Source organism: Peribacillus sp. YIM B13477, assembly GCF_042787955.1.
In the GTDB taxonomy this organism is placed as follows: domain Bacteria; phylum Bacillota; class Bacilli; order Bacillales; family DSM-1321; genus Peribacillus; species Peribacillus frigoritolerans.
Genome location: NZ_JBHZPD010000018.1, coordinates 1 through 56,948 on the forward strand (window position 1 = coordinate 1; position 56,948 = coordinate 56,948).

Below are 56,948 nucleotides of genomic sequence, written 5' to 3' on the forward strand. Positions count from 1 at the left end.
GCTTTTTTGATAGTGTGTGCTCACTTAAAATTTAACGTTGGCGCTTTGTTTTGTTCAGTTTTCAAAGAGCAATTTGTGGTAGGTTTTTTTCAACTAATTCATCTTAACACAACGTTGAATAGTTGTCAACTTCTACGAAGCATTTCTTTTTTTAAAATCGCTCATTAATTAGGCGACTCCATTATCATACTGCTATTTTTCTTTAGTGTCAACATTTAATCCGTAAAATAAGAATCTCTAATAACACTTTCCTTTTGAAACCATCTTGTTAATGAATACAAAAAAACACCGTACGCGTTTCATCTCAACTGGGACGCACTAAACTGAAGATTTTATCAAAACATGCCCTTATACTATTTAATTGGATTATTCTTTTATAAAAAAGATCGATCATTTTAATGTTAATTAATCAATTAAACCAGCTAATAGGATGTCAATATCTTTCTCTAAAATTTTCATTTCCCTTATGATATACTATTTTTGGCCATGACAAATACCCCTCCAAAACTCTTTTGGAAGGGTTTTTTCTCTATATCACAAAACCGTTATTTGGCTAAATCCAAAAGTTTTTTCAGCCGTTTTCATTTCCTAAAATTAAAGTCATTCTACCTTAACCTTAATTTTATCAATGGCATTATACCCATAACCTTTCTTATTCCAAAAAGGTAAATTAGGTTGAATTTGACCAAATGAATCTGTTGCTCTGGATTGAATCGTGTACTCACCTTTTTCTGATATACTCCATTCGAATGACCAACTAACCCATCCAAAACCAGCATTCTTACCAGGTAATATATCGGCGTTACTCCATGTATTGCCATCATCCATACTAATTTCCACCTTGGTAATAACTCCTTTTCCTGTCCATGCAATCCCTTTTATTAAATGCACACCTGTATTAATTTTTTCCATGTCCAGCGGTTTTTGGATAGTCGAATTGATATTTATTGCAGTGACCGGAAATGCATTTTGATCATTGTCTTTATTTGGATAATACATATAATCAATAGTTTGAAAAGGTCCATTGAAAGTAGTATTAATAACACTTATCTGCTTTATCCACTTAACAGATGCCATTGCATACCACTGCGGAACGATTAATCTCAATGGATAACCATGTTTAAAAGGGATTGGCTGGTTATTATACTCATATGCAATGATTGTATCCTCATGCAGTGCCTTCTCGATGGGCAAACTCCTCGTGTAGGTGTAAACCTCATCCAGATCGGTCCTAAGGCCATAATCATATCCCTCCACGACAACTTCTTTTGCCCCATCTCCTATGCCAGATATTTCAAGTAATGTCCGTAATGGTACACCTTTCCACTTCCCTTGACTAATGGCCCCCTTTTCCCATTGTTCTCCAAATGTTTTAGGTTCGAAGAGATTACGCTTGTCTCCCGAGCATTCAAGGACAACTTCAACCGTTTTGGATGGATATTGAAGAATGTCTTGCATGGACAGCAATAATGGAGCTGATACTACTCCATTTATAGGAAGCCAATAGTTTGAATAAGAAAGTGTCGGATAAGTAAAGTGGTTCCTTCTAAAAAATAGTTGGTTTTCCACACTATCATTATTGATGAATTGAATGGGTGTCTCCTGATTTTCCGGCAGCAAACTACGAGTAGTTAAATAGGGTTTCACTTTTTGAGGTTTTGTCATGATTCCCTCCTAATTAATATGAATCATTATTGATGTATACGTTCATTACTGCCCATTTCATCCTACACACCATCTGTTTAAATCCAGTTTGACTAATCTCATCGCCGATCCCATTGATTCATATTTGAATGGCTATTTGCTGTGCATTTTCTTGTAATAAGTAAGGTTAGGGATCATTTAATTTCCAGTCCTTAGGATATTAATCCAATTGCACTTTTTAGTACTTTCGGTGCTTTTTTAATTCCTTCCGTTCCAACAAAACTGCTCGCACTCGCTATTAATATGCTTGAAGAAATGAATTTGACCACATAAAAAATTCCTGATCCAATAATTAGATCCAGGATTAAAAACCTTTTAATTGTTGAACCTTTTATTATATAAATAACGATTTTGTCGTTTTTCTTCATACTCAGAATGGTCACACCCTTATCTTTTTCTAAATGTTATGTCAAAGAGGGGTTGTCATATTCTTCTGCATCTTGTCTTTACTATTTAATAAGAACTGCTTTCTGTTAGCGTTGGGTATAAAAGCATATTTATTTTGCTGCAATTTGGTGACGACTCCACATCAAAAGGTCGATATGAATGTCTTCATTCCACCAATCGAAAATCCTTTACGAACTGAATGGGTTCTCCAGATGTGACCCTCTTCTTCTCATTTGTTCGAAATTGTGTTTTATTGACAATTAAGTCCTTTCGTTATATTCCTTAATACAAGAAACGCTCACAAAAGGTCTCTGGGTTGCTGATCGTTCTATGATTTTTGAAGGAAAAAGCTTTAGCAACCTAATTCAAGTACAAAGTAGAATTCTCACTATGGACTAAAACAAAATGAACAAAAATTACTCTACCCAAGTTAATAAAGAAGAGCTATAGTATAAATTTGATGTATCCCGCGGATAACGGACACATAAAAAAGTGCCCCTTATCCGGATTTTTATTCACTAGATGTAATTGGATAAGGGATTATAGTGGACCCTCCCCTATAATTATTGCGGAATCTACATAAGGAGACAACCATGTATATTTGGAATATTAACAAACTTGTCAAGGCGTTACAGGCAGGAACTATAACTGGCAAACAAAAGAAAAGATATCGGATAACTTTTTGGGTACTAGTTGCTCTTACAGTGTTTTCACTGCCAGGAGTTTATAACCCTTCATCTATTAATGGATATGATGTTATTGATCTAATTTTTTTTTTTATTATCAATATGATTGCAATCTACCTTTTAGTCGGTATTTATAAAAAGAGAACGAGGAAAGAATTAGATTTCTTCTTACCCTTTTTTGGCTTACTGATTCCACTTTTTTTTACGTAACAGCTTATGGACTGTACTTTTAACTATCATTGGTTCAATTTACATTGTCTTATTTGCTCCTTATCATTCACTTGAGGAAACTAATATTATCGATGTGAGTATTAATGCCATAGTCGAATTTGTCATGAATATTATGTTTGTCCATTACTTTAAGAAGATATATAACTAGTAAGCACCTTTTTTGGTGCTTTTTTTAATTTGACTTCACACTTTCACTTCTTCCTGACATTCATTCCTTATAGGTATCAAGTTTCATTACTATTAATTAAACAAACGAGAATCAAAAATGAAAAAAATTTGCTTCTTATCAGTTTCTTAGTACTAATCTCTTTTTCTCCTAATAAACTTAATAAACTAACTATTTAGGAGGGGTGCAATGTTTAATCAAAAACTGGATAATATTAGGCCGCTTATTTGTAAAATAAATGACGTCACTTACCAAAAGTACCATCTATATAAGAAATCATATGAGCGGGAAGTTTTCATCATAAAAGGTTACGGTGAAGACCGCGGTATTACCAATAAAAGTATTGCATTATTCGAAGCAGTCAAGGATCATTTTGATCGTTTTAAAATTGCTAAAATTACTAAAGAAATTAATAAAGATAATATTTTGCTCGATAGCGATCTCATCCTTATAGACAAAAAAGGAAATGAGCTACACCTTTCTGGTTGTAGTTGCGGGTATGCTGGCACTGGTTCACAGGGGACAGTTGAAATTTTGAATAAGGCTGGATTCGAGATAGATAGAAGGTTTGTGTTTTGTTCAAAAGGATTCACTCTTTTTCATCCAAATGAAGAAAAAGAACTTTATGGCGAACGTTTATAAATTATCCAGATAACGGTCTATATCTATCATTACCTAATCTCCTCAGCAAGATATAAAATGGAAATGAATGAAATAAAAAATAAAAAAGCCTTGGGAACTGATAAATCAGTATACCAAGGCTTTAAAGCTATTAATACATTGACATTAATTAAAAATCATTAACGAAATTCAGGACATATCCCCGAAAACATCATTTTCTACATTTCACAGTTAATTACAAAACCTGTTATTCCTCAAGCATGCCCTTCACTCGCTCTACTTTGTCTTCCATCCTGCGTTCTTTATCACGACGGTCATCTATTCGGATATTCGTACAAACTCTAGCAAGACCTTTTTCAAAAGGTACTTCGTGCATCGCTTGGATCACTTCAAACAATTTAGGCAGGTCGCCTTCAATGATTGTATTCATGGGTGTCAATTGAAAACGAATTTCCCCCTTCTCTTCATATCGCTTTAATACTCTTTGAATATCCGCCACATAGCTGCTAACACTTGGAGTTTGTGTACCGACAGGAATAACCGTTACATCAACTATTGCCATTCTTATTCACCAATCCTTTATATGTATTTCAATCAAGAAGCATCCATCCTATAGAAGACGGATGTTTTTTTACTATTATAACTCAAACTTCGCACCTGGGAAATTTGAGAAGAGCTTTGAAGTTTGCGATTCGTGAATCAAAGCACTTCTACTGGCAAGTAAAATACTGTAGAATCGGTCAATTAAAAAAGGAAGCGTTGATTTTTTTAACTTTTCCTGATTATTAGGTCATTTAGCTGCTTCTTTTATACATCCCTTACGAGTAGAACTGGATGTATTCCAGTTCTACTCATTTTGGTATTCCAGCTAACAAATCCATCTCTATTAAAATAGAGGTGGATTTGTTTTAAATCGATTTATTATGCCTTGTCTTTTCATTTATATAATCCTTATAGACTAACACAGCAACAACAATAAAACTTAGACTAACAATCCTGTAGATCATCCCTAAACTAATCGATTCTGCTAAAATACCTAATACAAACGCGCTAACTCCAACACCAACGTCAAAACTGGAAAAAAAGGTTGCGTTGGCTGCTCCTCTTTTTTCTTCACTTACCTTTTGAACAGTCCATGTTTGTAAACATGGCATAACCGTGCCATAACCTGCCCCAAATAAAATCGCCGCAACGATAAGTTGAGATTCATTTGTCGTATATGACAAGATAACAAGTGAAAAGAATCCTAACACAGCCGCCATAATGATAATAGACCAAGGTCCTTTTTTGTCATACCATTTTCCGGTAAAAGGACGTAGTAAAGTTGAGACAGTTGCATTGATAAGGAAGAATAAAAAAATATGATCTACTTCCCTTTGCTTCCCAAAAAGAACCAAAAATGTGATGATAGCCCCAAAACCTAGTGTTGTAATAACCGTAAGTAACGCTTGGAACCAAACGTCTTTTTCAAAAACCATATCCAAAAAGCGAAATGGCTTCTTCTCACGCTTTACAATAGTAGGTGAATAGACAAATTGAAGCGCAAGTACTGCCAATAAGCTCAATACTGCTGATGACCATATCAATATATCGAAGGAAAAAGAGTCATAGATAAGGATACCTATACTCGGTGCAACGATAGCCCCGACCGTTGTGGATATAGAAAAATACCCTATTCCTTCTCCTAAGCGTGTCTTGGGAATAAAATCCACTACCATTGTACTGTTAGCTGTGGTTGATCCCCCCCATGCTGCACCATGGAAAAGCCGTAACAATAGAAGAAGCCATATCATATTAAGAAACGGATATAGAATTGTAATGACCATTAAAGCTGCACTTGCACAAATGGCCAGGCTTTTCCTCTGGTTATCCATTAAATAGTAACCTACAAAAGGCCTGATTAAAACAGCACCTACCGTAAATAATGATGTTACTAGACCAACTTGAATGGAAGATGCATTCATGCTTAACAAATAGGCAGGCAAAATAGGAAGCATCATTTCAAACCCAATAAAAACTAAAAAGTTGCTTATAAATAAAAAAAGAAATGATTTATTAAAGATTCTTTGATTTTTCATATGATTATTCCTCGCTTCTAAATTATTTTTCTAAGTTAGAAGCGTTTGGAACACCGAAACATTTTTCAATTGCCTAAGGTTTTTAGTCAATTGACTCACCCTCTCTAAACCCCTTAAAAAATTTATCAAACAATCATAACAGAACCTACCCTTATAAACAAGCAGCTCTATTTTAAATAACTTTATAGGATGGAATTAAGTGAGGAAAATCATTTATGGAATATATAAATAGCTTGTGATTATTTAGGTTGTGACGGGAAAAACCCGGCACTTTCTAAATGAGTAAAAAGTTATTCGGAGCAATATGCTTTTTTCTACTGTCAATTAAAGCAATACAGTGAGCCAATCGCTCTACCCCTAGTTTAATTTGACTCTCGTTCACTTGAGAGATGCATAAACGAACGAGATTCTCCTTTTTATATTCTGCTAAAAACATTCTGGAGGCATCATCAACATATATATGCTGCTCGTTTAGCATATGAACCACCTGTTTTGCTTTCACATTCTCGGGCAAACTGATGGAAAGATAGAATCCGGAATTCGGTTTAGAAAAAGAAGTGTTAGCCGGCAGTAATAATTCACATGCTTCTTGAAGGATTTGCATTTTAGTTCGGTATACCTCTTTTACTTTTTTGAGATGACTATTAAACATTCCGCTTTTTAAATAGATTTCTAGCGCACCTTGAGAAAGTGCTGAACTATTAAAATCCGAACTGAATTTATAACGTAAAAAGTTGTTCATCATTAATGCAGGAAGAACGACAGTCCCAATCCTTAGCCCTGGTAGAAAAATTTTCGAAAGGCTTTTAATATAAATCACTCTCCCGGAAGGATCAAAAGAAAATAAAGGATCTGATTTTGGATTTGGATCAAGGTCTCCTAAAATATCATCCTCCACTATGTATACATCGTATTTTTCAGCTAACTCAACTATTTTTTTCTTTTCGCCATTCGTGTAACTATGTCCAAGTGGATTGTGAAATCTCGGGATAATATAGAAAAACTTTATATCATTATTTCGAAAAATGTATTCCAGTCGATCAAGATCTATTCCTTCCATTGATAATTCGATTCCAAAAGTAGTGGCTTGATGCAGATTGATGGACTCGATGAATCCAAAATAAGTAGGATGTTCAATTAGAATATTGTTTTTCCCATTTGGAAATGGCATAGAAACTAATAAATGGAGGGCTTGCTGCGAGCCAGAGACAACGACTAATCTTTCTGGTTTAGTGAAGACCTGTAAATTCTCCAAATATTTCACCAACTGTACTCGCAGTGAGTAAAGCCCTTGTTGATCAGAGTATGTAAAAAGCTCTTCTTTGTAATGATCAATTGCTTGATTCATACAATGTTGAAATTCAACATAAGGCATAACATTTTTATCTGGACCGGCAGACAAAAAATCAATCACCTCATTCTCTTCCTTCGCTTTTTGATATTCATTCACAACATAGTAGCCGCTTTTAGGAACAGAATAAATTAAATGCTCTTTTTCAAGTTCTACATATGCTTTAATTACCGTATTTTTGCTACATGAAAAATACTCAGATAATTGACGAACAGAGGGAAGTTTACTGCCTGCAATTAGCGAACCATCTTCTAGGCGAAGCTTAATATCTTCCATTATCTTTATATATTTTGAGTTCATATATTGATCCCCCTCCAACTGTACCAGGACAGATAGGTAAAAAAACGGTTTATTTTTATTGAATGTACTCATAGTATGTTAATTATATCAGAACTGTTTTTAAGATAAGTAAAAAATGGTACAGATGTGGTACAAAGTATAAAGATTGGGGTTGGAAAAGATGCTGGGGGAAACAAGAGAAAAATTCGGATTATTTTTGGGATTGGTGGGTGTCATTTGTTTTAGCTTAACGCTCCCCGCTACAAGTATTGCTGTAGAGTATTTTGGGACTACGGTCGTCGGTTTAGGAAGAACGGTTGTAGCCGCTATTTTAGTAGGGGTGGTATTGATCGTTCGAAAGGAAAAACTGCCTTCTCCAAGTCAATTAAAAAGTCTACTTATTGTTGCTGTTGGTGCAGTTTTAGGATTTCCTCTCCTCACTTCTTGGGCAATGGAATCATTGCCTGTTTCTCATGGAGCTGTGGAAGTAGCACTGTTACCGTTAGCAACAGCTGGATTTGCTATGTTTAGGGCAGGTGAAATCCCTTCAATCAAATTCTGGGTTTCAAGTATAATCGGCTCTTTAGCTGTCATTATGTATGCACTTCATCTTGGGTTCGGCCAATTGCAATTAGCCGATTTAGCTTTATTGGCAGCAGTGATCATATTGGGACTTAGTTACGCAGAAGGGGGGAAATTAGCGAAAGAATTAGGCAGCTGGCAAGTGATTGCTTGGGCCATTATGATTGGTGCTCCATTTTTCATTATTCCAGTTGGGCTGAACCTTTCAACTGAAATGCTCCATGCCCCTATCCAAGCTTGGGTTAGCTTAATTTATCTCGCAGTGGTTAGTCAATTTCTAGCATATGTTGCTTGGTATAGCGGAATGGCTATGGGCGGAATAGCAAGGGTTAGTCAGATTCAATACTTACAACCATTTTTGATGATTGTATTTGCAACAGTATTTCTAGATGAATCCATCACATCTTTCACCCTTGTAACAGCAATGATTGTTGTCTTTTCTGTCATATTAGGCAAAAATGCTCCCGTAACAAAAAAAGTAGCTGTATCAGGGAAAAGCTAACTGCATTTAGAACAACCGAATTCCAATAGATGAAAGAGACCGACAGTCATGAATATGGATTCAAAATAAAAATCAACAAAATAAAAGGGAAAGCTAAGTTAAGTCAAAATCATACATTGTAAAGACAAAAGTTAATCGTTGATCAACTGAAACGAATTTCGAATACGGATGAGCAACAGATTTCATTATTAATGAAATCAAATCTAAAAAAATAACATGAATGCTACTGCACTTACAGGAGTGTTGATCAAATAAGGATTAACGCTCTTTCTTTTTTCACATTAAGCTTAAATCTCGTATTGTAAAATCCTTATATGTAAAAGCTTTCATATTCATTAGATCTTCCAGATTCCACGACTTAGTTTCACTGGCTTCTTAACCGTTTTCTTTTCTTATCATGGTTCATGGTTCATCGTTCTCACCGCCATAAAAAAGCACCCAAATTATTGGATGCCTCCTCCTTTTATTCATCAATTTTGACTTCTTTCAGTAGATCATTTCTATACGAAATTGCATCTCGTTCAAAAACTTTTTTAAACCTGTTTTCGTACTCTTCACGGGTTATTAGACCTTTTTCTTCCAGTAATTCCACTATAGCTCTAACCCTTACTCTACTCGACACTAATTCGTTTGTCATATTGGACAATAAAATACTGATTTTCTCATCATCATTCATTTTCTCATCCCCTTTGTTTAACTAATTTGACAAAAGGGACCAATTCCCTGCAAAAAAAAGCACCCAAAATAATAGATGCTAATGTTTTTAAATAAGTAAAATAAGAGTGGTGTTTGTTCCTCTTTTACACCCTCATATAAACTATGAGCCATACCATAACACCATATTGGATAATTTTATTGCGTCGTATGGTAATAATGCACCTTTTACTCTATGTAAACTCCTTCAAACTACATGAAATAATGAATGCATGTTAACAGCTAAGAGTTCATGCTATTCTATCGGCTTAACCTTATATCTCAAAACTGTTTTTAATTTTGAAGGTTCAACTTGCCTAAAATCTGAAAGATATATTTCTCTATTTTGTAATGACGTTTTTTCCAGATTATTATCTTTTATGAATTCATTCATTACTTTAAAACTTTGAGGTTCATCATCATATGGACCAACATGAAGCATTTGGACAAATAACCCATCTTGAAATGTACCGAACCTTACATCATTTAGAAATGGATGTGGTTTCTTTTCTTCTACATGTTCAAATGCTCTGTCCACTATTTCCTTTGTTGCAAAATCTGGTTGTCTAATCATGATCGTATATAATAATTCATCTTTATTTAAAGTATCTAGTTTCTTACCCTCTTCCGTTAAATCTCAAATCCCTTCTAATGGATATACGGTGTATTCAAAATATCCAGCTGGAGTGTATCCTTGCCTAGGCATCATCCTGACCGCATAAGCCAATGAATAAAGAACACCTATCTTTTCAGCGAATTCGTGCTCATTTGGATTTCCTTTTCCCTTTATCAAAAAAAATTTCTGTTCTGGTATTGATACAAGTTCAGGTTTTTGTTTTGGGATATATAAATTCTTCTCTCGTTTTCTCCATTCGTATTTCATTAGTTTTTGTTCCCTTCTATATATTTTTTCCATTCATCTAGAAATTAACAAATAGTTTGTCATCTTATTATCAAAGGACAATGGTTCCTCTAAACGTTCATCCACAACCTTTTTATTACCCGTGCGGAAAAGAACATCATTACGATAAATCTGCCCTTTGTCCTAAAGGTCTTTAAGATTCACTATTGGTTGATATTTCTTTTTATCACTCATCTATTATCCCCCCGCTGTTGTTCCGGGATAAGACTTTCCAACTATCTTTCGGAAAAGGGCATCCCGATTCTCTATTTCCCTTCTTTGTCCGCTTACGCTTGAACACATTCCTTATTGTAAGCCAGACCCTTGCCGTCCACATGTGTCTGTTCCTTGTCTAATGCCTCATGAAAATCGTTTCGATTAAATGTTAGCTCTCAACTTAAGGATCCATACAAAAATTCCATCCACAATTTAATCGATCTTTTTGAATAGATTTCACTTATAAAAGCCAGATTATTAAAATATATGAGTGATACAAATGAGGGGCCTACATGAATCAAGCTGGTGTTAATGAAAAATATAAGGTATCGCCATTTTATGTGTTTTTTTTAGTGCATTCCATGCAAACTGGATTAGGCGTATTGAGTTTTCAAAGAGATTTGGCTAAAGCGACGGGAACCGATGGCTGGTTATCCATACTCCTAGCTGGATTGATTGTTCATATATTAATTTGGCTAATCTATAAGATATTTAGTTTTGTTCCTGGCGATATAATCTCAACTAATAATCATGCATTCGGTAAATGGATTGGTAATTTCTTCAGTCTTTTATTTATTCTTTACTTTTTTGTCCTTGGAATGACGATCATAATCGGTTATATAAATGTCATTCATGTTTGGATGTTTGAAGAGGTACCTTCTTGGGCATTTGCTTTGGTTTTCCTTATCTTGATTTATTATATAAATACAGGGGGATTCCGAACCATTACGGGTATTGCCTTCTTAACTGTAATCGTTTCATACTGGCTTTTATTTGTACCTTTTTATGGTTTTAAATACTCTGATTTCACCGGTTTTCTTCCTATTTTCCATCATAATTTATTCGAAATATTGAAAGGAACTAAAAGTTTTTCATTATCCATGCTTGGATTTGAAATGATACTGATGTATTATCCGTTCATCAAAAATGCTGAAAGATCGCAAAAGTATGCTCACGGAGGAGTTGTGCTCACTACGTTATTGAGCTTATTACTTTATTTTGTATCGATAGTCTTTTATTCACAGAAACATTTGACCCTTACTCTATACCCAACACTAACATTGACCAGTATTATTGAGTTGCCCTTTATTCAACGGTTCGAATACATAACTGTTTCTTGGTGGACCATCATTATCATACCCAATATGGTCATTCCTTTGTGGGCTGCCAGCAGGGGGGTCAAGCGCTTATTCAATGTCCAGCAAAAGTATCCCTTATGGGGAATGTCCATAATCATACTACTTGTGAATATACTCTTTTATGATATCGATTCCTTATATATATTAAATAAAATAATCAATCCCTACATCGTATACTTCATTGTTATATATTTGCCTCTTCTTTTTGTTTTCATAAGCATAAAAAAATCGCGGAACCGGTTATGAAAAAGTTTGAAATTCCTAGTGATACTGTATTCTGCTGTTCTTATAACGAGCCCACTATCACGAATTGTCCCAATCAGATAAATATCAATTCCTTCACCAAATAAGTTCGGCTAAAAACAAAAGGAAGATCACTTATTGTGGTCTTCCTTTTGTTTTCCTAGCCGAACTAAACCAAAATTTCTTTTCCATATACTATTTTTGGGCCAAGCCAAATAATCCCCCAAAAACCTTTTGGAAGGATTTTTCTCAGTATCACAAAACCGGTTATTAAATCCAGGAACAGCAATTATTAATACAGGCACGATTCTTTTGCAGGTTTTCCTTCTGATAACTTCTTATGCTGCATAGTACGGGCTTGATACTTAGATTGACGTAGTCTGCTCGAACCTCTTTTTGTAATACGATTAATGGTGCCGTAAACTTACCCGATGAGTGAACACTTGGATCCACTCCAGCGAAGGCAACCAGTTTTTTCGGATGATTAAACCGATCGATTTCACCAATTTTAGAGATAATCCTGGCTGCGATTTTTTCTCCTATACCGGGAATCGATTAGATGATCTTATGTTCTTCCATTTCATTTGACAGGGCCACTATTCGATCTTCCAAATCATGAAAAAGCAACTCAATATACATACGAAGATTGATTACGAATAACCCGCCACTTCATCATTTAGACTGTTGCAAGTAAAGCCAGAAAAATCATATTCACGTTTTGGAGCTGAAACTGCACCCGCTTTTTCTAAACGTTCCCCGACTATATCATCAAGTTCTTTGGTCGTTATGCCCGGAATTGTTCTTTGTACCAATTCATCTCTAATTGAGGCAATAATTTTTTCCATTATTTATTTGGTACAATATCCCTCAGCTGAATTTTTCTTCGATCAAGAAAAAGACCACAAAAAGGATCTGAAACATATGACTATACTATTAATTGGATTTAACTTCCAATTTTTGGAGTTAACCCCCCCGATAGTTGCATAACAAAAAGCTGCCTTAAAGATAGCTCTGATTTTTAGCTAACGCACCTGTTAGCCTTCCATGAATCGCAAAAATCGGCGATTCACAAAGAATGAAAAGGATTAGGAAGTATCAATACTGATACTGACCTTAATCCAGTCAACCATAATCCATAGACTAATTAATTAACGCTCTTCTCTTTTTTTAAACGATTGAGCAGGGTCTTCTTTAGTATTATCATTTTTCATTTTTAAAGAAACTTATTTTGATGGTAGTTCATTAAGAAAAGCAATTCTTATTAAAGAATCGCGCCCTTTAATTGAAGAATACTTTACTAATACTAGTTAGTATTGCTGTTAACTAATTGCAAAAATATCAGGTGAAAACTCAATGGTATCGTTGCTTTAAATAAAGTTTCATCAAATTGATACTCATAACCTTGATAAACGAAGAAAAAGCGTGTTTTGAAAAAAGATTGATCAAAATACGCTTTTAATATAATAATGAATCATTCTTTTATTAAAAAAACTTGCCGGAACTGGTTAATAAAAATTAGCATTACAGCTGCAATCGATTTTATAGATTGGGTTTTATACCCCCCCCTATATTCACAGAGACTGGCATGATTGATAAAACTGGAATTTTGATAAATTTATTTTAATAATGATAATATCATCGCTACAGAATTTTCTACAAATGAACGCTCTGGACGAGATTTCATCAACACGGTAAGTCCGATTAATGAAACGACTAGTGTCTGTGCTAAAACTTTAGCATTAAGGCTGCTTTCGAGCTCACCTGAGCGAATACCTCGGACAATCGTTTCTTGAAATATGATTGAAAGATACATCTGATGCTCCCTTGTAAGGATTTCAAATTTTTCATCGTGAGGGGCTAGTTCCACCATTGTATTAATGCAAAAACATCCCTTGTTCGGACTTTCTTTATATTCCTCTTCCACCAAATCTTCAAAAAATGTTTGAAATGCTTCCTTTACAGATAGATTGTTTTGAAGTTTTTTTCGAATATGGGAAGCATGTAGCTTTGTATATTTGCGTAATGCAGCCTCAAACAATTTCTCTTTGTCTCCAAAAGCTGAGTATAAGCTTGGTCGTTGTATCCCCATTTTGGCAGTCAAATCGCTTAGCGATGTAGCCTTGTACCCCTTCTCCCAAAAAAGCAACATAGCATCATCCAACGCTTTTTCCTCATCAAATTCACGTTGTCGAACCATAATAAATCCCTCGTTTCAAAATAAAATTTCTTCACTAGATAATTAATCTTGTTCTTGATTCTTTTTTATTTGCTCAATGATTCCGAATCTGTCCACTTGAATCCAGTATTCCACTATTTTTCGATCCTCTAATCGGTATACGGCACTACCTATTTCAATAACCTCTTTATTTGTAGGCAGATAACCCTCATACTCTCCAATATGCATTCCTGTCTGCTTCCATCTGACATGAACTTTTTGATTTTGAGAAATTAATTCTTGAATTTCAATTTTAAATTTCCCCCATGAATCTATCATTTCTCTTATATGATCAGCATAATTCTCAGGTGACCTTTTAATTGTCACCATGCTTTCTGAATTCACTTGATGTGCTCTTACCTCCTTCGCCATAAAAACCTTAGCTTGTTCAGGATTGCAACCTGATCTGACAACTTCAAAGAAGCTTTTTATAATCTGTTCGTTTGACTGTAGGAATTTTGGAGATGGTAAATCGCCCCCAGATAATTCAGTTAATTCGTTATTCCCCGGTATTTGATTCATGGATAATTAATCCCCCTTTTAATTACCAATCGGTATATTATGATTTTATTTAATTAAAGTCCTATTGTCAAATTGTGATGATTCTTTCAAGGACAGCATTCAAATAACTGCTAACTTACTTGACATCAAAACGTTTTGTTGGTTATCCTTAAAAGGAATTATTTTATACCAATCGGTACATTATACTACTGAGTACAAAAAGGGGGATGTGAGTAATGGTAAAGGTTAAGATGAAGGTTAAAGAAAAAACATCAATTGAAGATCATGATACGAAAACGGTTCAGTTACAAATAGTATCCGGATCAACCATGACTCGCTATATGGCACTATTGTTTGCAACAGCCTGTGGGATGGCTGTCGCCAACATATACTATGCACAACCGTTGCTAGACTCTCTGGCGACCGAGTTCGGTATCGCCCATTCATCCATCGGCATTGTCATTACCATTACTCAGCTTTGTTACGCGCTAGGACTGCTACTGCTAGTACCGCTCGGGGATCTACTGAATCGACGTCGGCTAATCATCGGTCAGATGCTTTTATCCGTGTTGTCTCTGATTGTGGTTGGCATCGCCCCCATCATCACAGTGCTGTTCACGGGGTTAGCTGCGGTCGGACTGCTTGCTGTGGTGACTCAGGTGCTCGTAGCGTTCGCATCGACTTTGGCTGCCCCAGCCGAGCGTGGCCGTATAGTCGGCTTGGTGCAAAGTGGAGTCGTGATCGGCATTCTGCTCGCACGAACATTCGCTGGTGTACTAACCGATCTCGCCGGTTGGCGTTCGGTCTATCTAGTTTCTGCCGCCATGATGCTCATCATGACTGGCGTGTTGTTCCGAGTACTCCCGCGTGATGAAAGCGCAAGAGAGTCACTATCCTATCCGCAGCTGCTTCGTTCGGTGCTCACTTTGTTCATGCAAGAACGAATCCTACGCATCCGCGGGGTACTGGCTCTGCTGATTTTTACCGCGTTTAGTACATTGTGGACTTCGTTGGTGCTTCCTCTCAGTGCTCCACCATACTCTCTTTCACATACCGCTATTGGAGCGTTTGGTCTTGCTGGAGTTGCCGGAGCATTAGCTGCTGCTCGTGCTGGGGGTCTGGCTGACCGGGGTTTAGGGCAGCGAACAACCTGCATAGCCCTAGTTTTATTGCTAGCATCATGGTTCCTAATCAGTTTTACCGAACACTCACTGATCGCATTAGTTATTGGCGTTATCTTTCTTGACCTCGCTGTGCAAGCCGTACATGTCACCAATCAGAGTATGATTTTCACAGTGCGTCCTGAGGCGAGAAGCCGACTTACTGCTGCTTACATGATTTTTTATTCCATCGGCAGTGCCATGGGTTCAATTGTTTCAACCAATATATACGCAAACTACGGATGGATCGGAGTATGTCTATTTGGTGCCTCTGTCAGCGCTTTGGCCCTTTTGTATTGGGTAATAACCTACCGTCTAACGGAGCAGATTAGAGAGAAATAATACCGATTTTTATGTTGGTTTGAAATTTTTCAAGTCCTAAAATCATACAAAGTTACAAAAAGGGGTGATACATATTAGCCATGTTTAATATGTATCACCCCTTTTACTTCTTGTTCAACAAACGCACGCTTATATACAGATTTTTTTCAAAACAGTGCAGCTTTATTTCAAATATACACTTATTCGATTAAATGGCCCATTTATTGAACAAAGATCAAACAGTACTCTTAAACTAAATTGCCCCGGTAATTCCATAAAGAAAAAGCTGCCTTAAAACAGCTCTGATCTTCAGCTAACCCAGCTATTAGCTTAACAATTATTCTTTATCTTGGTGCATCAAATTCAAATCTGGATTGAGCTGCAATTGTAATACAATTTTTTCACTGCAAAAATCTAAATTTAGTCTCTCTAAACTCTTTTGGACTTTCAACGTAGGAATAGTGGATACTATCTAACACACTAACACACGTGCTTTTCAGATTTAGTCATATGTTCAATAGTAGACTCTTATTTCCAAATAGAATTATCAACTGTGTTATATCGTTAGATTTTTTAGCATTTCAATATATGCCTTCAATTCTGAATCCGTTAATCCTGAAATACGTTCGAAAAAAATAGATTCTTTTTCTTTTAAAGCTTTTATTGTTTTGTCATGACCAAGCTCGGTTAAAGATAACATTACCCCTCGTCGATCTTTAGGGTGGGGTTCACTCTTTACATATCCCAGACCTTTTAATTGCCCTATAAGTCTACTGATAGAGCTACGGTCCATTGCTGTTGATTCAGCTAAAGTCGATGCGTTAGTAGGACCATGTGAAAATAACCAGCGAACAATCAAAAAGGCTGCTGGCTGCAAAGTTGTATCAAATGTAGCTGCAGTTCTGACATTAAGTGCATGTGCCTCACTAATCAACGAATTGAGCTGTTCACCAAGAGCTAACTCCAGTTCTTCTCTCAAATCAGAATTATTAATATCCATAGTTCTCCCTTCTCAGCGCAACTAAATGTATTTGACATATATCAAATACTTGAATATGATTGATATATGTCAAATATATTTAATTGTTAATACTATGTCAAGTTTATAGAAGGAGAATGTATAATGCCCGAGTATCCAATAATTGTAATGACCGGTGCTACCAGTGGTATTGGTCAGATTGCTGCAATTGAAATCGCAAAACGTGGTGCACATTTAGTGCTGACTGCTCGTAACAAAGAACGGGCTAAAGCAACAGAGAAATTAATTAGAGAAGCTTCACCAAATACGGAGGTTGATTTCTATTTTGGTGATTTATCGTTAATGCATGATGTTCGCCGTATAGGACTTGAGATAAAACAAAACTATTCAAAAATTGATGTACTCATCCACAATGCTGGGCTTCATGGGTTCGAGCAACGAGTTACCTCTGAAGGATTTGCCGAGATGATTGCGGTAAACTATCTAACGCCTTGGCTACTAACAAATCTGTTAAAGGACTCTTTGGTAAAAGCAAAAAATGCAAAAATTATTAATGTCGCTTCGGAAGCCTCACGAAATCATGGGGAACTAAAATTACCATATGATTTGACGGACACATCTCCATTTACATTGAGGGGTTCATCTAAAATTTATGGAAAAACAAAGCTTCTAAATATCATGTTTACTGGTGAGTTAGTGCGTCAGTTTTCAGGAACTTTGGTAAATGCCAACGCTCTAAATCCTGGTTTCAATAATACTGGCCTGGGAAGAGAACTTCGTATATCTTCTGTATTGGGAAAAGTCTTAGAATTCCTTAATATCGGAGATCCAAAAAGAGGGGCTGACATCATTGTTCGTTTAGCACTTGATTCCGAATATGAGAGAGTGACAGGAGGATACTTTAATGTTGGAACTGGAAATAAAATTGATCCGATATATCCAGGAAAAGATGTTTCTATGCAGCAAAGTTTGTGGAATGATACCAAAGAATTATTGTTAGAGTATATAAAATGATTTTCTATTCTTCAATGAAGTTACATTTTCCTAAACGGAAATGTATATGGGAATTGATTAATGCGATTCCAATTTAGACAAATAGTCTTTTATTATACAAATAGTGCTGAAACTTTAGTAAATTCAAGTTCAATTTCACTTCCCGTATTTCTCATTTCCAAACTTTTATTACGTTTGTTATTGAACTAACCTCCCTCAATAAACTAAACACAATCTCACGATAGCTCTAGAATTCTTAGGATTTCATAGTCATATCATTAACAGTTATTTCTGTTAGCTCGGCATCACTCCTCAAGGGTGGGATTTATCGAAAAAAGTGTATGCTAAACTAGCCAATTATAGGAAAAAATCAGTTTAAGCAATGTTATGATCGCACTATAGGATATCAATGTTTCATGGAGGTCAACCCTCCCATGTCTCACATAATCGATGCTCCTACATTCCTTCGTTCAACCTTTCAATAAGGGGTTGCCTAAGCAACCCCTTATTCAAGTAAATCCTCTTTAGTTGGATAAGATAAGCTACGACAATGAAAGCTACAATCTTCAAAAATAAACCACTTAATTGGAAACCGTCTATTGATAGCAAAATAAATTATTATTTTAATCGGTGATTTTTAACTTTTATGTTAATGATTTGTATTATGTAAACTAGAACAAAAAGGGCAATCTAATGACTACCCATCTGCATATATTTTAAACTTGTACGTTCGCTTTTTCGTATAGCTTCGCACAGGCATATCCTATCGACTCCCGGTAGGATTCATACCAAAATGCGAAGTAATCAATTGCTCGTTTATACAGACGTTGGAAGCCAATTCCCAACTGCCGCACATTTATGTTCATCGGCAGCCTTGGTGCTGGGCACAATGAGAGCGCGGGTAAAAGGAAATCTAGTAGATCTAAAAAGGGAAATAAGTATTTAAGATCTACATTAACAGAAGCAGCTCAATCAGTAAGAGGGTCAAAAAACTATCTTGGTGCACTGTATAACGAAAAGGAAATAAAAGGCAGCAATTGTAGTTGCCCATGCGATGTTGCGAATCGCATATTACCTTCTAAACCCGAAAAGGAATGTATGTTGACTTAGGCGAAGATTACTTTGATAAACAAAGACAAGAATCAATTGTACGCCATTCGGTTCGAAGACTAGAAAACTTAGGTTATAATGTGACAATTACCGATGCATCCTAATCCAATTTCCTTATCCATAAACACCTTGACCAGGCGCTCTCCTCTTTTTTAAAAAATGAATGAGCTGCATCTACTTAATTATTGCCATTTTTCGGATCTCACAGAAGTTAATTTTCATGGTAGTTCACTATTTCATTTGCATTAAGCTTGTCCACAAAAATCCTTCTCCGAAAAATTCACTTGGTTGAGTAATCTTTTTCATTATTCTGAAACTAATGTATCAAAGTCCTTTGCGAATACTTCTTTAAGTCTGCTACATACGGCAGTCTTGGTGGCATCATTGTGTTAATGATCTGGTTTTATTTATCTGGGTTCATCAGATTATATTGCAGAGGTGAAAAAGTGGATAATTTCAGGGGTGTTAATTAGTTAAAGTCTCCGTTTAAAGACTTTAGTGAATAATTAAAAAAGCCAGATTTCTCTAGATAATATAGAGATATATCAGGCTTTTAATAATGAAAATATCTTAATGTTGTAAATCTGCTTTTTCATAAATGTACCCTTGAATTAGCTACTGAAGGAATTGGTTTAAACGCATTTATCCCGGTGATTGCTTTTATCTTAATACTCTATTTCATCGTAATCTTTAGGCTGATGGACCGGCTGCCCGTTTTCGCTTTTAGAAATATCATTAATTGTTTGCAGCTCCTCTTGTCTTTCTTCAGTATTCTTTTCATTTTGCTTTACTTGCTTTTTCATGGTGATTCCCCCCTTCCAATGGTTCTAAAAATTAATATGCACTATCAAAGGTTTCAGCATGCATCTAAGAAAAATGCAGCCAGGTCTAACTGCAAAATGATTGAATAATTTTTCCATCCTCATATTCCTTTTCACACTAGCAAGGCTTGATTTGTCAGTGAATCTCTCCGTCCGGATTTTGGGCCATTTCTCCCATAAACCATGTAAAAGGAGTAAGCAAGAAGAATGAATGATGTTAACGATGGTGAATAATAACCGATACTTCAATGAGTAGAAGGATAATGCTCCTGCAAATCCAGTTCATCCAAGAGGGATGAAAATCAGTGAACCCAGGCAGCATGCAGCCATAAAAAAATCCGAAGATACAGCGGCTAACTGCGACACTTTTTCCTTCATGATTTAAACTTCTCCATGCTGCAACAATCATGCGTTGTTGTTTCTTTTTTTGTTTCTGGATAAAGTTCAAAACTATGATGAATTTAGGTTGGAATCATTTATGATACGGTTCACCGTAAACGATTGTATTTCAATTTATTTTCAAATAAGTGAGTAGTAAGATTAATTTTTAAAAGCAACTTTTTCTTTGAAAAAGGAATCAGAGTGGTTCTCTGATTCCTTTTTACTAGTTAGTTATATAAAAGTATTACTAATAAAATAGCGATAATATAAATGTCCAAATGCACACAAAAGCTACTAACCCAAAGCTATATTTTAATGTCATTTTCGTTAAATCAGATTCTTTTCCTGTTTCACCAACGGCTGCAGCTGCTATTGCGATTGACTGTGGAGAAACAAGCTTTGCCATAACACCCCCGGCAGTGTTAGCAGAAACTAATAATGATGAGTTTGTGCCTATGATATTACCTGCAGTAGCTTGTATAGGCGCAAATAACGTATTGTTATTTACTACAGACCCAGTCATAAACACTCCAATCCATCCTAATAGTGGTGATAATAATGGGAAGATATTTCCTGTTGTAGCAACTGCTTCACCTAAAGAAATTGTTAATCCACCATATGTCATTAACTTAGCTATACCAATAATTGCACAGATCATAATGATTGGAATCGAAAATTCTGAAACAGTTTTTTTTAGGAGAGACAGACCTTCACTGAAATTGATTGCTTTCGTCGTTACAATCGTCGTTAAAGCAGCTAATAATATCGCTGTTCCTGTTGCACCGATTAAATCAATGCCAATATTGATCGAAGATCCCGGTACTATAAATTTCAGTACAGCCGATTCAAGAATTCCTCCTTGAGAAAACAAACCTTTAAATGCAGGAAAGCTCCAAAACAATACAAATATTGTTAATAAATAAAATGGAGACCATGCCTTTACAACATCACCCATCGAATGATTTTCAAATTCATATTCTTTGCCGTTGAGTAAAAATATATGTTTAGGCTGCCACTTATTAAGAAATAATGCCAACAAACCCATAGTTAATAGTGAAGGAATAATGTCAGCTAACTCTGGTCCTACAAATATTGTAATGATCGCTTGGGCCACTGTATAAGTAATAGATGTCACCAGAATAGCCGGCAATACTTCTCTAATCCCTTTAAATCCATCCTTTAACCATATTAATAAAAACGGAATGGTAAAGTTAATGATCGGCAGTGTTAAGGCAGTCATCATTGACACATTCATGGAGGTCACATTTTCCAGCCCAAATGTACCGATGATTCCAACAGGTATGCCAATTGCACCGAATGCTCCTGAAGCACCATTTGCTACTAGACAGAGCATGGCTGCCTGTAAAGGTTTGAATCCCAGTGAAACTAATAGAACGGCACAGATTGCAATCGGTACACCAAAACCTGCTGCCCCTTCAAGAAAGGCATTAAAGCAAAACCCAATAAGTAAGAGCTGAAGACGTTGGTCTTGTGAAATACCCGCAATACTTCCGCGTAAAACATCAAATTTCCCGGATTTAACAGAGATTTTATATAACCAGACGGCCATCACAATGATATAACCAATCGGCCATATCCCTTGTATCGTACCTTGTACAACACTCCCGATTGCTTCACCCAAAGGTAGCTTAAAGAGGAAAAGTACAATTAGAAGGGTTACAAATAAATTTAGAAGCGCTGCATAAATACCTCTCATTTTAAAGATCGTCAAACATAAGAGAAACAAAAGGATCGGTATAGCTGCAACTAACGCTGAAATAGCAAGATTATTAAATGGATCGATAGTTTCTACTAACATAATAACAGCTCCCTTACGTAAGAATTTCTTACTTAAGAATTTCTTACTTAAGAAATTAAAATACTCCCAAAATAGAGATTGAATACCTTTAAGTGTTTTAACAGAATGTGCAAACTTTTCTTTTTCGCTCTCATTTAGTGAAAGCTCCACAATATTTTTTGCACCTGTACGATTAATTACAGTTGGAGCATCAACATGAACATTACTTTGACGATATTGGCCTTCTAACAACGATCCAACTAGTAAGCAGCTGGAATAAAAATGCCGATACACCTATGCTAATGATTAGTGTAAGAAGGGCTGTGATAATGCCCTTCATTTTAATTACAGTCAGACCCAATAGAAAGGAATGTGACAGGAAAAGCAGCAACCAAGGCTGATAAGTACGTGTTATTCAATGGATTATAATCTTGAATCCACATGATGCTTCCTTCTTTCTATTTAATGTTATAATTTTAATTCTTCAAAATGAGGCGCCAAAATGTCTTTTAAGACATAAGCACTGTGTTGGAATTTCTGTTGTTCTTCTTCATTGAGTTCTAATTCGACAATTTCTCGGATTCCACTACGATTAATGATTGCTGGAACACCCATGTACACATGCTTCTCACCATACTGGCCATCCAGATGAGCAGAGACAGTTAACACGCTATTTTCATTGTGGAGAATGGCTTTTGTAATTCGCACAAGTCCCATAGCGATGCCATAGTAAGTAGCACCTTTTCCTTCAATGATTTTGTAGGCTGCATCACGTACATTAATAAAAATCTCATCTAAGTCTTCTTTTTTATAGTGATCTTGGCGTTCAATCATTTTCAAAACGGGAATACCACCCACGTCTGCAGAACTATAAACAGGTAGCTCGCTGTCACCGTGTTCTCCGATGATATACGCATGCACATTTTTCGGTGCGACTTTAAAGTAATCACCTAGTAGGAAACGGAAACGAGCTGTATCAAGAATGGTACCAGACCCAATGACTCGTTCTTTAGGTAACCCACTATAATGCGATGTTGCGTATGTTAAGATGTCAACGGGATTGGTTGCGACAAGAAAGATGCCATCAAATCCACTAGCCATGACATTCTCGACTATTGTTTTAAAAATCTTCAGATTTTTATCCACAAGGTCAAGGCGTGTTTCTCCTGGTCTTTGGTTCGCTCCTGCACAAATTACAACTAAATCCACATCTGCACAATCTTCATACCCTCCAAAGCGAATATTTGTTGGATTTGGAGCGAAAACTTTCCCATGATTTAAATCCATCACATCACCAATTGCTTTTTCTTTATTTAAATCAATCATAATCAACTCATCTACAATTCCTTGGTTCATAAGAGCAAAGGCGTAGCTTGAGCCTACAAACCCTGTTCCAATTAATGCGACACGGCTTACTTTTTCTTTTGTCATAAGTTTTTCATCCTTTCATCTCATTAAGTTTTTAAAAGGAAAATATTGTTTGTGAAACATTTCACAATTAATGATACATCACTTTTTTCCAATTTACAATCCATTTTCAAAAAAAATTGTTTTTACAAAGGCTACTAAACTTCATAAATTTTTCTGTAAAGCTACTCAGTTTCTATCTTTAACGCTCTCCCTTTTTCTTAAAACGATTGAGCGGGGTCTAGTTATTGTCATTTTTCCATTCTTAAAAAACTTATTTTCATGGTAGTTGAATAAAGAAAAAGCTGCCTTAAAGGCAGCTCCAATCTTCAGCTAACGTATCTGTTAACTTAATATTTTTCTATTCTTTATTTCTGTTCATTTAGTTTGAAAATAGAGGATAATGTTTCACCGTCTTTCCCTTCCAAAACGCTCCATACCTCCTTTTCATCCTGCACGTCTACGGAGCCAGCTTCGTTGAACCACACCTTATATTTCTGCCCTTCCTTGTTTTCTTGGTCTATAAACCAAAATACAGAATCTTCTTTACTACTTTTATCAACTGATACTGTTTTATCCCATTTGACATCTGCTATAATGTCTTCAATCTTTTTGACATTATCTTTATCCAATACAGCTCGTTTATCACTTAAACTACCGTACTCTACTATTTGATAGCCAACGTCTTTTGCCTCAGGAGAACCCGAAGTTTTAGAGGAACTTGAACATCCCCCTAACGCCACAATGATAACAAGCAAACTGAAACTCCATAATAATTCCCTCATACTAACACCTCTTTTTTCCAATTGCACCATTCATAAACAGTGTTGCAAGGCATCTTTCCTCCATACCCAATCTGGAAAACCGTTAGCGACTATATCGCCATTATCAGAATACCGAACAAATACAAAACTCACATCGACATTGTTTTTGAGGAAATCGGTTTGAAACTCGCCTACAGGCTTTATTTGAAAACCAGCATTAACAAGAGCCTGTTCCAAGTGCTCACGATAATGTAACCAAGTAACTAAATCAATATCAGTATGTGAACGAGTAATCTTTCCAAGAAGAAAATCTATCGCCCATCCGCCTCGTAGCCACAGGTTAAAATTAAGTGATAAGCAAATTTCACTTATTTCAAGAAGTATATTTAATTGTGATTTGCCTGTATCATTTTCTCCGGTAACATTCTTACAATCCATCCTCATACACACCCTTTATGTACTAAGATTTTAAGCATTACCTTATTCTGCATAAGGATTGCAAAATCCTTCTTCAAAAAACCTGCCCCGTTAGTTGCATATAGAAAGAGCTGCCTTAAAGACAGCTCTGATCTTCAGTTAACGAACCCGTTTGTTCAATACGTTATTATAGAGTTGATACAAACTTGACGCAAAATGTGTAATTCAAGGAAGTATTAATGAGAAGGCTTTTTCTCCAAAATACTTTTAAAACTTTTTCTGTAACAAAACAACAAATAACTATACATGATTACAATTATTACTGCTAAAACAAGTAACGAATGATCAAGGATCAAATGAAGTAAGAAAATGTTGGCTACAATTGGACCCAATATTGCAAGTGCTAATGGGACAAATCGATTACTTAAAAGTAAAACTCCACAAACAATCTCTAAAAACTTTTCAAATATTAATAGATATTCAAATTGGAATAATGCCATCGCTTCGGGGCTAGTAGCAATAAATGGTTCAAAGTCAAAAATGACAAAATAACCGTTTAGACCTGCAATAAGGAAGATAACACCTAAAAATATTCTGGAGAGATGTAAAAGGACTTTAATCAACCTGCACACCACCTATTTGATTTTAGTTTTAATTCTAATTTTATTATAGTTGGTTACTGCGAAGTACGAAAAAAACTTTTTACTAATGCAACTAACCCTCCCCTATAGTTGCATAAGAAAAAGCTGTCTTAAAGACAGCTACGATCTTCAGCTAACGCACCCGTTAGTTCATACAGGTTTGTTGGGGTGACACAAACTGTGAGGTGAAAATTAAGTTAAAAAGGACAAAAAAGATTACTCTTTCTTATCCTTTGCAAGTAAATCAATTATTCTATCAACTTTTGTTCAATGCTTTCTGATTTGCTTGGCTGTTTAGTAACGAGAGAAAGAACAAGAAAAAAACACACCAGAAAAAATCCCAAATATAAAAATAAGGAAAACTAATTGAAATATAAAATCACCAATATTCATATTAAATCCTACCTTTACTTCAATAAGGGGTTGCCGCAGCAACCCCTTATTGAAGTAAATCCCCTTTAGTTGGATAAGATAAGCTACGACAATGAAAGCTACGATCTTCAAAAATAAACCACTTAATTGAAAACCGTCTATTGATAAAATAAATTATTATTTTAATCGGTGATTTTTAACTTTTATATTAATGATTAGCATTATGTAAACCAGGAAATCTAAAAATATTGTGTTTTATGATGTCGGTATATGTTGTTTTATGTAGATTGAAATATAGAATAAATATGAACCCTATTTGTTACAAAAAAGTTCACTCTATATTTTCAATTGGGGACTCCCTTCGTTAATTATTAATTACCATAATTTGTCTTACTTGAGTTATTATATTATTATTTATCACTTAATATTAAATACATTTTATTGTATGTTTAAACGTGGTTTTAAAGAAATAGAAGAGGGAAGATATGAAAAAATTAAATGATCAACTATTGATAGACTCATACCTTAAAGCAATTGAATTAGACTTAGAAAAAAAATTCATCCTCGTTCTAGAAGAGGAATTGAAGAGAAGAGGTCTACCCCTACCCCTCATCGATCAAAAAGATAGGAGTAACTAATTAGTATATGCTTGAAACTGTAATTCTTTGCTTTGTTTTTTAATCAAAACTAATAATTCTTGTTCCTTAATAGGCAATTCTCTGTATAAGACTCGTACAAGCTGTATAACTAATTAACTCTCTAGGATTGTCTTTTTAGTGTCAAAAATATTGACTCAAATCGACTTTTATAATTAATTAAATCTCTTACTTGAATTTCGACATGAACTTTCATTTGTCCTTTATGAACTAAACTGTAAACGGATTGATACGCAAATAGCATAGTTGAAGGAGACTTCTAATTAATATTCGTTAAGGAGTGATGTAAGATGATAAGCGTAACAGTAGATAAGTTAAAGTTCAAGAAACAATTATCAGTGAATGAACAAATCACACTGAAAGATTTTCTGTATACCTGGGTAGGTAGCTCAAGCAAGGGATTTGACGATTTTTTTCACCTTGAGTACACAGTAGATGTATTTGCCAAAATGGAAAAAACGACGAATGACACCGATTTGTTGATTTCGGATGATGATTATTTCAGATACATAACATTGACGGAAGATAATCAAATTGTGATAGGTGTTTTAAATATGAATTCAGAATTAAAACATAGAATAATTTCACTAGATAAGATTAAATAATTCTTCGTTTTCTTTAATTCATACAAAATGAGGCAGCGTGGTACACTGTCTTTTTTTATTTGTTCACTATATGTCTTATGGGACGTTACTGAATTATCCTGCCCAAAAAAAGCTGCCTTAAAGACTGCTCAGAGCTTCAGCTAATGCACCCGTTAGTTTTAGTAGATTTCTTCACATACTTTTTAGTATTTCAGTTAATACAGGAATGCCGCCGCATGACGATTCTACAAGGAAGCTAACATTCTCAATTTCTATGGTTTTTTCCAACAGAATAAAAATCATGTAAGAAATACCTAAATATGATAGTATTTTCTATGTCATACATAATTTAATAATTAATAAAGAAGGAGCTAACTAGACATGAACATAAAAAAATATCTAGGAATCACGTTTCTATCAGTTACACTATTACTTTTTGGATCTATCACTGTTATCCATAGCTCAGCAAATAGTAATCCAAAAGAAGAGAGAGTAGAAGCAACTTCAACAAATCCAAAGTTAAACAATGTGAAAATTTTAGCAACTGGTGGAACGATTGCAGGTTCTGCTACGTCCAATACTGACACAACTGGTTATCAAGCAGGTGCACTTGGTGTTGAAACACTAATTAAAGCTGTTCCTGAACTAAAACAAGTAGCAAATGTGAGTGGTGAACAAATCGCCAATATTGGCAGTAACAATATGGATAATAAAACTTTATTAAAGTTGTCGAAACGAATTAATGAGTTATTAAAATCTAAAGACGTTGATGGTATTGTCGTAACGCATGGAACAGATACCTTAGAAGAAACTGCTTATTTTCTGAATCTGGTCGTAAAAAGCAACAAACCTGTCGTGATTGTTGGATCAATGAGACCGGCTACAGCTATAAGTGCAGATGGACCTTTAAACTTATATAATGCTGTAAAAATTGCTGCTAGTAAAGATGCTAAGAACAAAGGTGTTTTAATCTCATTAAATGACCGGATAGGTTCTGCACGTTATATAACAAAAACCAATACAACCATGACAGATACATTCCAATCGGAGGAACAAGGCTATTTAGGAGCAATCGCAGGTAATAAAATATTTTTCTACAATGAACCTACTCGTAAACATACAACCAAATCGGTGTTTGATGTATCAAAACTAGATAAACTTCCTCAAGTGGACATTATTTATAGCTATCAAAATGATAGTAGATATTTTTACGATGCATCTGTGAAAGCAGGAGCTAAAGGGATTATAATAGCAGGTGAAGGAAACGGCTTAACTTCTGATACTGCTTTTGAGGGTGCTAAAGACGCTGTCAAAAAAGGCGTGATTATTATTCGCTCTAGCCGTGTAGGAAATGGTATTGTTACGAGAGAAAAGATTGACGATGAAAGTAATTTTGTTACAGCGGACTCACTTAATCCTCAAAAAGCACGTATTTTGACGATGCTTGCATTAACAAAAACAGATGATCCAAAAGAAATTCAGCAATTTTTCAACGAATATTAATCATTAAAATTAGAAATTTCTTGATTAACTAAAAGTGAATGAAATTTAAAGCATACGATGGTATGAATCACCAACGTATGCTTTTATTTATTTTTGTACTAAGTTGAACTTTAACTGCCAAAGTTGTATAAAGAAACAACTGCCCTCAGGGAAGCTCAAATTTCAGCTAACGCACCCATTAGTAAAAAATCTCTTTACTTAATATTCCTAATATAATCATCCGTTTCATTATAAGAATTTACCTGATTCTTATTTCCTCGATTTTTCATATAGTAGAAGACATAGCATAAAATAATAAAAGGTACTCCACAATACAGAGCAATTCTTTGGCTCGCATCAAAAGCAAGACCAATACAGGAAGCAAGACACAAAACACAAGCAGCAATGGGTACAAAAGGATAAAGTGGTGTACGGAATTTTAAATTTTTAATATCTCCACCCATTTTCAAAAAATGTTTACGGAACATGTATTGTGATAAAACAATCCCTATCCAAACTACTACTACTGCAAATCCTGATATGGCCACAAGTACTACATAAACTGTATCAGGTGCAAATACACTAGATAATAGAGATAAACAAGCTACTGCCATACTTATAACTAAAGCATTCAATGGTACTCCATTTGACGTTATCTTTCCAAAAAATGAACTTATCATTTTCTCATTTGAAAGAGACCATAACATACGAGTAGATGCATATAGACCAGAGTTTGCTACTGAGAGTAAAGCTGTAATAATAACAAAGTTCATAATATCAGCTGCATAAGGAATTCCAATGTTGTCAAAAACCATCACAAATGGACTTTCAATGACTCCTGCTTCTTCCCAAGAGATTAAACCAGATAACACAAAAATTGCACCAACAAAGAAAAACATTGTTCGCCAAATTACATTTCTAATAGATCTAGGAACGTCTTTTTCTGGATTTTCACTTTCTCCAGCAGCAATGCCAATAAGTTCTGTTCCTGAAAAGGCAAAATTAACGGAAATCATGGCCATAAAAACTGGAAGCAGGCCATTTGGGAAAAGACCACCATCTGCAGTGAAATTAGAAAGCATGGGGGCAGAGGCTCTATCATCCATTGGAATAAATCCAAGCATTGCAGATCCTCCAAGTACAATAAATAAGATAATAGTAATTATTTTAATACCTGAAAACCAAAATTCGGTTTCTGCAAATATTTTTACTGAAAAGGAATTAAGTAAAAAAATTAGAATCGCAAAGACGGCGCTCCACATCCAAACAGAAGTGTTAGGAAACCACCTCTGCATCAACAGTCCAGAGGCAGTAAATTCGGAACCTACCGTTACCACCCAAGTAAGCCAGTACATTAAACCAATAGTAAATCCAGTAGCAGGACCGATATATTTGGTAGCGTAAGTTTGAAATGAACCTGTTACTGGCATTGCAACAGTTAGTTCGCCTAGGCATAGCATGACAAGGTACATGATTAATCCGCCTACTAAGTAAGCGAGAATCGTACCTCCTGGTCCAGCTTGGCTAATTGTATATCCACTGCTCAGAAAAAGACCCGTTCCAATTACACCACCTAGCGAAATCATGAACAAATGCCTGCTTTTCATTGAACGTTTCAACTGGTTTTCATTGGTATCATTTGTGTTTGGCATCTAGTCTCCTCCTCGTTTACTACTCTACAAGTACTTATTTTAATAGATAACAATATCCAAAGTTTATATTATTACAGAAAAATCAGAATCTTTAACATAAAGACTGACCTGCACAGGTCAGCCCTTATGTCATCATATTGTTTTATTAACTTTAAAACAAACAACTTTTGGTTCAGTCATTTCTTGAAGTGCAAACTTAATTCCTTCACGACCTAAACCAGAACCTTTTACACCTCCGAAAGGCATCGCATCAATGCGATAATCTGAGCTATCATTTACCATTACTCCACCTACATCAAGTTTACGTATGGCACCCAATGCCTTATCTAAATCACGAGTGAATATACCTGCTTGCAGTCCGAAATCTACACGATTAGATTGGGAAATAGCTGTATCAAGATCAGGAACATTATAAATGGTAACAACTGGGCCAAAAACCTCTTCAGTTGCCAATTTACAATTTTCTGGTACGTTAACTAGAACAGTAGGTTGATAAAAAGACCCTTCACGTTTTCCACCACAAAGCAACTTTGCACCTTTCTCAACAGCTTCATTTACCCAACTTTCAACACGTTTTGCTTCTTTTTCGGAGATCATTGGTCCCATATCTGTTTCTTCTAATAATTTATCACCTACTCGATATTGTTGAGTACGATCTATAAATTTACCAATAAAATCATGATAAACACCTTCTTGGACATATATTCTTTGTACCCCTAAACAATTTTGTCCTGCTGCCCAAAATGCTCCAGAAACAGTTGATTTCACAGCTTCTTCTAAATCAGCATCTTTCAATACAATAACGGGTGAGTTTGATCCAAGCTCCATACATATCTTTTTCAAACCTGCTTTTTGAATAATTGCTTTGCCAGTGGCAAGTCCTCCTGTAAAAGAAATCATTCGTATAGCTGAATGAGTAATTAGGCTATCTCCCATGTCACCTGGATGACCAGTAATGACGGATAAAATTTTCGGTGGCAAACCGGCTTTTTCAAAAGCTTCTGCCAATAAGAGAGCACTTAAGGGTGTTACAGTTGCTGGTTTTACAATAATAGCGTTCCCAGCAGCAATAGCAGGACCCACTTTATGTGCAACAAGATTTAATGGATCGTTAAAAGGTGTTATAGCTACAATAATGCCAATAGGAAAACGATAATAGTAACCTATGCGATCTTCGCTTCCGGGCATTTGATCAAACGAAATGGTTTCTCCATTAATTCTCCTTGCTTCTTCAGCACTTATACGAAGTGTTTCAATACAACGTAGTACTTCTTTTCTTGCTTCTTTAATTGTTTTACTTCCTTCACGAGCAATAGTAGTTGCATATCTTTCCTTATTTTCAAGGATCCAGTCCGCAGCACGATGAAGAATAGCAATTCTTTCGTGTGTTGGCATATCTGCTGCTATTTTAACTCCTTTTTTTGCTTCTTCTATTGTATAAATGACGTCGCTTTCATTAGCAGCAGGAACTGTTGTGATTAAACTATGATCCTGTGGATCCAAGACTTCAATGCATTTATCACGAGATACCCATTCCCCAGCAAGAAACATTTTATTTTTATTTATTAATTTGTCAGTAAATATCATACAAAATCACCTCAAGATAAGTAATTTTCAACTCATAATTTTAAGAATGAAACGAATTATAATTGATCACGGTTAATGTTGATTAAATCAATAAGAATCGAGAATCCTGTTTCTTTACGTCCAGCTCCGGCTCCAATTAAGGTAATCGGGCCAGCTAAATCACAATCATAAGTAATAGCATTTTGTGCACCTAAAACTCCAGCTAAAGGATCTGTAAGAGGTATAGCTTCAGGTCCTACCTTTGCAATGACTTTATCGCCATCCTTTATACATTTAGCAATTAACTTCCATCTCTTACCTTCTGATTTTGCCCACTCAATGTCCTTTTCCGTAAGATGACTAATCCCTTCACATTCTACTTCTTCTCGTTTCATTGGAATACCCATTACAATGTTAGCAAGAATGGTAGCTTTATATTGAGCATCATATCCCTCAACGTCGCTAGTAGGATCTGCCTCTGCATAACCAAGAGCTTGTGCCTCCGACAATGCATCTTGATAACTCAATCCTTCTTCCATTTTAGTTAGGATATAATTAGTTGTTCCATTCAAAATCCCCCGTATTTCAAAAATGCTGTTCCCTGCCAATGAACTCAGAGGCATTCTTAATGCTGGGGTTCCACTCATAACTGTTCCTTCAAACCCCCAACGAACATCATTTTTTTTTGCTAATTCAGCTAACTCTTGATAAGCTAGAGAAACTGGACCTTTATTACTCATTACTACGTTCTTTTTGCTTTCAAATGCTGCTTTACAATGATCAATGGCAGGTTGTCCTGTTTTTACATCAGTAAAGGTAATTTCAACAACAGTGTCTGCATTACTCTCACGTATTGTTTGAAAACTATCCCACCCTCTTACCAAGCTAGAAGTTCCAGGGTAACTATCTAATTTTCCTGTTTCCTTTACAGCTTGTAACGCTAAAGAAAGATCCAACCCCTTTGGATCATAAAGGGAACCTTTCATAACATCAGAAATAGCAACGATTTTTGCATCAAAGTTAAACCCACTACGTAGTGACTCACTTTTATCTTGTAAAATTTCAGCTAACCCTTGACCAACTACACCAAATCCAAGTAATGCTATCTTATGTGTCATATTTCAATACCTCTTCCATTAGTAATATTTTTGCTTTCAACTACAGCTAACAGGGTAATTGGATTCTAAGTAAGAAAAAGCTTGCTCTAAATCTGCTAAAAGATCTTCTGTATCTTCGATACCTACAGAGATACGAACTAAACCTTCTGGGATACCAAGGGCTTTACGCTCTTCAATAGTACATTCAACATGGCTGGTCGTTCTTGCAGGCCCATATATAGTTTCAACGGCTCCAAGATTTCCAGCTTTGTTTGCATATTTTAATTTTGATAATAAAATTTTGATAGCTTTCATTTCATCTTTTAATACAAAACTTAATATCCCACCGAACCCTCTCATTTGTTTCTTTGCGATATCATGATGTGGATGCGCTTCCAATCCCGGGTAATAAACTGCGTCAACAAGCTTTTTCTTTTGAAGATACTTTGCAATTTCCATTGCACTTTTTTCTTGTTGCCGTACACGAAGCTTTAACGTTTTCATCCCTCTTAAAATAAGGTAAGCTGACCACGGGTCCATAGTTGCTCCATTAATTTCACGAAAATGATAGACTTTTTTCATTAATTTTTCAGAGCCACATACTATGCCACCTAATGCATCTGCATGTCCGCTTAAGAATTTAGTTGCACTATGGACTACAATATCAACTCCTAATTGAAGAGGATTTTGATTAATTGGAGTAGCAAACGTATTATCTATGATAACTAATGCACCCACTGATTTTCCGACTCTTGCTAGCCTCTCAATATCAGTAACTTTCATAGTAGGGTTAGTAGGAGACTCTAAATATAGCACTTTACACCCTTTGGCCACTTCAGCTTCAATTTCTTTATGGTTTCCGGTATTACACAATGTCACATCGACATCAAGATTGGGCAAGAATTCAGTGAAAATTTTATTGGTTCCTCCATAAGTATCTTTAACTGATACAACCCGATCTCCCGGTCTTAGAAATGTATATAATGTACTACTAATAGCAGCCATTCCTGAAGAAAAACCTACAGCTTCCTCTGCCCCCTCGAGTATCCTCAATTTTTCTTCCAGGGCTTGAACAGTCGGATTTGCCATTCGATTATAGGTATAACCAGGTTTATTTCCAAGGGCAACTTCTTGCCATTCATCCACGTCATCGTAATTGTAGGCTACACTAAGAACTACTGGAACTTGGGTTGCATTATATGCAAGAGATTCTTTTTCTCCTGCCCATACCGCTTTTGTTCCATCGTGCACATCTTTAAAGTTATTCTCACTCATATTTTTCCACCTCTAATTTTATAACTTTGTAAAAATGGTCTTGTTGAAACATGAATTTTATTTTGTATATAATATATTGTATATTTTATACTCCACCCCCCTCCCTTCCACATTACAGTTCACCTAATGTTATCTTGGTTTTTTCTAAACATTAAGGTAACCAATACAAATAGTTTAAAAAACTTAAAACAAATGCAAAAATATACTTTATACTTTATATTATATATTGTATATAGTACAGAATAGTCTGAAAATATTTTACATATCGAATTATATAATTAACGTATCTATTTTTCAATGCTTTATTTTTTTATTCTTAAAAATTCTTTTTAAAAAACTGCATTATTTCTAATGCTATAAGCTTTATCAACTTGAAAAACAACAATTCATAAAAAAAATGGATGTAGGAGTCGTTTTATATCTTTAATATAATAATAAATAATGGAGATATTGAAGTCTGTAAAAGATGGTGCTAATATAAAAGACAAGAATTTCGAATTATATATTGTATACTATATAATGTTAATTTTTGGCTTAGGAGGAAACGCTATCAAAAATAAATATCAATCATTAAAAGATCTCGTATATGATTATATAACTGAAAGAATTCAGAACGGAACCTTACTTCCTAAGCATAAGATAAATGAATCGGTATTATGCGAAAAATTAGGAGTAAGTAGAACTCCTGTAAGGGAAGCTTTGATACAACTAGCTTCAGACAATTTACTCGAGTATCTTCCTAGAAAAGGATTTATTGTAAAAGAACTTGATACCAAGAAAAAGCTAGATGTATTTCGAATTGTTAGTGTATTGGATTCTTTAGCAGCCTCTTTATCTTTAGAACATATCACAGAAAGTGATATTGAACGTATGGAAGATTTGGTTAAGAAAATTGAATTTTCAATTTCAACAAAAAATTATTTAGATTATCAAAAATACCAAAATCAATTCCATAAAGTATATATTGATAAATGCAATAATCCTACATTAATAGATCTTCTTGATTCTTTACAAAATAGTTTTGTTAGACAAATTTATTTAAGTAATAATGAAGAAAAGCTTTTTGCCGTATTAGAGGAAATGAATGAAGATCATAAAGAAATTACTAATTATTTTAAAAAAAGAGATAAAGAGAATTTAGAGCAACTTATTAAGAATAAACATTGGGAAATAACTCATTTAGATATGATATAGGGTTCCTGTCTTATAGAAAATACAAAACCCATAGTCTGTCTAAATCCGGGCTTTACCTTTTGTGATACCCTCGAAAAGTGTTCGTAAAGTATACTTTTACGAACGGGTAAAATAGTTACACGGGAATATAAAAGTGAGGGGACAAGTGTTACTCTCAGCAGCCTGCCAGAACATCAAGAAGATTGCCACCCATCTATCCAGAATCGGATTGGTGGGTGGGAGTCGATAATCCCGTTACCTTCCACTATCTTACTCCACCTCCATATATATTTAGAGACGTTTACATTGCATAATAGTTCCAGCCTTTAAGACTAAATTGCCCCGATAGTTCCATAAACAAAAAGCTGCCCTAAAGACAGCTCTGATCCTCAGCTAACGCACCGGTTAGTTATATAAGAAAAGCGAAACTTCTTCAAGAATCGCGCCCTTTTCTTGAAGAACTAAAATCATAAATAAGAGTTTTCGAAATGGAACAGCTATTCTTCAAGATTACTAATCCGGTAAAATAGATCATAGTGGGGTTCTATCTCGGTGTCGCTAAAAAAGACCCGTTCCTCGTCGATTTGCAGGGACGATATCATTGATGATCGTCAAGATATCCAAGAAACTAACTTTTGATAAAACCTGTTTTAAATAAAGCATACCATTCTTTTAGTTCTTTACCTTCTAAAACATCCAATTTGCTTAAAATATCTCTTGAAAATTCTAGTGCCCCACTTCCATTAGCTGTGATTAGACAGCCATCACTAACAGATTGTTCTTCTATATATTTTTCATCGCCTCGATAATTAGGTGCACCTTCTTTTAAATAAGGCAATGAATTACCTGTATGTTTATGATGATCAAGAAATCCGTGATTCCCTAAAAAGGTAGTTGCATCACAAATTGCTGCAACCGGGATATCCTTTCCAAAACAAAAATCCACAAGCTTCTTTGCCTGCTGATTTTTTTCTTCTCTCCATCCAGTTCCGCCAGGAATAATCAACATCCCAAATTCCAATTTAAAAGAAAAGTCTTGTAAGCTATAATCCGGCAGAACAGTCAATCCACCCATTGAAATTTTAGGATCCTTGTCAATCGCAATTGTCTGAACTTGAAATCCCGTCCCTGGTTTATTTAACTCTGCAGTCACATAACTTGCTTCCCAATCTGAAAAACCATCTGTAATAAAAACTAATACTTTTTTCATTCGTATGTCCTCCCTATTTCTTATAAATGTAACCAAACACGCCATAAAATAGCTTCACTGCATATTCCGTGAGTTGAGTTTTTAAATGTTTCAAAATAATACTAATATGTTCTCAACTTCGAAATCATGCAACCGTTAGTTCATTAAGAAGAGCGATTATTGGATAACAAATCTCTACCTGAAGAATGATTATTTTGGTTATTGCTCTCATAAATTCTTGAACTGCTTCTCCAAGGATGGTATCCGTCACCTATATAAGTGAATCCATATTTTTCATAGTATCCAATGTGGTCAGTACAAAGGAATACTTTATTGAATCCTGCTTTTTCAGCATCAACTTTAGCACGTAAAAGTAACTCTTTGCCTAAAGACCTACCACGATAGCTATTTTCAATATAACCAAGGCCATAAATCCATACGACTAATAAAATCATTGCTAATAAGACCTGCGCAGCCAATAATTCCACCAGAATCCTCCATTAAATTCCAAATAGTAAAAGGACTATCTGTTGTTATGCTATGTGTTATACAGTCCTCATATACTCTCATACTGTTTTCGTTTGCCGTCGCGCTAGCCTCTACTTAATATGCTATGATTGGAGGTTTTTGTTTTAACGATTGACCAAACTCAATCAGATTACTCATAAGGCTCAGCCTTTTTTAAAAAGCGTTTTTACTGGGTCTATTTTATTGTGGTTTTTTCTGCTTTTTAATTTTCATGGGAGTTCCAGAAGAAAAGGTGCCGTAGCACCCCCTTATAATTGATTATATGTAAACATCCAGAAAGTACTATTATGGGTTTCCCATCCATCTTGAATAAAAAATATCCATCTTATTTCCTTCCGTTTAATTTCCGTCATGGAGAACCTCATGCAGCCTCTCAGCAAACTTCTTATGAAGCTCTGAATTGTAGCCTCCATGATGCCCAGGAAACTCCACAAAATTAGCTCCTAGTTGTTCCATTAAAGCTACTGAGCATCCATAAGCAAAAAATTCTCTTGAAGCAATGCCACCGGCTGGAAGTATCTGCATCGATGAAGATTTTAATACTGACTTCAAAGTATTTATATCTAGTGAATAGTTTATAATCCCCGGGATTTCATGTTCAACAAAGTAAGTTGAATTACTTATAAGACGCTCTGTTATCGCATACTTCGATTTCTTGGAATTATTAATTATGTCCCTTTCCGAATTTGACAATAACTTTAAGACCTCACTTTGATGATTTTTCTTAAGGGATTCCAAGAATAGCTTTGCCTGTTTGAGCTCATTGCCTAATAATAATTGCAATAAGACTGGTTCATGTGGTATCAATATTCGTAGTTGCATCGGGTGCCGTATGGATAAATCGAGTCCGATGACAGCACCAGAGCTGCTTCCAAATACGTACGCCGGTTCATCAGTCAATTTAGCTAGCAGACGGTGAGCGTCGTCGCTATGTGTCTTCACACGGTAATTCTCAGTTTGATTGAAGAGACTACTGCGGGAATGTCCACGGCGATCGTAAGTAACAACTGTGTACCGGTTAGCAAGATTATCTGCGACAAATTGGAATTTATCTGCGTCTCCACCTCCACCATGTATCATCAAAAGTAGAGGACCAGAGCCACGCACTTCATAATAGAGTGTCGCCCCAGACACTGCCAAAGTTCCATTCGTGATTCCAAGCATTTATAACTCCCCTCTCCTATTTTTCTATTTCAACTTAGACATTACCTATATAACGATGTCGTAATTCTATATATTCTTGGGTAACATTTATAATTCCTTCTTCAACTTACTGCCTCGATAGTTGCAAAGTCTGCCTCAGCATCCAGGGAATTGAAGTAAAACACATCTTGATCTAAATGTATAACTCACTCTTTCTCCTCTGATAAGGAATCAAAAAGTTAAATGGTCATACTTCATTACTCTTAATCATAAGGAACAAGGAGAACATTTATTAGGGGGTGGTCTTTATGAGAACAAGTTATAGAAGATGGACAGAGTTTCCTTACCCAGGGGAAAGTCTCCCACCTAAAGGTTCTCCAGAGGCAGGAAATTGGCCAATGTTTTTTATTTCAAGGGGAAGAGACAATGATTTCCTGGACCCCTTTCATAAACGAATCATTTGGCGAGTTAAAAATCCACTTGATATTGATTGGGAAACTGAATTATTCATTGTAGAAGAGACATTTAAGTCATTGACTTCCCAGCAAATACGCATCGCACGATATTGGGGAACAGGTGAATTAACGGCGAAAATTACCACTCTAATTTTCAATTTAGCTGAAAAGTATATGCTGGGGTCACCTAGTGTTGCAAGGGTTCAGAGTTATTTCCACGCGGCTATGAATGATACCTTTGTTATCACGTGGTTCTTAAAATATCATTGGGATGTTGCACGTCCAAATCAATATGGCAGAAATCTGTCTACTGTGCTGTTTACCCCTCGTTTTCCAGCTTACCCTTCTGCACACGCAACAGTGGCAGGCTGTGCAGAGACAGTATTAAGTTATTTCTTCCCTCAAGAGTCTTCAGAATTAATAAAAATAATGGAAGAAAGTGCTCAATCTCGTTTGTACGCTGGGGTACATTTTAATGTGGATAATAAGGAAGGTTTAAGTTTAGGCAGACAAATTGGAGAGGTGGTTGTAAGCTTTTTAAGGGCACAAAATCTAAATACGCTTCAATAATATTTTAGGTTCAGGTTGTGCTAACCTGAACCTTTAGTTAAATAAAGAAAGAGCTGCATAAAGTCAGCCCCGATCTTCAGCTAAAGCACCTGTTAGTGGACCAAGTCTATATACTTTTCCATAGCTAACCAATCTTTCATCCACTTTGTTCTTGGAAAATTGGTCTTTCTATTAGTAATGTTTATAGCTTTTACCTTGGACAAAAGGCAATGTGTTAATACTGCAATTATCACTCCAATTAAAATTCCCGCAACGGAAATCTAAGGGAAAAGAGTGAATGAAGTAAACGCAAAAGATTTTTATCTTTTTTTGAAGTTAAGAAAAAATAAGATAAACCCTCGTCGTGAAGGACTTGAAATACTTATATGACTAGCGTTTTATCAACATCACTATTCATTAAATATTTTAACAATATAATATTACTAGCTATTTTGTAAACACAAATAGCGTTAACCCTTTTGGCTAACGCTCTAAATCTATTAATAATACCTTACCAACTCGAACCTTTCCGACTATGTGTTAAGCTCAAACATCACACTCTTCTTTCTCATCCCTCATATAAATCGTGACCACCAACAGAAGTAGAAAAGATTTAGATTTTTTCTTACCATTCATTAGCTTAACGATTCCTCTATTCTTGCGTACCTTCGTATGCTCAATACCTTTATTTATCATTGCTTATACATATTATATTGAACTTTTCGCTCCTTATCATTCTATGGATGAAACTAATCTAATTGATATTATTATGTTTACGATAATCGGAATTGCTATTAACATAATGAATATTCATTACTTTAAAAAGCTACTTAACTGAGCACCTGCACCTTATTGGTGCTTTTTTATTTCCTCCTGATAAATTAAGTATCTTAATTAATGGTAATCCAAATTAAAAGCTCTAGCTATCATGATATTTAATTTTGTATTATGCAAAAATGGTAACTACAAGCCAAAATCAAACCTTTTTAATTCAATTGCGTGAATCCAAAAAAAGCAGAGCTTCCCTATTTGCCTATTCACTCAATCAATATACAGGCTGGCGCAAGCATGAAATACATTCAAGAGCGTTTAGGACATGGCAATATGAAATCACAGCAGATGTATAATTACAAATCAGTTAAAAATTGAACATAACACAATGGATATTTTTGAGGAGGATATTAATAATGCCCTTGAATAGATTTTTTTCCGGGCATTTATCGGGCAATTGATATGAAAGAATGCCCACCAAACAAAAAACCCCTGACACCAGAGGTGCCAAGGGTTTGAGATATTAATACATTGACATATATTGTTCGCGTTCCCATGGGTGAACTTGTGTTCTAAACATATCCCACTCGATTTCTTTTGCTTCGACGAAGTGTTCAAGTAAATGTTCACCTAATGCTTCTTTGATGACTTCATCAGATTTTAATGTTTCCAATGCAGCATATAAAGTAGCTGGTAGATCAACGATACCTACTTCTTCACGTTCTTCTTTATTCATTACATAGATGTTGCGATCAACTGGAGCTGGAGGAGTCAAGTCGTTCTTGATACCGTCAAGACCAGCTTTTAGCAGAACGGCAAGTGCCAAGTATGGGTTTGCTGCTGGATCGACACTACGTACCTCTACGCGAGTACTTACTCCGCGTGAAGCTGGGATACGGATTAGCGGGCTACGGTTTTTAGCAGACCATGCAACATAACAAGGAGCTTCGTAACCAGGAACTAGACGTTTGTATGAGTTAACAGTTGGGTTTGTTACCGCAGTGAAGCTTGGAGCATGCTTAATGATACCCGCGATGAATTGCTCAGCTGTTTTGCTTAATTCCAATTTACCTTCTTTATCATAAAATGCGTTTTCGTTGCCTTTGAATAGAGAAACGTTACAATGCATTCCAGATCCGTTAACACCGAACAATGGTTTTGGCATGAATGTTGCGTGTAAACCATGTTTGCGGGCAATCGTTTTAACAACCAATTTAAATGTTTGGATGTTATCACAAGCTGAAATCGCATCTGCATATTTAAAGTCAATTTCGTGTTGTCCTGGAGCTACTTCATGGTGGGATGCTTCGATTTCAAATCCCATTTCTTCAAGCTCAAGAACGATATCACGACGGCAGTTTTCTCCTAGGTCAGTAGGTGCAAGGTCAAAGTATCCGCCTTTATCGTTCAATTCCAGCGTCGGCTCGCCTGCTGCATCCAGTTTGAATAGGAAGAATTCAGGTTCAGGTCCAAGATTGAAATCTGTGAAGCCCATTTCTCTTGCTTCTGCAAGAACACGTTTTAGGTTTGCACGTGGATCTCCATCAAAAGGAGTTCCATCCGTATTGTAAATATCACAGATCAAACGTGCAACTTTACCTTTTTCGGAAGTCCAAGGGAAGATAACCCATGTATTTAGATCAGGATATAAGTACATGTCAGACTCTTCAATACGAACGAAGCCTTCAATGGAAGATCCATCAAACATCATTTTATTATCAAGTGCTTTTTCTAATTGACTGACTGGGATTTCAACGTTTTTAATTGTCCCTAAAATGTCAGTGAATTGTAAACGAATGTACTTAACATTTTCTTCTTTCGCTAAACGAGTGATGTCTTCACGTGTGAACTTTGCCAATTTCTATTCCCCCTAATAATTCATAAATCATATTTTTTATTGGAAAAAACGGGACATATCCCCTTGTCTAAGAGATGTTCGATGCTTGCTTCCTTGTAAAAGCTCGGCACGCAGAAGCTTGCGAAGATCCTCGTCACTAAGGTCATGCCTTATTTTTTCCGCTTGTTCTAATTCTTGGGTTTTAGGTAAATTCTGTTCCTTTACAGTGAAAATCTTTTTAATGCCGGCCAGATTGACTCCTTGTTCGATTAAATCTTTAATCTCAAGCAGTCGATCGATGTCATTTAATGAAAAGACCCGACGATTTCCATCTGTTCTCATAGGAGTAATAAGTTGATGCTCTTCGTAATACCGAATTTGGCGTGCAGACAACTCAGTTAACTGCATGACGATTCCGATGGAAAAAAGAGGCATCGAACGCCGAATGTTGTTGCCGCTCATTCTTAGCATCCTCCTTTTGTTTATCTTAATATAATCTTATATCATGTTATTAAACTTGTCAATATGATGTTACATTTTATGACGTGATTTTTTCAGAAAAATTAAATGATTTGTTACTACACAAATATTATGACTATTACTCTTACTGGAATCCAAATGTATCTGGATTCCATAACATACCTTATTTAATTTCAATTACAATCGGATCAGCTTTTTGTCCATTAGCGCATTCACAGCAGTCAATACAGCCATTTTAACATGGGCGTATGTCAATCCGCCTTGAACATAAGCAACATATGGAGCTCTTGTCGGACCATCTGCCGTCAGTTCAATGCTGGCCCCCTGTATAAAGGTGCCTGCAGCCATGATTACATCGTCCTCATATCCCGGCATATAGGCAGGATATGGTGTCACATGTGAATTGATTGGTGATGCATATTGGATGGCCTGACAGAAGGCAACCATCTTATCCCGTTCATCAAATTGAACGGATTGAATCAAGTCAGTTCGTTTCGCATCCCATTTTGGGGATGTATTCATACCGAGCTTTTCTAAAAAGGCAGCTGTGAACATGGCTCCTTTAACAGCTTGGCCCACGACATGCGGTGCTAGGAAGAATCCTTGGTACATTTCCTGCAGACTATAAAGCGAAGCACCTGCTTCAGCCCCTATTCCTGGTGATGTTAACCGATAAGAGCAAGCTTCAACCAGGTCCTTTTTACCAACAATGTATCCACCGGTTTTCACTATCCCGCCGCCAGGATTTTTAATGAGTGAACCAGCCATTAAATCCGCTCCGACATGACATGGTTCTTGTGTCTCAACAAACTCTCCATAACAATTATCCACGAATACGACGATTTCCGGGTTAATGCCTTTAACAAAGGAAATCATTTCCTTTATTTCATCGATTGTAAAGGAAGGACGTGTAGCATACCCTTTTGATCTTTGTATACCGATCATCTTCGTATTCGGTTGAATGGCATGTTCGACGGCTTCGAAATCAACGGTTCCAGTATCCGCCAACGGAACGGCCTTATAGCTGATCTGAAAATCACGTAAAGATCCAATACCCGTCCCCCGGATACCGACGATTTCTTCCAAAGTATCATACGGCTTTCCTGTTATGTATAACAATTCATCCCCTGGGCGCAAAATGCCGAAAAGAGCGGTGGAGATGGCGTGTGTGCCTGATATAATTTGAGGGCGCACCAATCCAGCTTCCGCTCCAAAAACATCTGCGTATATCAATTCCAGCGTATCGCGGCCCATATCATCGTATCCATACCCAGTAGTCGGGATGAAGTGGGAATCACTCACTTTATGTGCTTGATAACTTTGTAATACGCGAAATTGATTTTCTTCGATTCGTTCGTCCACTTGCTTATGTAATGGAGAAATCATCGCTTCCACTTCCTGAGCAATGTTTTTCAATACTTCTCCATTTGTTAACTGCTGATACATCAAAATTCCCCTTTATAATGAATATTTCTCCAGCTGCCCGGTTATTGGATGATCAGCTAGACAAAAACCTTTGCATTCATATCTTTCCGATTCTTCATTAAAGGAGAGAGTGCGCAATATGGTTTCATTTTTCAGCTGTGATAGTAGTTTACCCTCACTCGATGGCAGGAAAACATGATACGGGATCATTTCTTCAATCACGTACTTTTCAATTTCTTCCATGATTTCATTCAGATCCGATTGTTCATAGGCACTGATCATTAATGAAGCACGACTGGATGATCTCACAAAATCAGCGTGAACCTTATCCTTCTTATTATACAACGTGAGCTGTGGAATGGAAGGGACATCTAAGTCATTTAGCAAATCCTGCACCGTTTTCTGATGATTAAAGTAATCGGTACTTGAGGAATCGACCACATGTAACAGCAGATCCGCTTCTTTCACCTCTTCCAAGGTAGAGCGGAATGCGGCAATTAAAGATGTCGGCAAATCTTGTATGAATCCAACCGTATCCGTCAGAAGCACGGTAAATCCGCTAGGAAGAATCGCCTTTCGTGTCATGGGATCCAGCGTAGCGAATAATTGGTTCTCTTCATATGAATCCGCCTCCGTCAAACGGTTGAACAGCGTTGATTTACCTGCATTCGTGTATCCCACTAGTGCTATTTGAAAGGTCTTATTACGTTTTCTTCTATCACGATAGCGTTCACGATGCTTCACTATTCCACTTAATTGGTGCTTGATTTCATCTATTTTTCCACGGATGTGGCGGCGGTCGCTTTCCAGCTTCGTCTCCCCTGGTCCCCTTGTGCCGATTCCGCCTCCTAGCCTGGACATTGCCGTCCCCTGTCCAACCAAACGCGGCAATAAATATTGGAGCTGAGCAAGTTCAACCTGCAGCTTCCCTTCCCTGGATCGAGCCCGCTGAGCAAATATATCCAATATTAGCTGTGTCCGGTCTATGACCCTTGCCTCCAATTGTTTCGAAAGGTTCCGAATCTGGCTCGGGGATAATTCATCATTAAAGATAAATAAATCCGGCTCCAGCTCCTCTTCCAGATTCCGGAGTTCTTCCACTTTTCCTTTTCCTATATATGTAGCCGGATCGACGCTTTCCCTTTTCTGGGAGATGGTCATTAAAACCTCAGCATTCGCCGTCTTCGCCAAAGAAGACAGTTCATCGAGTGAATATTCAAAATGTTCACTTGTCTCAGTTGTTTGACACCCAATCAAGACAGCCGTTTCCTTTATTGCTTCTTCCAAATCACACGCACCACCTTCTGGTAAATTTATCTTAATCATAACAAAAAAATTGAATATATAAAAATTTCCTCAAAACGAAGCTTTTAACCGTTTTAAAAATTGCGATACCATGCTAAAATCAAATTTGGCTTTACCATCAAAATCGAAAAGACATAGAGGGACATTCATATGACATGGGAAGTATTAAGCTTCATAGGTACGATTGCATTCGCAATAAGCGGAACCATCATCGCCATGGAAGAAGAGTATGATATTTTAGGAGTTTATATTTTAGGAATCATAACCGCCTTTGGCGGCGGGGCAATCCGCAATCTGTTGATCGGCGTCCCCGTTTCAGCTTTATGGGATCAAAGTTTCTATTTTGTCATCGCTTTAGTATCCATCACCATCGTTTTTGTTTTTCCTACAAACCTATCAAAGCACTGGGACAGATGGGGAAATCTCACTGATGCCATTGGCCTCTCAGCCTTTGCCATCCAAGGGGCGATGTATGCCGTGGAACTTAATCATCCAATAAGCGCCATCATAGTATCAGCTGCATTAACCGGATGCGGCGGCGGGATACTCCGTGACGTGCTGGCCGGAAGAAAGCCATTGGTCTTCAGGAAAGAAATCTACGCAGTATGGGCCATCATTGCAGGCTTAGCTTTAGGCAGTGGTGTATTATCCCAATCATGGCAGCTTTATTCGCTCTTTGCCGTCATCACAATATTGCGAGTCCTTTCTTATACCAATAATTGGCATCTTCCTAATAAAAAATGGGTGCCTAAAACATAAATTTGAAAAGCCCGCCATCCTGGTGGGCTTTTCCATGTCATTCTTTCTCTTCATCCTCGAAAATCAAATCTTGGCTGGTAAGCGTCAATAAATCGGATTTTTCAAATGAATCTTCCAGTAAGAGCCGCATCGCCTGTGCCCTAATTGACTTTTCTATTATATTGCGGATATAACGACCGTTAGAGAATGAAATAGGTCCCCGGAAAGAACGTAATATGATTAAATGTTCCCTTAATTTCCTTTCGGCATCCCGATTCATAAGATACTCCTTTTCCTGCAGCATCCGATCGGCTATTTCCATTAACTGTTCAATCGTATAATCCGGAAAATCAATAACAAGCGGGAACCTCGAATGAAGGCCAGGATTAAGACTTAGGAAATATTCCATTTCCCTCGAATATCCAGCAAGGATCAAAATGAATTCATGCTGCCGATCCTCCATATGCTTGACAAGGGTATCTATGGCTTCTTTTCCAAAGTCCTTTTCGCCGCCTCTTCCCAAGGAATAGGCTTCATCAATAAATAAAATTCCGCCAATGGCCTTCTTAATTAAATCCCTGGTTTTTTGGGCAGTATGACCGATGTATTCCCCGACTAAATCTGCCCTCTCCGCTTCAATTAAATGCCCTTTTGAAAGTACATTCATTTTTTGAAACAACTTCCCGATTAAACGTGCAACCGTTGTTTTCCCTGTTCCCGGATTTCCTTTAAACATCATATGCAGCGCTTGCCGGCCAGTTTTCAGCCCCTTTGCCTCACGTTGTTTATTAATGTAAATCCAGGCATATATCTCTTTTATCATCCGTTTCATTTCTTCCATTCCAACCAGCGATTTCAGTTCATCTTCAATCTCTTTCAATGCCACATGCTGGTGGGGGATTTCCTGCACCAAAATTTCTTTTATCGGCAGATCCTTTTGTAGCGCTTTTCTGTTTTCCGCATTAAACACAATATTGATTTGCCCGTTATTTTTCATACGGATCGGTTGTTCCATTTCATTCACCTCTCCATCTTGGACCCTGACTCTAACACAACAGTTTTTTATGATGGCATGGCAAATGCTGCATAGCCAAAATTATCCCATCGGAAAATTCGTTTATTCCTTTCGTGATTAAGCCCCATTCCCTTCTTGAAAAGCGACTTATTCTGACAGGATTTTTTCATTGGAGGATTTATTACGACAAATCCCAATCCCATTCACCAATATATTAGGGGTAATGTCATTTCCTGCGGTTTCCCGGAAAATAATCCGTCCCTTGATATATATTCAAATAAGGTACGTAAAATTATCGATTCTTTGAAAAAGGACAGAGAAGGGCATGCAAAAAAAAACAGGTCGCTATAAGCTAAACCTGTTTTTTACATTCATATATATGATTATTCCTTCACTTCGTAATCGATCTGAACATTACGTTGTGGAGCAAATGTAGAAATCGCATGTTTATAGACTAATTGCTGCTTGCCCTCCGATTCAAATAAAACGGTAAAATTATCGAACCCTTTCACTTGTCCTCTAATCTGGAACCCGTTTAATAAAAATACCGTCACATACGTACCATCTTTACGTAATTGATTAAGAAACTGATCTTGAATATTTACTGATTGTTTCATGTATTAGTCCTCCTCTTTTCTCTCTAAATTTATGTATTCGCCTTCACCGAAAAGCTTTCCTGCTATAAATCCAGATATTTCATGTATTTTTTTTGGAAAACCCTCGAGATCGGTCATATCAAACCAAATTACATCCATTTTATTCCGGAACCAGGTCAATTGCCTTTTTGCGTATCGACGGGAGTTTTGCTTTAATGTCTCAACGGCTTCATCCAATGAAGCCCTTCCATCAAAATAATCATAGATTTCTTTATAGCCTATAGCCTGGATCGATTGGCAACCCCTCAAACCTTTTTCATGAAATGACTCCACCTCTTGAATCAGCCCATCTTCTACCATAACATCAACACGTTGATCGATGCGTTGATATAACTTTTCACGTTCCATTGTCAAGCCAATGATGCACGTATCATATTTGAATTCTGTAGGCTGTTCATTCAGCTGCTCACTCATCGTTTTACCAGTACAATGATAAATCTCAAGTGCCCTGATCACCCTTCTTACATTATTGGGATGAATCCGATTCGCGCTTTCCGGGTCAATGCTGCGTAATTGTTCAAAAACAGGATCGATTCCTGACTCCCTTACCTGTTTTTCAAGTCCCTCCCTATAAACAGGGTCGGATGGCGCCTCCGAAAATTGATAATCATAGATGACTGATTGTATGTATAATCCTGTTCCACCCACGATAATGGGAAGTTTACCTCTGCTTTGGATATCCTCGATACAAGCATTGGCTCGCTCCTGGAACTCTGCCGCACTAAATGGTTCATCAGGTTCTTTAATATCAAGTAAATAATGAGGGATTCCTTCTGTTTCTTCCCTCTTGATTTTTGCAGTACCAATATCCATCCCCTTATAAACCTGCATGGAGTCTCCGCTAATAATTTCACCATTAAATAACTTTGCCATCTCAATGCTCATCTTTGTCTTCCCAACAGCAGTCGGTCCAATGATAACGAGAAGTTTTCCTTTTTGTTGTTTCACAATCTCACTGCCTTAAATGATTTTTTCCCTATCTTATCATAATCTCGTTGAGAGCAGCTAAACATCTACCCATTATGTCCAATTGAGGCACTTTTATTCAATTTTTCACCTGCAATAATCATCATCTTTATATAAAAAGGTATGATCCCTTTCAGGGTCATACCTTCTTATCAAATGTGTTTCCTTTGGATCAATTTAGCCCATTTTTCCATTTACGGGAATGATCATCGTAACGGTCGTTTCTTTTTCAGAGGATTGTACATGAATCTCCCCATCATATCTGTTCATTAAGTCTTTGACGATGAACAATCCTTGTCCGCGAACTTTGCCCTTTTGTGCCTTTTTGGTTGAAAAACCGCTGGCGAATATATTCTCCAGATCTAATTCCGAAATCATTGGTCCGGTGTTCGTGACCATAAACGAATACTTTTCATCATCAGCTTTGCAGGCAATATCCATTCGGCGTTCTTGCTCTGGCAATTCAATTGTTGCCTCAATAGCATTGTCGATAACATTTGATAATAATTTTATCAAATCAATTGTTTTGATCCGATTGAAGGATTTGGGTGAAACATCAATTTCGATATCGATATTATAATTCTGGGCCGAGAGCCTTTTTGTCTCCAACAGGACAGATAAGCCCGGATGAATCACATCCAATTTCATCGATTCAATTGAATGGACTTCTTTTGAAAGCCCAGTTAAGTATTCGAGTGCTTTTGCGTTCTCCTCTAATTTAAGCAGTCCATGTATCACCTGAATATGATTGGAAAAATCATGCCTTAATGAGCGGACTGAAGCAAATAGAGATTGAAATTCCGATTGATACGTATCTTCCGTATCCCCCACTTCACGTGTCAGTTCCTTTTGATACCATTTTTGAATGACAAAAAAGGTAACCAGCAGCATGATGACAAATCCACCATTATAAACAAGAATGGCAATGCTGCTTTTCAAAACCTTGCCGTTAATGGCATTAATATCTTCCGCGCTCACATCAATGCCCAAAAAACCAATAATGTCACCATCTTGATTTTTCATTGGTACTCCTACAGTCAAATACTCACCATATTCCGGATCTTCTAGAATCCCGGTAATGAAGCTTTTGCCCTCATATCCCTGTTTGACCTGCTCCGGCGGAACTGTACATGCACCACCGATAGGAAAATCCCCTTTATGATCTTTAGAAAACCCAGTAATCATGCACTTGGATACTGTGGGATTATCAATCATGATGGTATAAACATATAATGCTCCTATTTTTTCACGGGCATCCTCTAAGTAAGCTTTTGTATCCGAATAATCCTGGCTCTTTACTTGGTTATTGAGAAATCGCTGATAAGCCTCCATATCCATCGAGTCGGCTATAGATCTGGCAGCTACCAAGTTTTGATTGGCAACGGATTTTTGCACAGAATTTTTAATGCTTAAATATGTTGAAAACATATTTAGAAGAATGAAAACAATCAATAAAAGTATGGTCAAATAAAGAAGTGCCCTTAACTTTTTATTTTTCATAGGATTAAACTTACCTCATCTCTAGCAGCTAAAAGTTAACGAACCTATTCTGAGTTTACTATATTAGGGGATAAAGAAATAGGGAAAAATCTAATATTCTCTATAACCCCAGGCATATAATACTATAATAAATCAAGTAATTGACAGATCACCCACTATTTTTTTCATCATATGACCTTTTATGTTTTAATATAAACCACGTCTACTATTAATCATTTCCAATAAATCATTTTATCTCCATAAAGTAATTATTTTAGTATAATTATGTATGTGAAAATGATAAAAATAAATGATGCGGGGTTCGATATTCTCGCTTCAAATAAATAATTTTACCCTTTATATGAAAATATTACAAGATTGTAAAGGTTTAACCTGTAAAATCACACCATATTTCATATATTTGTGCAAAATAGCGGATCACTCCTCTTTCAATAGTTCTTATTAACTAATTTATCATCAATAAAAATGCCGTTTCAATGAGAGGACTCCTAAATAAAAAAAATGGAATCTGGGACTGAACCCCAGATTCCAATACATATGATAGCTTTTATTTAATAGAATTGATGACTGCCCGCTCATACATCTTTTTAGTTACTTGATAGTATAGCAGTTGAAAAAGAAAATACGTTGCGATGACCATGGCCGAGTAGACAAACAAATTCGATTCCAATAAATTGCTTAGTGCCACGTAGGCGACTATGGCATGAATCACCCCTATCAGAAACGGAGCGAAAAAGAGGATGCGTATTTCGGCGCTTAAAATTTGCCGTATTTCTTTTTTTGTCAACCCCAATCGATGAAGGGCATGGATTTGAATTTTTTTATCTTTTAAATTCGTAAAAACTCGCAGATACATCATGCTCCCTTGAACGATAAAGAATAATAGACTGACAAACAAGCCGATAAAAAGAATCAATATGCTTCCCTGTTTCATTTCTTGATAAATCGGAGCTCTTGTTTGCAATTGATTATGGTCAGGATTATTAGACATTTTTTCGATTTTAGCAGCTGTTTCCATTGATTCTTCCCAGTCTTTAATTTCATACCCTCGTACTCTTACCTTCTCTTTTAAAGGCACATCAGCTGTGATTTCATGATACAGCTGATCATCGACCACCATCAGGGTCGTTGCTGCTTTTATGGGTGCCACTATCGATTGATTGCGCTGACCAATCATTGTTACCTGAATGGTTCGATTGCCAAAGTGCAGCTCCTTTTGTTCTCCCTTATGGACGAATTGATAGTCCAGTCCCCCATAAGGAAAAATATATAACGCTTCTTTTCCAGATAACTTTGCTGGTTCAATTTTTTGCAATGCAGCCGCATTGTTATAATCACTTTCCGAGATTAATAATGACCTATTTTCATTGGGTTCTCCCGTTCTCATATGGGGTAACATGTGGGTGATGGGCACTCCAGTCATATTTACTTCGTAAAGGATCTTGAATCCATCTTCCTTTAATGTATTCTCCACTGAAGATGGTTCAATAACTGAATAAATGGAAGCGTCTTGTTCAACCCAGCCAATTGATTGCGGAATGTTATCCATCCCTTGCTTTTTTAAATCTGCACTGAACATGAAAAGTGTTCCAGCAGCTGTCAAAATCACGGCTGTAATGATCGAGGTTAAAAAGAATAACCTGGAATAGTCCTTAATATTGAATATCAGGTTTGTTTGAGTAATTAAATTCGTTCCGCCATATAAGCTTTTCTTCTTCCGGTAAAGCCTGCTGCATAGAGCGACAATGCTTTGGCTGAATAAAAAATAGGTGCCGATCAGTACGAAGAATACTATGGGCAATACTCTATAAGAATTGTTCAACGACATCGTACCTGCCAAATAATAAGAAATGCTTAAGCAAACTGCTGATAGTGCAATTAACCACTTTGAAACGAAGGGAGTCTTTTTGGGTTTTTGTTTATCTTTGAGTAAATCGACTACCTCCGCATTTCCTATGTGGAACAATGAAAGGAGCGATAATAGCTGAAATAGTAAAACGAAACCAACAATTGTATAAACAAAGGCCTCAGGAACAAAGACAAATGATATTGGTTGCTCTACAGCCAATAACCAAGAAATTGCCATTAAGAATAACTTTGAGAACAAAAACCCTAAGCCAACTCCAATCAGGATAGATATGAGGGAAACCATCGTTTGCTCCAGGTAAATCAGTTTTCTAAGTTGGGATTTGGACATTCCAAGCAGTGTCAGCAGCCCAAACTCTTTTTTTCGCGGCTGTATAAATGCTGCATTCGAATAAGCGATAAAAAAAACTGAAAATATGATGATCACTATTTCAGCTGCAATGAGTCCCTTACTAATTAACTGTCCCCCTGGAATATTCGCATGGACCACATCAGGATGAAAGATAAACGATGCGTAAATAAAAAAGATTGAGACGGAAAGGACAATACTAAAAAAATAAGCAAGATAACGTTGTGCATTTCCTTGAATATTTCTCTTAGCGAGAAGTCGGATGTTCATGATAGACTCCTCCCAAAACGCTTAACGTATCTAAAATCCTTTGATGGAAGCTCTGCCTTTCCCCTCCGCTGTGAACCTCCGAAAAGAACCTGCCATCCTTTATGAATAGAATCCGGTCACAGAAACTGGCGGCAGTCGGGTCATGAGTGACCATGAGGATGGTTGCTCCCTTTTTCTCCTGAAGTGTCGTGAGGGTATCCATTACCTGCTTGGCAGATTTGGAATCCAAATTACCAGTAGGTTCATCCGCTAAAATAATGGAAGGTTCATGAATCATCGCTCTTGCACAAGCCGTTCGTTGCTGCTGACCTCCAGAAATTTCAAAAGTCCTCTTTTCTAAAATCCCTTCTATACCGAGAAGGCTTACCAACTGACTTACCCTATATTCCATTTCCTGCAGTTTATAATGATCTAACGCTAGAGGAAGGAGGATATTTTCGCGAACGGTAAGTGTATCAAGAAGGTTGAAGTCTTGAAAAACAAATCCAATTTCCCTTCTGCGAAACAATGCCAGATCCTGATTGTTTAATTCATTCGGATTTTGATCATTTAGAATGACTTTACCTGTGGTGGGCTTATCAATCGTGGCCATTAAGTTAAGCAGGGTGGTTTTCCCGCTGCCGGATGGACCCATCACTCCGACAAATTCCCCTTTCTGTACATTCATGGTGAAATTATGTAACGCCTTATGAAATAAATTCCCCTGTTTTTGAAAATAAGTTTTGGATAGTTGTTCTGCTTTTAAAATCGACATCCGAAAATACCTCCCTTTCTTACCGTAAGTATAATGAATAAAGCGGGAGGCTCCCATCGAAGTTTATTACATAATCGTTTAGCACCCTTACAATTCTGTCACCTTTCATGTAAGATATTTGTCTTAAAGAGAAACTCCACAGTAGTCCCTTCGGATACAGTCGATTGGATGGTAACGACATGCCCAAGTCTATTAACGATTTCCTTCACAAGATATAGTCCCATTCCGGTTGACTCTTGTTTGACTCGCCCGTTCTCACCAGTAAAGAATGGATCAAACACCCGTTTTACATCATGTGGGACGATTCCAATTCCCTGATCTGTTATCCTAAGGAAAATCTCCGACTCTTTTTCAATGATATTGAACGTTATGCTGTCATGCTCTTCCTGCCTTGAATACTTCAGTGCATTAAAGACCACCTGACTAACGGCGAAGTGCAGCCACTTTCGATCCGAATGTACATATACATTCTCAAGCTCCGTTTCAAGCCTGGGATATATGAACCGTTTGATGAACTGTTTTTTTTCCTCGTTAATTACTTGCTTGACTAGATTAATTAAGTCAACCCGCTCCGATTTTACATCCTCCGAAAAACGCTGCAGCCTTGCCCCATGCAATATAATTTCCAGCCCTCTGCGAAATCGATCATTTTCTTCTTCTATCTCTTTAAGATAATCCTTCATCGGCTCATTCGAAAATGTCCTTTTGCCTTCTTGAATCAGTAAGGAAATGACTGAAACAGGTGTCTTCATTTGATGAACCCATTGATGAATCAACAGCTCATATTGCTCCTTCTGTTTGATTTGTTCTTGTAATTGCCCAATGGTTACCTTGTTCATTTGTTGAAAAAGCTCCATCCACAACTTTTGTTCATTTGTCAAAGGTTCCCTAAGGGCTTCGACATATTCAAACGACAAGCTCGGTTCTTGCGTCATCCTTGCTAATTGATTAAGGAAGCGGTATTGCCTTATGTAATCGGCCGCTAAAAATATAAGCATCATAAACAACGCGAGAATAATTAAATAGATGATATTTGAAATCGATATGTGATTCACCGCTTCCAGAACGGCTAATGCATAAGCAATAATAAGCAGGCTTACCAATAGAACAGTATAAAATATAAAATAAAGACGGTCTTTAATAAAGGATTTCAGCTTCACTTTTCTTCACCTTGCACTATTTTTAGTCGATATCCTTTTCCCCTGCTAGTTGTTATGGCATGCTTGATGCCAATATCCTCAAGTTTTCTTCGTACCCTTGTGACATTGACGGTCAATGTATTGTCATCAACAAATGAATCATCATTCCATAATGCTTCAAGTAACTCTTCACGAGAGACGATTGTGTCATACTGTCGTAGTAAACAACTCAATAATTTCAACTCATTTTGAGTTAACGTTACCTGATTGTCTTGATATTCGATCATCGCTTTTTCCGTATAAAGCGTTAATCCCTCCATTTCCTTTACTTGCTGGTGGAATGAAGATATATCCGCATATTCACCATACACCCTACGTAGGACACTCTTTATTTTCGCTAATACCACTTCCAAATGAAATGGTTTTGTTAAATAGTCATCTCCCCCATATTCAATGGCCATGACTTGGTTCATTTCATCTGTCCTTGCCGAGATGAATATGACAGGAACCTTCGAAACCGTCCTTATTAGCCGGCACCAATGGAACCCATCATAATAGGGCAGATTAATATCCAATAAAACCAAATCTGGCTTTATATCCTGGAACTCCGCAAAAACTTGGTCCAGTTGCTTCACTTCAAAAACCCCATACCCATACCTTTTTAAATAATTGACCAAAATTCCAGCTATTTTGAGATCGTCTTCAACCAATAATATTTTATACATTTTTATCTCCTCATTAACATGACAATAAAAAACCTTGAATGGCATGAGCCAATCAAGGGGATTACAATAAAATTAGATTTCCTCCGGGACTTTCAATCCCTCAATGAAGGATTGAAAACTCGATGCAACTTTATAAATGTTTTCATCCTGGCTTGATGGATCCGAATACCAACCTTGATCCCAGAAGTAAACTCCCTTTTCTTCTTCATTATTTATCAGCAAAATTTTACCTGCACATGTATCATTACCTATTATGATGCAATTCTTATGTAAGTCTTCTCTGTTTTCTTCATGCCATTTCTGTAAATCCAGTTCTTTATCTAGAAGCTCTAATCCATAAAGTGCATGTAAGCATACAAGTGTGTCTAATCCATCTACATAAAACTTACAGTTTTGAACCGTAGTTGTGCCGCCATTATGCTTAAGGAGAAATTGTTTATAATCTTCAGGAATTTCAAAACCCACAAATTCCTGAAAATTATTCACTGCTTCTTCTCTCGCTTTCCCATATCCAGTAATACTCACCATTGTATCGACTCCATTTCATTTTATTGTAGTAAAATCAATTGAACTAATTGCTGTTTAGAAATACCTTTTCTTAATGGAGATCCTTTAAATATAAATTATTCATTATTACTTTAGAAAATAATACTTTTTTTAAATATATTAACATAATTTTACTATCCTTTTCAGTATTTTCTGATATATTTTTTGACAATTTCGTTGCTTTTCACTAATAAAATAGCTTTTTTTAATCGAAGTTTTGTCGAAAAATCGATAAATCGTATACTTTCGCAGATAATTCAGAAGTTTCCGATGATATATCTCCATTTTCGAAGATATATTCCCGGTTCGCAAATAAAATATTATTCTATAAAAAAGGCGCCAACTTCATCTTCAAGATTGGGCGCCTTTTCTCTATTTATCAAACAATTTTATAGTCTTCATACGTAATTAATAACCTGCTCATAGAAACTGTCTCAGCACGAAGCTTATTCTTATCACGACAATAAGCAATAATGGAACTATTAGGAACTTTAGCTGTACAATTCCATTTACTATATTTTTCATTATACCTAGACGATATTTCGATAATCTCACCACGTACCTTTAACATCCTGCGTTCTACCAAGGGCATCAACTCCAATTCCGATAATAGTATGTACCCTAAATCAGATAAAATATTCTCGAGTCCCATTCCGTCAAAGATTATGGACATTATAGCAAAACAAAAAGGTGTCTGCTATAGATTTATTATTATAGGAAATGACAAGGTAGAATGCCTCTAATCCCCTCTTTATATAAGGTATTATAACCAGAATAATCTTAATACTCTTTTGGAATATTAAGATAAATCAAAAAAACCACCAAATAACTCTTAATTATTACGATAAAATTATATTCGTATCACAAAAGAAATATTTGAAATTAAGAGATTAGAGTCGTATGATTAGTAGTATCGGCGGAAAAAACATAAATCAAAATAATTAAGTTTAAAGGGGAATTAGATATGGTAGATGTAATCTCAAAACCTGAACATGAAACACTTAATATTTCTGCAAACCAAGAGCAATTGGATATCTTAGATCAGCTTTTAAAGCCTGAGGTTCAGGAATCATTGAACACTTTAGTCGAGCAGTTACCAAAACTGACTGAGTTAGTGAATATTTTAACAAAGTCTTATGATTTCGCTCAATCGGTTGCGACTGATGATGTGTTGAAAAATGATACGGTCAGCGCCATTTCGGAGATCGCGACACCTGTAGTCCATTCAGTGAAAGGGCTTGCTGCGAATGCCATCGAGGCTAAGGATCGTGCAGAAGCGAATAATGATGTGATCGGTCTTTTTGGTCTGTTAAAAATGATGAAAGATCCGCAAGCACAAAAGCTTTTCCGTTTCGCCCAAGCTTTTCTTGAAGTCTCTTCAGAACGTAAAAACCAAAAATAATTTGATAACTTTCAATCAGTAAGGACGGGGGATTAACTATGTCAAAACAAATCGTCATCTTAGGTGCAGGTTATGCAGGATTACTATCTGCCTTATCCGTACGTGAATATTACAAAAAGGATGAAGTGCAGGTTACAGTGGTGAACCAATTTCCAACGCACCAAATCATCACCGAATTGCACCGTCTTGCAGGCGG

50 protein-coding genes and 5 pseudogenes are annotated in these 56,948 nt (G+C 36.4%); 16 read left to right on the forward strand and 39 right to left on the reverse strand.

The genetic code is table 11. From position 1 onward, the window contains the following. Positions 1-600 precede the first annotated feature (600 nt). Positions 601-1,665: a sulfite oxidase gene (locus tag ACFX4H_RS25840; protein WP_377436486.1), complete on the reverse strand. Its 1,065-nt coding sequence runs from the start codon at positions 1,663-1,665 to the stop codon at positions 601-603. Positions 1,666-2,684: 1,019 nt separating this feature from the next. Here ACFX4H_RS25840 and ACFX4H_RS25845 point away from each other — a divergent pair. Together ACFX4H_RS25845 and ACFX4H_RS25850 are read left to right on the forward strand one after the other, a co-directional pair. After that, the gene (locus tag ACFX4H_RS25845) at positions 2,685-2,987 is read left to right on the forward strand and encodes a hypothetical protein (RefSeq protein WP_377436487.1); all 303 of its coding nucleotides are present in this window, start codon (positions 2,685-2,687) and stop codon (positions 2,985-2,987) included. A 376-nt stretch (positions 2,988-3,363) separates the two neighbouring features. After that, positions 3,364-3,816, forward strand: coding sequence for a hypothetical protein (locus ACFX4H_RS25850; RefSeq protein WP_249599098.1), 453 nt, complete (start codon positions 3,364-3,366; stop codon positions 3,814-3,816). 226 nt (positions 3,817-4,042) lie between these two features. On the opposite strand, the gene ACFX4H_RS25855 is transcribed toward ACFX4H_RS25850, so the two are convergent. The 3 genes from ACFX4H_RS25855 to ACFX4H_RS25865 form a co-directional block, all read right to left on the reverse strand. Continuing rightward, positions 4,043-4,357: an MTH1187 family thiamine-binding protein gene (locus ACFX4H_RS25855; RefSeq protein WP_034313302.1), complete on the reverse strand. Its 315-nt coding sequence runs from the start codon at positions 4,355-4,357 to the stop codon at positions 4,043-4,045. Between the two features lie 346 nt (positions 4,358-4,703). Further along, positions 4,704-5,873 carry an MFS transporter gene (locus tag ACFX4H_RS25860; RefSeq protein ID WP_377436489.1) on the reverse strand — a complete coding sequence of 390 codons (1,170 nt, stop codon included), beginning with the start codon at positions 5,871-5,873 and terminating at the stop codon, positions 4,704-4,706. Between the two features lie 274 nt (positions 5,874-6,147). Then, positions 6,148-7,524, reverse strand: a complete 1,377-nt coding sequence (locus ACFX4H_RS25865) for an aminotransferase-like domain-containing protein (RefSeq protein WP_377436491.1) — start codon at positions 7,522-7,524, stop codon at positions 6,148-6,150. A gap of 160 nt (positions 7,525-7,684) precedes the next feature. Between ACFX4H_RS25865 and ACFX4H_RS25870 the strand changes: the two genes are divergently transcribed. Beyond that, on the forward strand, positions 7,685-8,587 hold the full coding sequence (locus tag ACFX4H_RS25870; protein WP_377436492.1) for a DMT family transporter: 903 nt from the start codon (positions 7,685-7,687) through the stop codon (positions 8,585-8,587). 463 nt (positions 8,588-9,050) lie between these two features. Here ACFX4H_RS25870 and ACFX4H_RS25875 read toward each other — a convergent pair whose 3' ends face one another. The 3 genes and pseudogenes from ACFX4H_RS25875 to ACFX4H_RS25885 all read right to left on the reverse strand — a co-directional run bounded on the left by ACFX4H_RS25875 (position 9,051) and on the right by ACFX4H_RS25885 (position 10,196). Then, the gene (locus ACFX4H_RS25875) at positions 9,051-9,263 is read right to left on the reverse strand and encodes a hypothetical protein (protein WP_034313316.1); all 213 of its coding nucleotides are present in this window, start codon (positions 9,261-9,263) and stop codon (positions 9,051-9,053) included. A 273-nt stretch (positions 9,264-9,536) separates the two neighbouring features. Further along, positions 9,537-9,866: pseudogene (locus ACFX4H_RS25880) on the reverse strand (GyrI-like domain-containing protein); the annotation flags it as partial. A gap of 51 nt (positions 9,867-9,917) precedes the next feature. Then, positions 9,918-10,196, reverse strand: coding sequence for a hypothetical protein (locus ACFX4H_RS25885; RefSeq protein WP_312009020.1), 279 nt, complete (start codon positions 10,194-10,196; stop codon positions 9,918-9,920). A 494-nt stretch (positions 10,197-10,690) separates the two neighbouring features. On the opposite strand from ACFX4H_RS25885, the gene ACFX4H_RS25890 reads away from it, so the two are divergent. Then, positions 10,691-11,782 carry a GerAB/ArcD/ProY family transporter gene (locus tag ACFX4H_RS25890; RefSeq protein WP_241637894.1) on the forward strand — a complete coding sequence of 364 codons (1,092 nt, stop codon included), beginning with the start codon at positions 10,691-10,693 and terminating at the stop codon, positions 11,780-11,782. A 352-nt stretch (positions 11,783-12,134) separates the two neighbouring features. On the opposite strand, the pseudogene ACFX4H_RS25895 reads toward ACFX4H_RS25890, so the two are convergent. The 4 genes and pseudogenes from ACFX4H_RS25895 to ACFX4H_RS25910 form a co-directional block, all read right to left on the reverse strand. Next, positions 12,135-12,433, reverse strand: a pseudogene (locus tag ACFX4H_RS25895) (transposase); the annotation flags it as partial. A gap of 8 nt (positions 12,434-12,441) precedes the next feature. Continuing rightward, positions 12,442-12,624: pseudogene (locus ACFX4H_RS25900) on the reverse strand (type I methionyl aminopeptidase); the annotation flags it as partial. A 770-nt stretch (positions 12,625-13,394) separates the two neighbouring features. Further along, positions 13,395-13,976, reverse strand: coding sequence for a TetR/AcrR family transcriptional regulator (locus ACFX4H_RS25905; protein WP_063591601.1), 582 nt, complete (start codon positions 13,974-13,976; stop codon positions 13,395-13,397). Between the two features lie 42 nt (positions 13,977-14,018). Beyond that, a complete protein-coding gene (locus tag ACFX4H_RS25910; protein ID WP_328138942.1) occupies positions 14,019-14,516 on the reverse strand; it encodes an ester cyclase in 498 nt (165 codons plus the stop codon). A 230-nt stretch (positions 14,517-14,746) separates the two neighbouring features. On the opposite strand from ACFX4H_RS25910, the gene ACFX4H_RS25915 reads away from it, so the two are divergent. Then, complete coding sequence (locus tag ACFX4H_RS25915; RefSeq protein ID WP_063592602.1) at positions 14,747-15,997, forward strand: MFS transporter; 1,251 nt, start codon at positions 14,747-14,749, stop codon at positions 15,995-15,997. Between the two features lie 535 nt (positions 15,998-16,532). Here the strand turns inward: ACFX4H_RS25915 and ACFX4H_RS25920 are convergent. Further along, entirely contained in the window at positions 16,533-16,976 is a 444-nt protein-coding gene (locus ACFX4H_RS25920; RefSeq protein ID WP_034313372.1) for a MarR family winged helix-turn-helix transcriptional regulator, read from the reverse strand. 123 nt (positions 16,977-17,099) lie between these two features. Here ACFX4H_RS25920 and ACFX4H_RS25925 point away from each other — a divergent pair, with 123 nt between their 5' ends. The 3 genes and pseudogenes from ACFX4H_RS25925 to ACFX4H_RS25935 form a co-directional block, all read left to right on the forward strand. Next, on the forward strand, positions 17,100-17,969 hold the full coding sequence (locus ACFX4H_RS25925) for an SDR family NAD(P)-dependent oxidoreductase (protein ID WP_377436494.1): 870 nt from the start codon (positions 17,100-17,102) through the stop codon (positions 17,967-17,969). Positions 17,970-18,806: 837 nt separating this feature from the next. After that, entirely contained in the window at positions 18,807-19,058 is a 252-nt protein-coding gene (locus tag ACFX4H_RS25930) for a transposase (RefSeq protein WP_377436495.1), read from the forward strand. 353 nt (positions 19,059-19,411) lie between these two features. Continuing rightward, a pseudogene (locus ACFX4H_RS25935) lies at positions 19,412-19,531 on the forward strand (hypothetical protein); the annotation flags it as partial. Positions 19,532-19,723: 192 nt separating this feature from the next. Here ACFX4H_RS25935 and ACFX4H_RS25940 read toward each other — a convergent pair. The 6 genes from ACFX4H_RS25940 to ACFX4H_RS25965 all read right to left on the reverse strand — a co-directional run bounded on the left by ACFX4H_RS25940 (position 19,724) and on the right by ACFX4H_RS25965 (position 25,269). After that, the gene (locus ACFX4H_RS25940; RefSeq protein ID WP_174878745.1) at positions 19,724-19,861 is read right to left on the reverse strand and encodes a hypothetical protein; all 138 of its coding nucleotides are present in this window, start codon (positions 19,859-19,861) and stop codon (positions 19,724-19,726) included. A 646-nt stretch (positions 19,862-20,507) separates the two neighbouring features. Further along, complete coding sequence (locus tag ACFX4H_RS25945; protein WP_377436519.1) at positions 20,508-22,079, reverse strand: L-lactate permease; 1,572 nt, start codon at positions 22,077-22,079, stop codon at positions 20,508-20,510. A 447-nt stretch (positions 22,080-22,526) separates the two neighbouring features. After that, on the reverse strand, positions 22,527-23,489 hold the full coding sequence (locus tag ACFX4H_RS25950) for an L-lactate dehydrogenase (RefSeq protein WP_377436497.1): 963 nt from the start codon (positions 23,487-23,489) through the stop codon (positions 22,527-22,529). 344 nt (positions 23,490-23,833) lie between these two features. Then, a complete protein-coding gene (locus tag ACFX4H_RS25955; protein WP_241637899.1) occupies positions 23,834-24,250 on the reverse strand; it encodes a hypothetical protein in 417 nt (138 codons plus the stop codon). Between the two features lie 30 nt (positions 24,251-24,280). Beyond that, the gene (locus ACFX4H_RS25960; RefSeq protein ID WP_377436499.1) at positions 24,281-24,667 is read right to left on the reverse strand and encodes a nucleotidyltransferase domain-containing protein; all 387 of its coding nucleotides are present in this window, start codon (positions 24,665-24,667) and stop codon (positions 24,281-24,283) included. A gap of 215 nt (positions 24,668-24,882) precedes the next feature. Then, the gene (locus ACFX4H_RS25965; RefSeq protein ID WP_377436501.1) at positions 24,883-25,269 is read right to left on the reverse strand and encodes a DoxX family membrane protein; all 387 of its coding nucleotides are present in this window, start codon (positions 25,267-25,269) and stop codon (positions 24,883-24,885) included. A gap of 875 nt (positions 25,270-26,144) precedes the next feature. On the opposite strand from ACFX4H_RS25965, the gene sda reads away from it, so the two are divergent. The 3 genes from sda to ACFX4H_RS25980 all read left to right on the forward strand — a co-directional run bounded on the left by sda (position 26,145) and on the right by ACFX4H_RS25980 (position 28,402). Then, entirely contained in the window at positions 26,145-26,297 is a 153-nt protein-coding gene (sda, locus tag ACFX4H_RS25970; protein WP_069202239.1) for a sporulation histidine kinase inhibitor Sda, read from the forward strand. A gap of 308 nt (positions 26,298-26,605) precedes the next feature. Next, positions 26,606-26,920 (forward strand): hypothetical protein, encoded by a 315-nt coding sequence (locus tag ACFX4H_RS25975; protein ID WP_241637902.1) that lies wholly within the window; start codon positions 26,606-26,608, stop codon positions 26,918-26,920. Between the two features lie 360 nt (positions 26,921-27,280). Beyond that, positions 27,281-28,402 (forward strand): type II asparaginase, encoded by a 1,122-nt coding sequence (locus ACFX4H_RS25980; protein ID WP_377436503.1) that lies wholly within the window; start codon positions 27,281-27,283, stop codon positions 28,400-28,402. A gap of 194 nt (positions 28,403-28,596) precedes the next feature. Here the strand turns inward: ACFX4H_RS25980 and ACFX4H_RS25985 are convergent, their stop codons facing one another. From ACFX4H_RS25985 to ACFX4H_RS26000, 4 genes are all read right to left on the reverse strand, one after another. After that, positions 28,597-30,033: an amino acid permease gene (locus tag ACFX4H_RS25985; protein WP_377436504.1), complete on the reverse strand. Its 1,437-nt coding sequence runs from the start codon at positions 30,031-30,033 to the stop codon at positions 28,597-28,599. 132 nt (positions 30,034-30,165) lie between these two features. Beyond that, entirely contained in the window at positions 30,166-31,620 is a 1,455-nt protein-coding gene (locus ACFX4H_RS25990) for an aldehyde dehydrogenase family protein (RefSeq protein ID WP_249599114.1), read from the reverse strand. Positions 31,621-31,676: 56 nt separating this feature from the next. Next, positions 31,677-32,717 (reverse strand): homoserine dehydrogenase, encoded by a 1,041-nt coding sequence (locus tag ACFX4H_RS25995; protein WP_249599115.1) that lies wholly within the window; start codon positions 32,715-32,717, stop codon positions 31,677-31,679. Positions 32,718-32,753: 36 nt separating this feature from the next. Continuing rightward, a complete protein-coding gene (locus ACFX4H_RS26000) occupies positions 32,754-33,971 on the reverse strand; it encodes a cystathionine gamma-synthase family protein (protein ID WP_249599116.1) in 1,218 nt (405 codons plus the stop codon). A 450-nt stretch (positions 33,972-34,421) separates the two neighbouring features. On the opposite strand from ACFX4H_RS26000, the gene ACFX4H_RS26005 reads away from it, so the two are divergent. Then, positions 34,422-35,165 (forward strand): GntR family transcriptional regulator, encoded by a 744-nt coding sequence (locus ACFX4H_RS26005; RefSeq protein ID WP_249599117.1) that lies wholly within the window; start codon positions 34,422-34,424, stop codon positions 35,163-35,165. Between the two features lie 607 nt (positions 35,166-35,772). Here the strand turns inward: ACFX4H_RS26005 and ACFX4H_RS26010 are convergent. From ACFX4H_RS26010 to ACFX4H_RS26020, 3 genes are all read right to left on the reverse strand, one after another. Next, complete coding sequence (locus tag ACFX4H_RS26010; RefSeq protein ID WP_063591623.1) at positions 35,773-36,354, reverse strand: type 1 glutamine amidotransferase family protein; 582 nt, start codon at positions 36,352-36,354, stop codon at positions 35,773-35,775. Between the two features lie 143 nt (positions 36,355-36,497). After that, a complete protein-coding gene (locus ACFX4H_RS26015; RefSeq protein WP_237752145.1) occupies positions 36,498-36,821 on the reverse strand; it encodes a GNAT family N-acetyltransferase in 324 nt (107 codons plus the stop codon). Between the two features lie 379 nt (positions 36,822-37,200). After that, complete coding sequence (locus ACFX4H_RS26020) at positions 37,201-38,025, reverse strand: alpha/beta fold hydrolase (RefSeq protein WP_377436507.1); 825 nt, start codon at positions 38,023-38,025, stop codon at positions 37,201-37,203. A 287-nt stretch (positions 38,026-38,312) separates the two neighbouring features. Here ACFX4H_RS26020 and ACFX4H_RS26025 point away from each other — a divergent pair, with 287 nt between their 5' ends. Then, entirely contained in the window at positions 38,313-39,029 is a 717-nt protein-coding gene (locus ACFX4H_RS26025) for a vanadium-dependent haloperoxidase (protein WP_377436509.1), read from the forward strand. Positions 39,030-40,302: 1,273 nt separating this feature from the next. On the opposite strand, the gene glnA is transcribed toward ACFX4H_RS26025, so the two are convergent. The 4 genes from glnA to hflX form a co-directional block, all read right to left on the reverse strand. Beyond that, entirely contained in the window at positions 40,303-41,637 is a 1,335-nt protein-coding gene (gene glnA, locus ACFX4H_RS26030) for a type I glutamate--ammonia ligase (RefSeq protein ID WP_034313424.1), read from the reverse strand. A gap of 36 nt (positions 41,638-41,673) precedes the next feature. Beyond that, a complete protein-coding gene (locus ACFX4H_RS26035) occupies positions 41,674-42,078 on the reverse strand; it encodes a MerR family transcriptional regulator (RefSeq protein WP_034313425.1) in 405 nt (134 codons plus the stop codon). 195 nt (positions 42,079-42,273) lie between these two features. After that, positions 42,274-43,542: a methionine gamma-lyase family protein gene (locus ACFX4H_RS26040; RefSeq protein WP_377436511.1), complete on the reverse strand. Its 1,269-nt coding sequence runs from the start codon at positions 43,540-43,542 to the stop codon at positions 42,274-42,276. 12 nt (positions 43,543-43,554) lie between these two features. Next, positions 43,555-44,808 carry a GTPase HflX gene (gene hflX / locus ACFX4H_RS26045; RefSeq protein ID WP_376708063.1) on the reverse strand — a complete coding sequence of 418 codons (1,254 nt, stop codon included), beginning with the start codon at positions 44,806-44,808 and terminating at the stop codon, positions 43,555-43,557. A 168-nt stretch (positions 44,809-44,976) separates the two neighbouring features. Between hflX and ACFX4H_RS26050 the strand changes: the two genes are divergently transcribed. Next, entirely contained in the window at positions 44,977-45,585 is a 609-nt protein-coding gene (locus ACFX4H_RS26050; RefSeq protein WP_063591629.1) for a trimeric intracellular cation channel family protein, read from the forward strand. A gap of 37 nt (positions 45,586-45,622) precedes the next feature. On the opposite strand, the gene spoVK is transcribed toward ACFX4H_RS26050, so the two are convergent. The 10 genes from spoVK to ACFX4H_RS26100 form a co-directional block, all read right to left on the reverse strand. Continuing rightward, positions 45,623-46,579, reverse strand: a complete 957-nt coding sequence (gene spoVK / locus ACFX4H_RS26055; protein ID WP_034313433.1) for a stage V sporulation protein K — start codon at positions 46,577-46,579, stop codon at positions 45,623-45,625. 383 nt (positions 46,580-46,962) lie between these two features. Beyond that, positions 46,963-47,196 (reverse strand): RNA chaperone Hfq, encoded by a 234-nt coding sequence (gene hfq / locus ACFX4H_RS26060; protein WP_034313436.1) that lies wholly within the window; start codon positions 47,194-47,196, stop codon positions 46,963-46,965. A 3-nt stretch (positions 47,197-47,199) separates the two neighbouring features. Then, on the reverse strand, positions 47,200-48,120 hold the full coding sequence (gene miaA, locus ACFX4H_RS26065; RefSeq protein ID WP_063592605.1) for a tRNA (adenosine(37)-N6)-dimethylallyltransferase MiaA: 921 nt from the start codon (positions 48,118-48,120) through the stop codon (positions 47,200-47,202). Between the two features lie 258 nt (positions 48,121-48,378). Beyond that, a complete protein-coding gene (locus ACFX4H_RS26070) occupies positions 48,379-49,701 on the reverse strand; it encodes a sensor histidine kinase (RefSeq protein ID WP_377436512.1) in 1,323 nt (440 codons plus the stop codon). Positions 49,702-50,248: 547 nt separating this feature from the next. Then, complete coding sequence (locus ACFX4H_RS26075; RefSeq protein WP_377436514.1) at positions 50,249-52,186, reverse strand: FtsX-like permease family protein; 1,938 nt, start codon at positions 52,184-52,186, stop codon at positions 50,249-50,251. Beyond that, positions 52,164-52,940: an ABC transporter ATP-binding protein gene (locus ACFX4H_RS26080; RefSeq protein WP_377436515.1), complete on the reverse strand. Its 777-nt coding sequence runs from the start codon at positions 52,938-52,940 to the stop codon at positions 52,164-52,166. The genes ACFX4H_RS26075 and ACFX4H_RS26080 overlap by 23 nt, the downstream gene beginning before the upstream one ends. 98 nt (positions 52,941-53,038) lie before the next feature. Next, positions 53,039-54,100, reverse strand: a complete 1,062-nt coding sequence (locus ACFX4H_RS26085; protein ID WP_377436516.1) for a sensor histidine kinase — start codon at positions 54,098-54,100, stop codon at positions 53,039-53,041. Beyond that, positions 54,097-54,804, reverse strand: a complete 708-nt coding sequence (locus ACFX4H_RS26090) for a response regulator transcription factor (protein WP_034313447.1) — start codon at positions 54,802-54,804, stop codon at positions 54,097-54,099. The genes ACFX4H_RS26085 and ACFX4H_RS26090 overlap by 4 nt, the downstream gene beginning before the upstream one ends. A gap of 72 nt (positions 54,805-54,876) precedes the next feature. Next, complete coding sequence (locus tag ACFX4H_RS26095) at positions 54,877-55,332, reverse strand: SMI1/KNR4 family protein (RefSeq protein WP_052137464.1); 456 nt, start codon at positions 55,330-55,332, stop codon at positions 54,877-54,879. A 397-nt stretch (positions 55,333-55,729) separates the two neighbouring features. Continuing rightward, positions 55,730-56,023 (reverse strand): hypothetical protein, encoded by a 294-nt coding sequence (locus tag ACFX4H_RS26100; RefSeq protein ID WP_251542508.1) that lies wholly within the window; start codon positions 56,021-56,023, stop codon positions 55,730-55,732. Between the two features lie 291 nt (positions 56,024-56,314). On the opposite strand from ACFX4H_RS26100, the gene ACFX4H_RS26105 reads away from it, so the two are divergent. Then, positions 56,315-56,752: a helical membrane plugin domain-containing protein gene (locus ACFX4H_RS26105; protein ID WP_048883030.1), complete on the forward strand. Its 438-nt coding sequence runs from the start codon at positions 56,315-56,317 to the stop codon at positions 56,750-56,752. 38 nt (positions 56,753-56,790) lie between these two features. Beyond that, positions 56,791-56,948: pseudogene (locus ACFX4H_RS26110) on the forward strand (NAD(P)/FAD-dependent oxidoreductase); the annotation flags it as partial.

What these genes read in the sequence shown, in the direction of transcription:
- ACFX4H_RS26100 (WP_251542508.1), bottom strand. Translation starts at nt 56,023, where the DNA reads ATGTCCATAATCTTTGACGGAATGGGACTCGAGAATATTTTATCTGAT.
- spoVK (WP_034313433.1), bottom strand. Translation starts at nt 46,579, where the DNA reads ATGGAACAACCGATCCGTATGAAAAATAACGGGCAAATCAATATTGTG.
- ACFX4H_RS25905 (WP_063591601.1), bottom strand. Translation starts at nt 13,976, where the DNA reads ATGGTTCGACAACGTGAATTTGATGAGGAAAAAGCGTTGGATGATGCT.
- ACFX4H_RS26010 (WP_063591623.1), bottom strand. Translation starts at nt 36,354, where the DNA reads ATGAAAAAAGTATTAGTTTTTATTACAGATGGTTTTTCAGATTGGGAA.
- ACFX4H_RS25975 (WP_241637902.1), top strand. Translation starts at nt 26,606, where the DNA reads ATGATAAGCGTAACAGTAGATAAGTTAAAGTTCAAGAAACAATTATCA.
- ACFX4H_RS25985 (WP_377436504.1), bottom strand. Translation starts at nt 30,033, where the DNA reads ATGCCAAACACAAATGATACCAATGAAAACCAGTTGAAACGTTCAATG.
- miaA (WP_063592605.1), bottom strand. Translation starts at nt 48,120, where the DNA reads ATGAGCATTGAGATGGCAAAGTTATTTAATGGTGAAATTATTAGCGGA.
- hfq (WP_034313436.1), bottom strand. Translation starts at nt 47,196, where the DNA reads ATGAAACAATCAGTAAATATTCAAGATCAGTTTCTTAATCAATTACGT.
- ACFX4H_RS25950 (WP_377436497.1), bottom strand. Translation starts at nt 23,489, where the DNA reads ATGACAAAAGAAAAAGTAAGCCGTGTCGCATTAATTGGAACAGGGTTT.
- ACFX4H_RS26095 (WP_052137464.1), bottom strand. Translation starts at nt 55,332, where the DNA reads ATGGTGAGTATTACTGGATATGGGAAAGCGAGAGAAGAAGCAGTGAAT.
- ACFX4H_RS25890 (WP_241637894.1), top strand. Translation starts at nt 10,691, where the DNA reads ATGAATCAAGCTGGTGTTAATGAAAAATATAAGGTATCGCCATTTTAT.
- ACFX4H_RS26035 (WP_034313425.1), bottom strand. Translation starts at nt 42,078, where the DNA reads ATGAGCGGCAACAACATTCGGCGTTCGATGCCTCTTTTTTCCATCGGA.
- ACFX4H_RS26080 (WP_377436515.1), bottom strand. Translation starts at nt 52,940, where the DNA reads ATGTCGATTTTAAAAGCAGAACAACTATCCAAAACTTATTTTCAAAAA.
- ACFX4H_RS25840 (WP_377436486.1), bottom strand. Translation starts at nt 1,665, where the DNA reads ATGACAAAACCTCAAAAAGTGAAACCCTATTTAACTACTCGTAGTTTG.
- ACFX4H_RS26025 (WP_377436509.1), top strand. Translation starts at nt 38,313, where the DNA reads ATGAGAACAAGTTATAGAAGATGGACAGAGTTTCCTTACCCAGGGGAA.
- ACFX4H_RS25915 (WP_063592602.1), top strand. Translation starts at nt 14,747, where the DNA reads ATGAAGGTTAAAGAAAAAACATCAATTGAAGATCATGATACGAAAACG.
- ACFX4H_RS26090 (WP_034313447.1), bottom strand. Translation starts at nt 54,804, where the DNA reads ATGTATAAAATATTATTGGTTGAAGACGATCTCAAAATAGCTGGAATT.
- ACFX4H_RS25925 (WP_377436494.1), top strand. Translation starts at nt 17,100, where the DNA reads ATGCCCGAGTATCCAATAATTGTAATGACCGGTGCTACCAGTGGTATT.
- ACFX4H_RS25980 (WP_377436503.1), top strand. Translation starts at nt 27,281, where the DNA reads ATGAACATAAAAAAATATCTAGGAATCACGTTTCTATCAGTTACACTA.
- ACFX4H_RS25875 (WP_034313316.1), bottom strand. Translation starts at nt 9,263, where the DNA reads ATGAATGATGATGAGAAAATCAGTATTTTATTGTCCAATATGACAAAC.
- ACFX4H_RS25870 (WP_377436492.1), top strand. Translation starts at nt 7,685, where the DNA reads ATGCTGGGGGAAACAAGAGAAAAATTCGGATTATTTTTGGGATTGGTG.
- ACFX4H_RS25855 (WP_034313302.1), bottom strand. Translation starts at nt 4,357, where the DNA reads ATGGCAATAGTTGATGTAACGGTTATTCCTGTCGGTACACAAACTCCA.
- ACFX4H_RS26105 (WP_048883030.1), top strand. Translation starts at nt 56,315, where the DNA reads ATGGTAGATGTAATCTCAAAACCTGAACATGAAACACTTAATATTTCT.
- ACFX4H_RS26040 (WP_377436511.1), bottom strand. Translation starts at nt 43,542, where the DNA reads ATGTATCAGCAGTTAACAAATGGAGAAGTATTGAAAAACATTGCTCAG.
- ACFX4H_RS26050 (WP_063591629.1), top strand. Translation starts at nt 44,977, where the DNA reads ATGACATGGGAAGTATTAAGCTTCATAGGTACGATTGCATTCGCAATA.
- ACFX4H_RS25930 (WP_377436495.1), top strand. Translation starts at nt 18,807, where the DNA reads ATGTTCATCGGCAGCCTTGGTGCTGGGCACAATGAGAGCGCGGGTAAA.
- ACFX4H_RS25940 (WP_174878745.1), bottom strand. Translation starts at nt 19,861, where the DNA reads ATGAAAAAGCAAGTAAAGCAAAATGAAAAGAATACTGAAGAAAGACAA.
- ACFX4H_RS25845 (WP_377436487.1), top strand. Translation starts at nt 2,685, where the DNA reads ATGTATATTTGGAATATTAACAAACTTGTCAAGGCGTTACAGGCAGGA.
- ACFX4H_RS26070 (WP_377436512.1), bottom strand. Translation starts at nt 49,701, where the DNA reads ATGAAAAATAAAAAGTTAAGGGCACTTCTTTATTTGACCATACTTTTA.
- ACFX4H_RS25885 (WP_312009020.1), bottom strand. Translation starts at nt 10,196, where the DNA reads ATGGAAAAAATATATAGAAGGGAACAAAAACTAATGAAATACGAATGG.
- ACFX4H_RS25945 (WP_377436519.1), bottom strand. Translation starts at nt 22,079, where the DNA reads ATGTTAGTAGAAACTATCGATCCATTTAATAATCTTGCTATTTCAGCG.
- ACFX4H_RS25955 (WP_241637899.1), bottom strand. Translation starts at nt 24,250, where the DNA reads ATGAGGGAATTATTATGGAGTTTCAGTTTGCTTGTTATCATTGTGGCG.
- ACFX4H_RS26000 (WP_249599116.1), bottom strand. Translation starts at nt 33,971, where the DNA reads ATGAGTGAGAATAACTTTAAAGATGTGCACGATGGAACAAAAGCGGTA.
- ACFX4H_RS25865 (WP_377436491.1), bottom strand. Translation starts at nt 7,524, where the DNA reads ATGAACTCAAAATATATAAAGATAATGGAAGATATTAAGCTTCGCCTA.
- ACFX4H_RS25910 (WP_328138942.1), bottom strand. Translation starts at nt 14,516, where the DNA reads ATGAATCAAATACCGGGGAATAACGAATTAACTGAATTATCTGGGGGC.
- ACFX4H_RS26075 (WP_377436514.1), bottom strand. Translation starts at nt 52,186, where the DNA reads ATGAACATCCGACTTCTCGCTAAGAGAAATATTCAAGGAAATGCACAA.
- ACFX4H_RS25860 (WP_377436489.1), bottom strand. Translation starts at nt 5,873, where the DNA reads ATGAAAAATCAAAGAATCTTTAATAAATCATTTCTTTTTTTATTTATA.
- ACFX4H_RS25920 (WP_034313372.1), bottom strand. Translation starts at nt 16,976, where the DNA reads ATGGATATTAATAATTCTGATTTGAGAGAAGAACTGGAGTTAGCTCTT.
- sda (WP_069202239.1), top strand. Translation starts at nt 26,145, where the DNA reads ATGAAAAAATTAAATGATCAACTATTGATAGACTCATACCTTAAAGCA.
- ACFX4H_RS25990 (WP_249599114.1), bottom strand. Translation starts at nt 31,620, where the DNA reads ATGATATTTACTGACAAATTAATAAATAAAAATAAAATGTTTCTTGCT.
- ACFX4H_RS25960 (WP_377436499.1), bottom strand. Translation starts at nt 24,667, where the DNA reads ATGGATTGTAAGAATGTTACCGGAGAAAATGATACAGGCAAATCACAA.
- ACFX4H_RS25850 (WP_249599098.1), top strand. Translation starts at nt 3,364, where the DNA reads ATGTTTAATCAAAAACTGGATAATATTAGGCCGCTTATTTGTAAAATA.
- ACFX4H_RS25995 (WP_249599115.1), bottom strand. Translation starts at nt 32,717, where the DNA reads ATGACACATAAGATAGCATTACTTGGATTTGGTGTAGTTGGTCAAGGG.
- ACFX4H_RS26020 (WP_377436507.1), bottom strand. Translation starts at nt 38,025, where the DNA reads ATGCTTGGAATCACGAATGGAACTTTGGCAGTGTCTGGGGCGACACTC.